The sequence below is a fragment of the Halanaerobacter jeridensis genome, assembly GCF_016908315.1.
GTDB lineage: Bacteria > Bacillota > Halanaerobiia > Halobacteroidales > Halobacteroidaceae > Halanaerobacter > Halanaerobacter jeridensis.
Window position 1 is genome coordinate 57,672 of sequence record NZ_JAFBDQ010000009.1, and the last position, 57,671, is coordinate 115,342.

54 protein-coding genes, 1 tRNA gene and 1 riboswitch (2 of these 56 cut by a window edge) are annotated in these 57,671 nt (G+C 34.6%); of the genes, 5 read left to right on the forward strand and 50 right to left on the reverse strand.

Annotated features, from left to right (window positions below; all coding sequences use genetic code 11):
• The 5 genes from JOC47_RS09545 to JOC47_RS09565 form a co-directional block, all read right to left on the reverse strand.
• On the reverse strand, positions 1 to 2,211 hold the 5' portion of the coding sequence (locus JOC47_RS09545) for a PAS domain S-box protein (RefSeq protein ID WP_204701854.1). 39 nt of this gene lie to the left of the window's left edge; only the first 2,211 of its 2,250 coding nucleotides appear in the window; its start codon is at positions 2,209 to 2,211; its stop codon lies off the left edge, out of view.
• Between the two features lie 326 nt (positions 2,212 to 2,537).
• Positions 2,538 to 3,887 carry a TldD/PmbA family protein gene (locus JOC47_RS09550; protein WP_204701855.1) on the reverse strand — a complete coding sequence of 450 codons (1,350 nt, stop codon included), beginning with the start codon at positions 3,885 to 3,887 and terminating at the stop codon, positions 2,538 to 2,540.
• 2 nt (positions 3,888 to 3,889) lie between these two features.
• Positions 3,890 to 5,284 (reverse strand): TldD/PmbA family protein, encoded by a 1,395-nt coding sequence (locus JOC47_RS09555; protein ID WP_204701856.1) that lies wholly within the window; start codon positions 5,282 to 5,284, stop codon positions 3,890 to 3,892.
• Between the two features lie 192 nt (positions 5,285 to 5,476).
• Positions 5,477 to 8,050 carry a DNA polymerase I gene (gene polA / locus JOC47_RS09560; RefSeq protein WP_204701857.1) on the reverse strand — a complete coding sequence of 858 codons (2,574 nt, stop codon included), beginning with the start codon at positions 8,048 to 8,050 and terminating at the stop codon, positions 5,477 to 5,479.
• Positions 8,051 to 8,301: 251 nt separating this feature from the next.
• Entirely contained in the window at positions 8,302 to 9,120 is an 819-nt protein-coding gene (locus JOC47_RS09565) for a response regulator (protein ID WP_204701858.1), read from the reverse strand.
• Between the two features lie 251 nt (positions 9,121 to 9,371).
• On the opposite strand from JOC47_RS09565, the gene JOC47_RS09570 reads away from it, so the two are divergent.
• From JOC47_RS09570 to JOC47_RS09580, 3 genes are all read left to right on the forward strand, one after another.
• The gene (locus JOC47_RS09570) at positions 9,372 to 10,568 is read left to right on the forward strand and encodes an S-layer homology domain-containing protein (protein ID WP_204701859.1); all 1,197 of its coding nucleotides are present in this window, start codon (positions 9,372 to 9,374) and stop codon (positions 10,566 to 10,568) included.
• A gap of 155 nt (positions 10,569 to 10,723) precedes the next feature.
• Positions 10,724 to 11,338 carry an HD-GYP domain-containing protein gene (locus tag JOC47_RS09575; protein ID WP_204701860.1) on the forward strand — a complete coding sequence of 205 codons (615 nt, stop codon included), beginning with the start codon at positions 10,724 to 10,726 and terminating at the stop codon, positions 11,336 to 11,338.
• Between the two features lie 77 nt (positions 11,339 to 11,415).
• A tRNA-Leu gene (locus tag JOC47_RS09580) sits at positions 11,416 to 11,503 on the forward strand.
• 54 nt (positions 11,504 to 11,557) lie between these two features.
• Here the strand turns inward: JOC47_RS09580 and JOC47_RS09585 are convergent.
• Positions 11,558 to 13,501, reverse strand: a complete 1,944-nt coding sequence (locus tag JOC47_RS09585) for a methyl-accepting chemotaxis protein (protein WP_204701861.1) — start codon at positions 13,499 to 13,501, stop codon at positions 11,558 to 11,560.
• Between the two features lie 273 nt (positions 13,502 to 13,774).
• Between JOC47_RS09585 and JOC47_RS09590 the strand changes: the two genes are divergently transcribed.
• Together JOC47_RS09590 and JOC47_RS09595 are read left to right on the forward strand one after the other, a co-directional pair.
• A complete protein-coding gene (locus tag JOC47_RS09590) occupies positions 13,775 to 16,684 on the forward strand; it encodes a glycosyl hydrolase family 28-related protein (protein ID WP_204701862.1) in 2,910 nt (969 codons plus the stop codon).
• A gap of 91 nt (positions 16,685 to 16,775) precedes the next feature.
• A complete protein-coding gene (locus tag JOC47_RS09595) occupies positions 16,776 to 17,120 on the forward strand; it encodes a YlbF/YmcA family competence regulator (protein WP_204701863.1) in 345 nt (114 codons plus the stop codon).
• A gap of 50 nt (positions 17,121 to 17,170) precedes the next feature.
• Here the strand turns inward: JOC47_RS09595 and JOC47_RS09600 are convergent, their stop codons facing one another.
• The 44 genes from JOC47_RS09600 to JOC47_RS09815 form a co-directional block, all read right to left on the reverse strand.
• On the reverse strand, positions 17,171 to 17,539 hold the full coding sequence (locus tag JOC47_RS09600) for a YccF domain-containing protein (RefSeq protein ID WP_204701864.1): 369 nt from the start codon (positions 17,537 to 17,539) through the stop codon (positions 17,171 to 17,173).
• Positions 17,540 to 17,566: 27 nt separating this feature from the next.
• Entirely contained in the window at positions 17,567 to 18,070 is a 504-nt protein-coding gene (locus JOC47_RS09605; RefSeq protein WP_204701865.1) for a hypothetical protein, read from the reverse strand.
• A gap of 240 nt (positions 18,071 to 18,310) precedes the next feature.
• Complete coding sequence (locus tag JOC47_RS09610; RefSeq protein WP_204700844.1) at positions 18,311 to 18,682, reverse strand: DUF1667 domain-containing protein; 372 nt, start codon at positions 18,680 to 18,682, stop codon at positions 18,311 to 18,313.
• On the reverse strand, positions 18,682 to 19,953 hold the full coding sequence (locus tag JOC47_RS09615; RefSeq protein ID WP_204701866.1) for an NAD(P)/FAD-dependent oxidoreductase: 1,272 nt from the start codon (positions 19,951 to 19,953) through the stop codon (positions 18,682 to 18,684). Before JOC47_RS09615 ends, JOC47_RS09610 begins: the two co-directional genes overlap by 1 nt.
• On the reverse strand, positions 19,946 to 21,430 hold the full coding sequence (locus JOC47_RS09620; protein ID WP_204701867.1) for an NAD(P)/FAD-dependent oxidoreductase: 1,485 nt from the start codon (positions 21,428 to 21,430) through the stop codon (positions 19,946 to 19,948). Before JOC47_RS09620 ends, JOC47_RS09615 begins: the two co-directional genes overlap by 8 nt.
• Before the next feature lie 431 nt (positions 21,431 to 21,861).
• Positions 21,862 to 23,151: a glutamate-1-semialdehyde 2,1-aminomutase gene (gene hemL, locus JOC47_RS09625; RefSeq protein ID WP_204701868.1), complete on the reverse strand. Its 1,290-nt coding sequence runs from the start codon at positions 23,149 to 23,151 to the stop codon at positions 21,862 to 21,864.
• A gap of 45 nt (positions 23,152 to 23,196) precedes the next feature.
• The gene (gene cobA, locus JOC47_RS09630; RefSeq protein WP_204701869.1) at positions 23,197 to 24,705 is read right to left on the reverse strand and encodes a uroporphyrinogen-III C-methyltransferase; all 1,509 of its coding nucleotides are present in this window, start codon (positions 24,703 to 24,705) and stop codon (positions 23,197 to 23,199) included.
• Positions 24,706 to 24,707: 2 nt separating this feature from the next.
• Positions 24,708 to 25,634, reverse strand: coding sequence for a hydroxymethylbilane synthase (hemC, locus tag JOC47_RS09635; protein WP_204701870.1), 927 nt, complete (start codon positions 25,632 to 25,634; stop codon positions 24,708 to 24,710).
• Positions 25,631 to 26,302 (reverse strand): precorrin-2 dehydrogenase/sirohydrochlorin ferrochelatase family protein, encoded by a 672-nt coding sequence (locus JOC47_RS09640; RefSeq protein ID WP_204701871.1) that lies wholly within the window; start codon positions 26,300 to 26,302, stop codon positions 25,631 to 25,633. The genes hemC and JOC47_RS09640 overlap by 4 nt, the downstream gene beginning before the upstream one ends.
• A gap of 47 nt (positions 26,303 to 26,349) precedes the next feature.
• Positions 26,350 to 27,420, reverse strand: coding sequence for a threonine-phosphate decarboxylase CobD (cobD, locus tag JOC47_RS09645; protein ID WP_204701872.1), 1,071 nt, complete (start codon positions 27,418 to 27,420; stop codon positions 26,350 to 26,352).
• A gap of 4 nt (positions 27,421 to 27,424) precedes the next feature.
• Complete coding sequence (locus tag JOC47_RS09650) at positions 27,425 to 28,315, reverse strand: GHMP family kinase ATP-binding protein (RefSeq protein ID WP_204701873.1); 891 nt, start codon at positions 28,313 to 28,315, stop codon at positions 27,425 to 27,427.
• 11 nt (positions 28,316 to 28,326) lie between these two features.
• Positions 28,327 to 29,061 (reverse strand): adenosylcobinamide-GDP ribazoletransferase, encoded by a 735-nt coding sequence (cobS, locus tag JOC47_RS09655; RefSeq protein WP_204701874.1) that lies wholly within the window; start codon positions 29,059 to 29,061, stop codon positions 28,327 to 28,329.
• A complete protein-coding gene (locus JOC47_RS09660) occupies positions 29,061 to 29,651 on the reverse strand; it encodes a cob(I)yrinic acid a,c-diamide adenosyltransferase (RefSeq protein WP_204701875.1) in 591 nt (196 codons plus the stop codon). Before JOC47_RS09660 ends, cobS begins: the two co-directional genes overlap by 1 nt.
• On the reverse strand, positions 29,648 to 31,033 hold the full coding sequence (locus JOC47_RS09665; protein ID WP_239551059.1) for a cobyrinic acid a,c-diamide synthase CobB: 1,386 nt from the start codon (positions 31,031 to 31,033) through the stop codon (positions 29,648 to 29,650). The genes JOC47_RS09660 and JOC47_RS09665 overlap by 4 nt, the downstream gene beginning before the upstream one ends.
• A 42-nt stretch (positions 31,034 to 31,075) precedes the next feature.
• Positions 31,076 to 32,029 carry an adenosylcobinamide-phosphate synthase CbiB gene (gene cbiB, locus JOC47_RS09670; protein ID WP_204701876.1) on the reverse strand — a complete coding sequence of 318 codons (954 nt, stop codon included), beginning with the start codon at positions 32,027 to 32,029 and terminating at the stop codon, positions 31,076 to 31,078.
• Positions 32,030 to 32,494: 465 nt separating this feature from the next.
• Positions 32,495 to 34,003, reverse strand: coding sequence for a cobyric acid synthase (locus JOC47_RS09675; RefSeq protein WP_204701877.1), 1,509 nt, complete (start codon positions 34,001 to 34,003; stop codon positions 32,495 to 32,497).
• Positions 34,004 to 34,039: 36 nt separating this feature from the next.
• Positions 34,040 to 35,548 carry a cobyric acid synthase gene (locus JOC47_RS09680; protein WP_204701878.1) on the reverse strand — a complete coding sequence of 503 codons (1,509 nt, stop codon included), beginning with the start codon at positions 35,546 to 35,548 and terminating at the stop codon, positions 34,040 to 34,042.
• Positions 35,541 to 36,155, reverse strand: a complete 615-nt coding sequence (cobU, locus tag JOC47_RS09685; protein WP_204701879.1) for a bifunctional adenosylcobinamide kinase/adenosylcobinamide-phosphate guanylyltransferase — start codon at positions 36,153 to 36,155, stop codon at positions 35,541 to 35,543. Before cobU ends, JOC47_RS09680 begins: the two co-directional genes overlap by 8 nt.
• Positions 36,156 to 36,185: 30 nt before the next feature.
• A complete protein-coding gene (gene cobT, locus JOC47_RS09690) occupies positions 36,186 to 37,238 on the reverse strand; it encodes a nicotinate-nucleotide--dimethylbenzimidazole phosphoribosyltransferase (RefSeq protein ID WP_204701880.1) in 1,053 nt (350 codons plus the stop codon).
• Position 37,239: 1 nt separating this feature from the next.
• The gene (gene cobK, locus JOC47_RS09695; protein WP_204701881.1) at positions 37,240 to 38,001 is read right to left on the reverse strand and encodes a precorrin-6A reductase; all 762 of its coding nucleotides are present in this window, start codon (positions 37,999 to 38,001) and stop codon (positions 37,240 to 37,242) included.
• Entirely contained in the window at positions 37,998 to 38,684 is a 687-nt protein-coding gene (gene cobJ / locus JOC47_RS09700; RefSeq protein WP_239551060.1) for a precorrin-3B C(17)-methyltransferase, read from the reverse strand. The genes cobK and cobJ overlap by 4 nt, the downstream gene beginning before the upstream one ends.
• 29 nt (positions 38,685 to 38,713) lie before the next feature.
• Positions 38,714 to 39,745 carry a cobalt-precorrin 5A hydrolase gene (gene cbiG / locus JOC47_RS09705; RefSeq protein ID WP_204701882.1) on the reverse strand — a complete coding sequence of 344 codons (1,032 nt, stop codon included), beginning with the start codon at positions 39,743 to 39,745 and terminating at the stop codon, positions 38,714 to 38,716.
• Positions 39,745 to 40,497: a precorrin-4 C(11)-methyltransferase gene (gene cobM, locus JOC47_RS09710; RefSeq protein WP_204701883.1), complete on the reverse strand. Its 753-nt coding sequence runs from the start codon at positions 40,495 to 40,497 to the stop codon at positions 39,745 to 39,747. Before cobM ends, cbiG begins: the two co-directional genes overlap by 1 nt.
• A 21-nt stretch (positions 40,498 to 40,518) precedes the next feature.
• Positions 40,519 to 41,223 (reverse strand): precorrin-2 C(20)-methyltransferase, encoded by a 705-nt coding sequence (gene cobI, locus JOC47_RS09715; protein ID WP_204701884.1) that lies wholly within the window; start codon positions 41,221 to 41,223, stop codon positions 40,519 to 40,521.
• Positions 41,210 to 41,818 (reverse strand): precorrin-6Y C5,15-methyltransferase (decarboxylating) subunit CbiT, encoded by a 609-nt coding sequence (gene cbiT, locus JOC47_RS09720; protein ID WP_239551062.1) that lies wholly within the window; start codon positions 41,816 to 41,818, stop codon positions 41,210 to 41,212. Before cbiT ends, cobI begins: the two co-directional genes overlap by 14 nt.
• Positions 41,808 to 42,431, reverse strand: coding sequence for a precorrin-6y C5,15-methyltransferase (decarboxylating) subunit CbiE (cbiE, locus tag JOC47_RS09725; protein WP_204701885.1), 624 nt, complete (start codon positions 42,429 to 42,431; stop codon positions 41,808 to 41,810). The genes cbiT and cbiE overlap by 11 nt, the downstream gene beginning before the upstream one ends.
• Positions 42,424 to 43,515 (reverse strand): cobalt-precorrin-5B (C(1))-methyltransferase CbiD, encoded by a 1,092-nt coding sequence (cbiD, locus tag JOC47_RS09730; RefSeq protein WP_204701886.1) that lies wholly within the window; start codon positions 43,513 to 43,515, stop codon positions 42,424 to 42,426. Before cbiD ends, cbiE begins: the two co-directional genes overlap by 8 nt.
• A 24-nt stretch (positions 43,516 to 43,539) precedes the next feature.
• Complete coding sequence (locus JOC47_RS09735) at positions 43,540 to 44,154, reverse strand: precorrin-8X methylmutase (protein WP_204701887.1); 615 nt, start codon at positions 44,152 to 44,154, stop codon at positions 43,540 to 43,542.
• 37 nt (positions 44,155 to 44,191) lie between these two features.
• Positions 44,192 to 44,557, reverse strand: a complete 366-nt coding sequence (locus tag JOC47_RS09740) for a sirohydrochlorin chelatase (RefSeq protein ID WP_204701888.1) — start codon at positions 44,555 to 44,557, stop codon at positions 44,192 to 44,194.
• A gap of 12 nt (positions 44,558 to 44,569) precedes the next feature.
• Positions 44,570 to 45,400: an energy-coupling factor ABC transporter ATP-binding protein gene (locus JOC47_RS09745; RefSeq protein WP_204701889.1), complete on the reverse strand. Its 831-nt coding sequence runs from the start codon at positions 45,398 to 45,400 to the stop codon at positions 44,570 to 44,572.
• Positions 45,401 to 46,177 carry a cobalt ECF transporter T component CbiQ gene (cbiQ, locus tag JOC47_RS09750; RefSeq protein WP_204701890.1) on the reverse strand — a complete coding sequence of 259 codons (777 nt, stop codon included), beginning with the start codon at positions 46,175 to 46,177 and terminating at the stop codon, positions 45,401 to 45,403.
• Positions 46,171 to 46,470, reverse strand: a complete 300-nt coding sequence (locus JOC47_RS09755) for an energy-coupling factor ABC transporter substrate-binding protein (RefSeq protein WP_204701891.1) — start codon at positions 46,468 to 46,470, stop codon at positions 46,171 to 46,173. Before JOC47_RS09755 ends, cbiQ begins: the two co-directional genes overlap by 7 nt.
• Positions 46,471 to 46,474: 4 nt before the next feature.
• Positions 46,475 to 47,212 (reverse strand): energy-coupling factor ABC transporter permease, encoded by a 738-nt coding sequence (locus JOC47_RS09760; RefSeq protein WP_239551064.1) that lies wholly within the window; start codon positions 47,210 to 47,212, stop codon positions 46,475 to 46,477.
• A gap of 13 nt (positions 47,213 to 47,225) precedes the next feature.
• Positions 47,226 to 48,194, reverse strand: coding sequence for a porphobilinogen synthase (hemB, locus tag JOC47_RS09765; RefSeq protein ID WP_204701892.1), 969 nt, complete (start codon positions 48,192 to 48,194; stop codon positions 47,226 to 47,228).
• Between the two features lie 57 nt (positions 48,195 to 48,251).
• On the reverse strand, positions 48,252 to 49,505 hold the full coding sequence (gene hemA / locus JOC47_RS09770) for a glutamyl-tRNA reductase (protein WP_204701893.1): 1,254 nt from the start codon (positions 49,503 to 49,505) through the stop codon (positions 48,252 to 48,254).
• Between the two features lie 65 nt (positions 49,506 to 49,570).
• Positions 49,571 to 50,311 (reverse strand): AIR synthase related protein, encoded by a 741-nt coding sequence (locus JOC47_RS09775; RefSeq protein ID WP_204701894.1) that lies wholly within the window; start codon positions 50,309 to 50,311, stop codon positions 49,571 to 49,573.
• The gene (locus JOC47_RS09780; RefSeq protein WP_204701895.1) at positions 50,301 to 50,792 is read right to left on the reverse strand and encodes an ECF transporter S component; all 492 of its coding nucleotides are present in this window, start codon (positions 50,790 to 50,792) and stop codon (positions 50,301 to 50,303) included. The genes JOC47_RS09775 and JOC47_RS09780 overlap by 11 nt, the downstream gene beginning before the upstream one ends.
• Positions 50,793 to 50,908: 116 nt before the next feature.
• Positions 50,909 to 51,097, reverse strand: a riboswitch (cobalamin riboswitch).
• A gap of 440 nt (positions 51,098 to 51,537) precedes the next feature.
• Positions 51,538 to 51,672 carry a heme-binding protein gene (locus JOC47_RS09785; RefSeq protein ID WP_204701896.1) on the reverse strand — a complete coding sequence of 45 codons (135 nt, stop codon included), beginning with the start codon at positions 51,670 to 51,672 and terminating at the stop codon, positions 51,538 to 51,540.
• Entirely contained in the window at positions 51,669 to 52,073 is a 405-nt protein-coding gene (locus tag JOC47_RS09790; protein ID WP_204701897.1) for an ExbD/TolR family protein, read from the reverse strand. The genes JOC47_RS09785 and JOC47_RS09790 overlap by 4 nt, the downstream gene beginning before the upstream one ends.
• Positions 52,063 to 52,680 (reverse strand): MotA/TolQ/ExbB proton channel family protein, encoded by a 618-nt coding sequence (locus JOC47_RS09795; protein WP_204701898.1) that lies wholly within the window; start codon positions 52,678 to 52,680, stop codon positions 52,063 to 52,065. Before JOC47_RS09795 ends, JOC47_RS09790 begins: the two co-directional genes overlap by 11 nt.
• A 10-nt stretch (positions 52,681 to 52,690) precedes the next feature.
• Complete coding sequence (locus JOC47_RS09800) at positions 52,691 to 53,398, reverse strand: energy transducer TonB (RefSeq protein ID WP_204701899.1); 708 nt, start codon at positions 53,396 to 53,398, stop codon at positions 52,691 to 52,693.
• Positions 53,399 to 53,574: 176 nt separating this feature from the next.
• Entirely contained in the window at positions 53,575 to 55,512 is a 1,938-nt protein-coding gene (locus tag JOC47_RS09805) for a TonB-dependent receptor plug domain-containing protein (protein ID WP_204701900.1), read from the reverse strand.
• Positions 55,513 to 55,529: 17 nt separating this feature from the next.
• Positions 55,530 to 56,795 (reverse strand): heme ABC transporter ATP-binding protein, encoded by a 1,266-nt coding sequence (locus JOC47_RS09810; RefSeq protein ID WP_204701901.1) that lies wholly within the window; start codon positions 56,793 to 56,795, stop codon positions 55,530 to 55,532.
• Positions 56,796 to 56,806: 11 nt separating this feature from the next.
• On the reverse strand, positions 56,807 to 57,671 hold the 3' portion of the coding sequence (locus JOC47_RS09815) for an iron chelate uptake ABC transporter family permease subunit (protein WP_204701902.1). 182 nt of this gene lie beyond the right edge of the window; 865 of the gene's 1,047 nt are visible here — the last part of the coding sequence; the start codon falls outside the window, past its right edge — the gene reads right to left on this strand; it ends in the stop codon at positions 56,807 to 56,809.

The window sequence follows — 57,671 nt, forward strand, 5'->3', positions numbered from 1 at the left end:
TTGATTGCCTTTTTTATTATATTGCAGCTGATCAAATAACTGTTTAGTAATAATTATACCTCGCCCTCGTTCTTGACATCCAGAGTCTTCTAAAGAATTGTTCAATTTTTCTTCGTGATCAAACCCAGTACCTTCATCTTGAATAATAATTCTAAGATAATCATCTGTAACTGCCACTTTAATTTTAACTTTCTTCTCTTCATTCAGTTGATTCCCATGTTCTACAGCATTAGCTAACATTTCATGCAGTCCCATTTGAATATCCATTATTTGCTGAGTATGATCTTTTAAAAAATTAATAATTTCAGCTACAATTTCTTCTAATAAGCACAATTGACTAGCAAACTCTTTTTCTAATCGATTCTTTCCTTTATGTTCTAAAACAACTAAAGTAATATCATCATTACTAGTATTATATTTATCCTTTTGTCCAATAAATTTTCTAAATTCTTCCCTAATAACTTGTACTAACATCTCAGCAGACAGGGGATAATATTCTTTTAATAATTCAACTAACCTTTTTTCTCCAAACATCTCTCCGGCTCTACTCTCTTCAAATAATCCATCTGTAATTAATAATAATTTATCTCCATCCTGCACAGAATTTACCTGATCATTGAAATCAATTAAATCTTTATTAACTACTGTTGAAATAGGTAAATTAGGTTTTAGAATTTCATTAACTTTCCCTCGTCTTGAAATCAGCAATGGTGGGATATGAGCTCCAACATTATTATATTGTAATCTCATAGTATCTAAATCTAAAATACCCAACTGTAAACAAACAAAATAATCTTCAGGAAAATCATCCTTTTGGTATTCTTGATAAACTCTTCTTAAAATATCTTCACCAGTTACAGCTGCTGACTCTTTTCTAATCACATTGTTGATTTTTTCTTTAATAGAAATATTTAATATAGCCCCATCCAAACCATGACCACTTACATCAGCTAGATAAAATATTAATTTATTTTCAATCTGCTGAAAATTATAAAAATCCCCTCCTAATTTCTCTGCTGGTGAATAATATGAGGAAATTACTATCTCCTCTAAATCAATTACTGCTTGAGGCAAAAAACTTTTATGTAGTTTTCTTGCCTGTTCAATATTTTGATTTAATTTCTCCTCTTTTACTTTTAACTCTGTAATATCATTCATTGAAGCAATACTTTGCTTTTGATTAGGCAAAATTCTAATATTGATTAATACATTTTTCACTGTACCAAATCTATCTTTAAAGTGAAATTCATAAGTGTTAGGAGGCTTTTCCTCTCCTTCACTCCGACGCGCTTGATGATATGATTTTAATTTTTCTAATTCTTCTTGGTAAGCTACAAAATCTGTCCAACTTTTCTTTCCTTCTAACTGTCGTTTCGAATAACCAGAAAGTTCAACCATTTGCTGATTAGCTAAAGAAATAGTCGTATCTTCTTCTACAATAATAGTAGCTGTTCCTGTAGTTTCAAATAATACTTTATATTTTTCTTCTTGACCCTCTAACTCTTCTTTTAACTGCTTTCTTTCTGTAATATCATAAATCATAGAATATAATAACTTCTGCCCATTAATCATTATCGGCCCGCTATAGACCTCAACATCTTTTAATTGATCACCTGCCAAGCGATGTTCAAATTGAAAATAATTGCGGTCTTCTTCCTTAGCCGCCTTCATTTCTGCAAATACCTCTGCCTTAGTTAAAGTATTAATCTCTTGAATCGTCTTATTAAGCAATTCTTCTTTACTCCACCCATAAAAATTAACAGCAGTAGTATTTGCATCTGCAATTTTTCCTGTAGTAGGATTAATTAATAATAAAATTTGCCCACTATCTTTAAATAAACTTTCATAATAAGTAGATTGGGTTTCTTGCAAATCTATATTTCTATTTACTACAACAGAAAGAAATTGAGGAAAACAATTGTCTTTAACTACATAACATATAGATCTAGATTTTAATAATTCTAAAACTTCCGATTTCTCATTCGCTTTTATCATCAGTATAATTGTAAGATCTAAATTAATTTCATTTACAAGATCACTATTATTATGATTATAATTGAGCAAAATGAGATTATAATTATTTTTTTCAATCTCATCAATAGCAGTTTGAGAATTAGAAACTGCTGTTAAATTATATTCAGAGTCATTTAAACTATCCCTAATTTCTCTAAGCAAATGAGAGTCTGCCCCTACTACTAAAATATTTGCCATTTTAATCCACTCCAGATCAGCAATTAGCTGAATTTAGATTTGAGAAAAATATTAGTGATATTTTTTATCTCTATAATATTAATTATAATTGATTCAGACTCTTATATCAAAAGAAAATACAAGCTTCACGACCTTAAAATTTAAAAAATTGCTATTTAAGATATCCAATAAAAAACCAGCCCCAAATTGGGACTGGTTTAAGTATTTCGTATATTTGGGCCCTCCGGGTCTCATAAAAAACATGAGACCCTTCGTGTAGCCCTATTCACTCTACTTAGAGCTAAATATTACGCGCAATCTATATGCAGTGTTTTTTGCTAGGTTGCCTACTTGCCACTTATAGCAAGATCTTCCACTTTGAAAGTTGGGCTCGCAAAAGACCCAATCGCTGGATTAAATTCTAAATCATTGCCTAATTCTACAATGTTTTGCAAGAAATCGATTAAATTACCGGCAATAGTAATTTCACGAACTGCTCCTTTAATTTCTCCATCTTCAATCCATTGACCGGAAGCACCAACTGAGAATTCGCCTGAAATTGGATTAGCTCCTCCGGTTACTAGTCCTGATACTTTCTGCACATAGAATCCATTCTCTATATCAGCTATAATCTCTTCTTTATCCTTTTCTCCTGCATCTAAATAAAAGTTAGTAGATGAAACTCCTGGTATCCCGCGGTAACCACCTCGACTAGCATTACCTGTTGATTTTGTTTCATCTTTATTAGCAGTATAAGTATCATATAAATAACCTTTAAGTTTTCCATCTTTGATCACTTCAGTTTCTTGACAGGCTACTCCTTCACTATCAAATGGTGCAGTAGCTAATCCTTCTTCTAAAGTCCCATCATCAATAATATTCACATTTTCTGCTGCTACTTGCTCATTTAATTTACCAGCAAATAAAGACCGACCTTTCTGTACTGCTTCAGCAGTTAAAGATTGAGATAAGACGTACATAAACATGCTACCAATTTCAGGTGTAAATACAACAGGTGCACTTTGCGACTCTACTGCTGCTCCTCCTAATAATTTAATAGCATTTTGGGCTGCCTCTTGAGCTGTTTCTTCAGGAGTTAGCTCTTCTAAATCGCGACCGTAAGTAACAGCAAATCCAGTCTGGTCTTCTCCATCTTCTGATGCAATAACAGATAAATAAGCATAACAGCTATTACTCTGATAACTTTCTTCTAAACCATTAGAATTTGCAATAGTCACATTATAAATACTATCTCCATAATTAACATTAACGACAGATTTAATCTTATCATCATAATCTAAAGCTTCTTCTTCCATTTGATATGCAATATCTATCTTCTCTTCAATATTTCGCGATTCAAAATCTGGATTATAGATATTTAGTTCAGGATAATCATAACTCTCTTGAGGCAAAGTTCTATTTTCATCAGCAGTTGCTACTTCTGCATTAGCTACTGCTTCTTTGATTACTTCTTCTAAAGCTTCATCTCTAAAGTCCGATGTATAAGCAAACCCCATCTTCTGGTCTACAAATACTCTAACTCCTAATCCCTTAGCTGTAGCAGATTCTAAAGAATCAACTTCCTGTTGATAAACTTTAATACTATTCGACTCAGAATATTGATAGTATAATTCTACATCATCTGCCCCTAATTCTTCGGCTCTGCTTAACCATTTATTTAAATCTAAATCAGACATAATTATTCACCTTTCCTTTCCGTACCACCAACAGTAATTTCATCAATTAACAATGTCGGCTGTCCTACTCCAGCAGGTACACTTTGGCCCTGTTTACCACACATACCAGGGGCCAACTCTAAATCATTACCTACCATAGATACTTTCTTTAATACATCAATACCACGACCTACCAAAGTAGCACCTCTAACAGGCCTAGCAATTGAACCATTTTTAATCATATATCCTTCCGATACATTAAAGACAAATTCACCAGTTGTTGGTTCAACCTGCCCACCGCTTAGTTTCTTAGCATAAAAACCATCATCTACTGCTCCTACAATCTCATCTGGAGTAGATTGGCCTTTTTCAATAAAGGTATTGGTCATCCGAGGGATTGGCAGCGAGCGGTATGAATTACGACGCCCATTTCCAGTTGACTGACGTCCTTCTTTACGAGCTGACTTCTTATCATACATATAATCCTGTAAAACTCCATCTTTAATTAGCACAGTTCTTTGGGCTTGGTTTCCTTCACTATCAACTCCAAAAGAGCCCCAGCCATTTCTAACTGTAGCATCATCAACTGCTGTTACTAATTTAGATGCTACTTGCTCTCCAACTTTATCTGCAAAGACTGAAGCACCTTTTTGTACTGCATCTGCTTCTAATCCATGCCCGCAAGCTTCATGGAATAAAACTCCCCCAAAACCATTATTAATTACTACTGGCATTTTACCAGATGGAGCTGGATCAGCTTCTAACATTGTAACTGCTTGCCGTGCCGCTTCCTCACCAATCTTTTCTGGTGGATACTCATCAAATAGTTCAAATCCCATTTGACGGCCTGGATTTTCTGAACCAGTCTGCATTTGTGTTCCATCAGAAGCAATAGCATGTACTCTCATCCGAGTGTAAGTTCGTTCATCTTCTATCATTAACCCTTCTGAATTAGCAACCATAATTCGTTGGTTTTTATCAGAATAACTAACCATTACCTGTCTGATATTCTCATCATAATCTCGAGCTGCTCCATTAGCTGCTTCGACTAATTTGGCTTTACGTTTTTTATCTACAGTCGTCGGCTTAATATTAACTGGATGAATTAATTGCGGCTTTTGTTTCATCAAATTCGCAACTGTTACTCCACCCTCACCTTGACTAGCAGAACCTGCTACTCTAGCAGTCTCTAATAAAGAATCAATACTTAAATCATCAGTATAGGCATAAGAAACTTGATCTCCAGTTATCACTCGTACTCCTACCCCTAAATCATAACCTGTTTTTACCCTTTCCAATTTTGAATTTTCTAAAGAAATACTATTCCGCTTTGTATCTTCAAAAAAAATTTCAGCAAAATCTGCCCCACCTTCTAGAGCAGTTGCTAAAATTTTATTTATATTCTTTTCTGATAACATTTTTTCACCCCTTAATAAGTTCAGTAAAGAGTAACAAGTGATGAGTAATCAGATTAAAACAAAAACCATCTAATAGACCCTCGGTCTTTCTTGTTCTTCACTCTTCACTTTTTTATGTTTTTATCTTTTTACTTGTTACTCTTTACTGCTTTTACTGTTTTTCTCTCTTTACTCTTTACTTGTTACTAATTACTAATCACTAATTTTTTTCATCTCATTCCAGTTATCTCCTACTTTCACGTCTACCTCTAAATCAACATCCAAATCTGCAGCAGCTTCCATCTCTTCTCGTACTAATTCAGACACTGCTTCTACTTCATCTTCTGGTACTTCTAGTACTAATTCATCATGTACTTGTAATAATACATCAGCATTTAAATCACTATCTTCTAAAGCATCAGACACATCAATCATAGCTATCTTCATAATATCTGCTCCACTACCCTGAATTGGCGTATTAATCGCCATTCGTTTAGCAAATTGGCGGCGGTGATAATTACTACTCGTAATTTCAGGTAGATATCTACGTCTATTAAAGATAGTTTCAACATATCCCTTATCTTCAGCTTTATACTTCTGTTCTTCAATATATTCTTCTACTTTTGGATAACGTTCAAAGTATAAATCAATATATTCTTGGGCTTCCTTTTGAGAAATATCTAATCTATCTGCTAATCCCCAAGCACTAATCCCATAAGCTATACCAAAGTTAACTGCTTTAGCTTTTCTACGAGCATCTCCAGTTGATAAGCCAAACAATTCTTTTGCTGTCTTACTGTGGATATCAGCACCTTCATTATAAGCTTCTTTCAATCCCTCATCTTGAGAAATATGAGCTAAAATACGCAGTTCAACTTGAGAATAATCAGCAGCTACTAATTTCTTCCCTTCCTCTGCTACAAATATTTTTCTAATCCGTCGTCCTTCTTCAGTTCTGATTGGTATATTCTGCAGATTCGGTTCTGTACTACTCAAACGCCCCGTTGCTGTCACACGCTGATTATATGTAGTATGAATTCTACCCGTTTCTGGATTAATATAATCTTCTAATGGTGACACATAAGTGGAATTTAACTTTTGATAAGTTCTATATTCAGAAATCAAAGGAATTATCTCATGTTTTCCTTCTAATTTTTCTAAAACTTTTGCACTAGTAGAATAACCTGTTTTGGTCTTTTTAATTACTGGTAAACCTAATTTTTCAAATAAAATATTCCCTAACTGTTTAGGTGAATTCAAATTAAACTCTTCTCCTGCTAATTCGTAGGCTTTTTCCTCTATTTCTTTTATTTTTTCTTCAAGCTCTGCTCCCAATTCTTCTAATTTATTTGAACTAACTTTAATTCCGTTCAACTCTAATTGAGCTAACACTTTAATTAATGGTAATTCAATCTCATTATATAACTTTAACATTTCATCATTTTCTAATTTAGTTATTAGTTCTTCCCTCAATTTAAATATAGTATTAGTCTTTAAAACTAATTTTTCTCTTCCCTCTACTTCTGGTAAAGACAATTGTAATTGATTTTCCATCACTTTTGTGAAATCATTTTCATCATCGCTAGGATGCAATAAATAATCAGCTAATAATGGTTCAAAAATCAATTCACCAATTTCTACTTCCTGTTGTAATAAATATCTGAATTGGTCTTTAGGATCTAACATTAATAATTCTTTTTGCGCAAGTAATTCTTCTAACTCCCCTAATAATTCCTTTTCTTCTAAATCAATATAATAATTTTTTTCTCCTGTAGCTATAGCTAATCCCTCTAAGTTCTGGTCTAACTTATCTCCTGTTAAATCAAGATTTACCGCTACTTCATCACTTAACTTTATTCCCCTCAATTCTTCTACATCAGTAATCTCTTGGTAATCAATTTCTTCTAATTCACTATGTCCGCCAATTTCTGAAATCAAACTATTAAACTCCATTTTAGTAAACACATCTTTAGCTTGGTCAGTTTTCCAATTAGACAGATTTAATGTTTCAAAATCTACTTCTAAAGGAACATCAACCTTGATTGTAGCTAATTTTTTACTCATCCGCGCTCTATCAGCTTGTTTTTTTAAGGTTGCTTTTCGTTTTTTGCCTCCTACTTGATCTATATTATCCAATACTGTCTCTAAATCACCAAATTCTTTTAATAATTTAGTAGAAGTTTTCTTGCCAATTCCATCTACTCCAGGAATATTATCAGAACTATCCCCCATCAATCCTTTCTTATCTATTAACTGTAAAGGTTCTAATTCATATTCCTCTCTAAATTTATCTAAATCATAATCTACAATATCACTAATTCCTTTACGAGTATACATCACATCAATATTCTCACTAATTAATTGTAAATTATCACGATCACCAGTGACAATTGTTACTTGGTACCCTTCCTCTTCAGCTTCTTTAGCTAATGTTCCAATTAAATCATCCGCTTCAAAACCTTCTTTTTCAAACGTTGGCACATCTAAAGATTCCAAAACTTCTTTAACCATCGCAAATTGTGGCTTTAATGTATCAGGTGTTTCTTTTCTATTACCCTTATAATCATCATACTCCTCATGACGAAAAGTAGGGGCAGCTAAATCAAAAGCAACTCCTAACAAATCAACCTCATTATTATTAACTAAACTAATTAACATTCTAGTAAATCCATAAACAGCATTAGTTACTGTCCCATCTGATTTAGTTAAACTCTCTGGCAAAGCATAAAATGCTCTATAAGTTAAACTATTTCCATCTAATAAGTATAAATTTTCTTTTTCTTCCATGTTTATAAAAGCCTCCTTGTCAAAATCTATTCCCTTATTTTATTTCCTTAAAAAAGCTTAAATTCCTTTATCTAAAATATCTAATCTATCCTCATTAATTTAATTTAACCTAATTTTTATATTTGATTACATTTTAACTTGATTATTAAAGATTAAAAAAAACCGCTCTCTTTGGATTTAAAACAATTAATTGAATCAAAAGCAAAGAAGGCGGCTCAAATCTCAATTTTTAATTTTAAGTACATACTAATTCAAGATGAAATTATTTCTACTTCTCCCCCGACTACCTCTATTTTATTTATAATCTTTTCAAAATCTTCTTCTATTTTTGGGAATGCAAAATCAATATCTCTCAAATCAAAAGATATTTTCAAAGATTCAATAACTAATAAATCCTTAATTGTTTCATTGATTGATTTTATCATATCTTCATCAATAACTTTATTAATCTTCACTTTCAGATTTCCACTCTCATTAATTACTTTAAAAGGCTTTTTATTATTCCCCTCATCTAATTCTGATGCTATATCATCCAACTGTTCTTCTAAATTATTATTGTTTCTTTTATCTGTTTTTTCTAAATTTTCTAATTCTTCTTTTAATCTATTCTTTGCATCTTCTTTTTTCTTTTTTCGCCAACTTGCTTCTCGACTACATTTAAAACCACAAGGGTTTTCTATCTGTTCCGCAATTCGTTCAGAAATATCCTCTTCATCTAAAATATTATTTAAAGCTTCAACTAACTCTTTAATTTCAATAGGCTTTACTATATAATAATCAGCCCCCAAATTAAGTGCTTCTAAAATTTTAGACTTTTCACCTAAACAAGTTATTATTATTACTTTAGATTGAGGATATTCATTCTTTATTTTCTTTAATGCTTCAAGCCCATCCACTTGGGGCATTACTAAGTCCAAACTGATTATATCAGGTTGACATTCTTCGTATTTGTCTACCACCCCAGCCCCAGTTTCTAGTTCTCCAACTACTTTCTGACCAAGGCTTTCTAATATACTCTTTATATTTTTTCTCATCATCAGACTATCATCTATTACTAAAAAATCCGCCACTGATACCACCCCTGCAATATTTTTAGCTCTCAATTAAATTTATTCAGCGAAGTATAGTCTTAAAATTAATTTATTATTTACAAAATATAATCTTAATTGTTAAGTATTCCTTAAAAAAATTAAAATTCCTCTTTTTTCATCATAAAACTACAAATTGAACAAATTACTGATTCATTTTATGGATATTCCTGTGATAATATGTTAATATCTAAAAGAGTTGAGCTTAGTAAATTTAGAAAGGAGCAATATAAATGATTAAAAGATTAACTACTATATTCTTAATAATAAGCATAATTGCTATTTTTTCTCTACCGGTTTTTGCTTATCAACCGCCGGATGTAAGTAACCATCATTGGGCACTGCCTTATATCAGTCAATTATTAGACCAAGACATTATGTATATCTATCGTGACGGGAATTTTTATCCTAATACTCCTATTACTAGAGGAGAATTTGCTTATTCCTTAGCCAAATCACTAAACTTAACACCGAGTATTACTACTAATTTAATTGATATTACTAATCATCCTGCTGAGGGATATATCTCTGCGCTAGTAAAAGAAGAAATTATTACTGGGTATCCTGATGAAACTTTTCGTCCCCAGAAAAAAATTACTCGCGCCGAAATTATTACTATGTTGGCCCGGAGTTTGAATTTAGAAGATGAACAGAAAAAAATTGTATTAGATAATAACTTTTATAATGATGTCGCAGGTGACCACTGGGCCCAAGAATTAATTTCTTTAGCAACTCGGATAGAAATTATTAATGGCTATCCAGACGGTAGCTTTAAACCTAATAATTACGTTACTAGAGCAGAGAGTGCTAAATTATTAGTGAAATTAAGAGAATTTACTACTGTAGATGGAACAGTAGTTGAAACTTATCCACTATCAAAGAAAGTCAAAATTAAAATCAATAATCAAAATCAAGTCTTTAATCTTAGCCGCGACCCATTAATCGGTCGTAATAATCAATTAGTAGATTTAGATGACATGCTAGTTTCTGATAGTGCTTATTTATTATTAAATCAATATCAAGAAGTTGTTTATTTGAAATCATACGGCTTAATTACTAAAAAAGATGTTGCTAAAGAAGTTAGTGAGCAAACAAATGATTTTTTTGATCCTGAAGAATTAATCGAAATTGCTGATGGAAATTGGGATGCTGTTACTCCAGTTTTAAAAGAAAAAATCGCTGTTCAACTATTTGAAACTGGTCTTAATCCTCACGAAGTAAATGCTTTATTTGAGCAAGATTGGGATGAGATGAAAAATTTAAGTAAAGATAGATTAGTAGAAGCAGTATCTATTGCTACAAATATACCGCAAGAGATTATTACTGCTTCATTAAATAAAGATTGGGAAAAAGCTAAAGAATTAGCAAAAGAAAATGCTGTTACTACAGCCTTGAATGCAATTATGCGTAATAGTTCATTATTGTCTTAGTTTTCAATAGTAACAGGAAAACACCTGTTACTATTTTACATATTTTTCTTATAAAGCAATTAATCTGCAAAAATGTATTGTGGAATACATTAAATTTATGTGAAATAGGCTAAAATAATAATAAGTTAATCATAATATCTGTGAGGTGAACTATTATGTATAAACAAAAAATGTATCAAAAGGTGACAAAAATAAATCCTAATTTTGTCTTTAATATTAAAAATTCTCATTCATTAGATAGTTTATTAGAAAAATTAAGAGAAAAAAACCACTATACATATCAACATAGTCTCAATGTTTATATGTATAGCATATCCATAGGAGAAAAATTGAAATTAAAAACTACTGAATTAAAACAACTAGGTCAAGGTGCCTTATTACATGATATTGGCAAACTCAAAATGTCAGATAAAATTTTAAAAAAACCAGATTCACTCACGGAATTAGAATATCAAAAAATTAAAAAACATCCCATACAAGGTGTCAAGATCATAGGAAACAATAAAAATATCAGTAATTTAAAAACTGCTATTTTGGAACATCACGAAAATTTTGACGGTTCGGGGTATCCTTTTGGATTATCAGGAGAAAATATAGCACTAAATGCCAGGATTATTAGAATAGCAGATAGTTTTGATACTATGGTTAGTAACCGAGTCTATCAAAGCGCTTTACCAATTGAAAAAGCTATTACTGAATTAAAAGAAAATGCGGGCCAACAATTTGACCCTGAAATAGTAAAAAGCTTCGCAGAATTAATATTAGATTGAAATTTTCCCTTGCAAAAATATAATTTCTGTGTTATAGTAGTAAACGCTGACTGAGAAAAAAGTATATTAAATATTAAGCCGAAGTGGCGGAACTGGCAGACGCGTTGGATTCAAAATCCAATGGTCCTTGTGATCGTGTGGGTTCGATTCCCACCTTCGGCACCATTTATTAAAAAGCCCCGTTGCAACGGGGCTTTTTCGTTCTTTTGTTTAAAATATTTAAACATCAAATTTCTCTATCATATGCTGTAATTCTTGCGCCATACTAGTTAACTCTTGAGAAGAATTAGCTATCTCTTCTGACATACTATCAATATCTTGAGAAGCTATCATTACTTCATCACTCTTTTGAGCTAAATCTTGAGTAGCAGCAGCAGTCTGTTCGATCTGTTGAGCTGTCTCTTCAGTAGCATTTTTTATTTGGTTGAATACTCGACCACTTTCTTCTGCCACTTTTTGGCTTTGTTTAGCCTTTTCTTCTACTTCATGAATTGAATCTAAAGCAGTATCAGTATTTTCTTGCGTTTCATTGATTAATTCTGAAATTTCTTCTGTAGCTTGATTAGTCTTTTCTGCTAAATCCCTAATCTCATCTGCTACTACAGCAAACCCTTGACCCGCTTCTCCAGCCCGAGCAGCTTCTATCGCAGCATTTAAAGCTAATAAATTAGTCTGCTCTGCTATATTAGTGATCAATTCTACAATTTGACCAATCTCCTCTGATTTTTGATCCAAGTTATTAATTACTTCTACAGCTTCCTCTACAGAATGATTAATTTCTTTAATATTTGCCACAGTCTGTTCAATATTCTCGCTTCCGACCTCAGTTTGGGAGCTAGATTCTTGAGCATAACTAGTTACCTCTTGTGTTCCAGCAGAAATTTTCTCTATCCCTGCTGACATATTTTCCATTAATTGATTAGTAGTTTTAATAGTAGCATTTCCTTCTTCGGAAGAAGCAGATAATTCTTCACTATAGGCGGATAAATCTTCAACAGTATCTAATAACTTAGTTATAACCCCTTTCAAATTATCTTTCATTTTATTTAATGCTTGTCCTAAATCTCCTATCTCACTTTTATCTTCAATCTCTAACTCTTCTACAGTTAAATTGTTGTGAGCAATCTCTTCAGCAAAATTAGTAGCTTTAATTATTGGATTTGAAATTTTATTAGCTACATAAAGAGCAACTAAAATAACTATAGCCGTAATTACTAAAACAATGGTAATAATTTTTAAATACATAGCATCGATCTTAGCTGTTAGCTCTTCTTTAGGAATGACAGATATAAATTTCCAATCTGTTTGTGATGAAGTATACACATTCATAAAATATTTTTTACCATCCATAGTCGCAAAAAAATTATCATTCTTAATTTTCTCAATATTATTCAAACTATCAACATTTAATTTAGAAATATTCTTAAAATTAAGCTTTGGTTTAGTCGGATGGGCCAAAATCTTTCCCTCACCAGTAGTTAAAATTGCATAGCCTTCATTACCAACTTGTACATCTTTAACCATCTTAGTTAATTCTTCTAAATTTACATCTAAACCCTGCACCCCAATTATTTGTCCACTGTCATCTTTAATTGTAGTTACTGTACTAATAATGACTGCATCCTTCCAATAATAAGGAGTTGTTCGACTAATTTTATCTTTATTCTTCATTGCAATTTTAAAATAAGGTCTTACTTTTGGATTATAATTTTTGGTTACTGACCTAGCAGGCCATTGAATATAACCACCATCAGTAGTTGCCATATAAACATAAGCAATATCGTCATGTGTTTTAGCAAAATGATTATAAACCTTATAAATTTCTTCCTCAATACCTCCATTTTGTACTGGAGTTAGATTTAATTCTGACTTCGTTGTTTTATTCATATAAGTAGTAATTGTATCATCAGCCTGCTGGACAGTAGGATCCGTAGCTAAAAAATGACAGTTTTTCTTTACTTCCTCAAAATAAATATTAAATGCATTATCTACTTTCTTCATCTCTTTATTAGCAGATTCCACAAAGTCATTCTTGATTGTTTGCTGTAGTGCTTGGATTTCAAAGTAACTTATTATACCTATTGGTACTAATGCCAATAATAAAAATAATATAACTAATCGCGGCTTAATACTGTTAAGTGAAAATTTCTTTAACCAACTCATTTTTCCCCCTCCTAATTATTTAATACACTCTAATATTAATTACTATATATATAGCTTATTCTACATTTTTCGCCTTTTTTCCTGCATTAAACAATAAACAAAAGTATTAATTAAACATTAATTTTATCAAAAAAATAAGTTCAAAATATTATAAATCGAAGCAAAAAAAGTTATCCACCCTCTCCTACAATTAATTTATTTAAAAGGTCAAATTATTTTTATATAGAAAATATAAAAATAGACTTTTGTAAACATTAATAAGGGGGCCTAGATATGAATCAACAAAAATCTTTCTATCCTAATAGACCTAATGACCCAAAAGCAGTATATTTTACTCCAGAAAATTTTCCTGTCAGTGGAGATGGTACAGCAGATGATACAAAAGCTTTACAGCTGGCTATAAAAGAAGCTAAAGATAAGATGGGATATGGTATAGTCTTCATCCCTGAAGGCCGCTACCGCATAAGTGAGACTATTTATGTACCAAAGGCTGTTCGCCTTATAGGTTTTGGTGAACAAAGACCTTTGATCTTTCTTGAGAAAGATTCCCCAGAATTTCAAACAGCTAATCCTGAAGATAAAGGAAGAGCAAATTATATGTTCTGGTTTACCGATACTCTTCCCCAACCTGAAGAAGAGATTGAAGATGCCAATCCTGGAACTTTTTATAGTGCTATGTCTAATATAAACCTTAAGATAGAAGAGGGTAATCCAACTGCTGTTGCACTTCGTACCCACTATGCACAACATAGCTTTATCTCTCATGTAGATATTGATATTGGTGACGGAAAAGCTGGAATCTTTGATGTAGGTAATGAGATAGAAAATGTACGTTTTTTTGGCGGAGATTATGGAATCTACACTACTAAGACTTCCCCAGGTTGGCCCTTTATGATGATTGATACCTACTTTGAGGGACAGAAAAAAGCAGCTATTAAAACACAAGAAGCAGGATTAACCATTGTCCGGATGAATGTCAAAAACACTCCGCAAGTTATTGAAATAAATCCTAATTTTTATGAAAAGTTAATTATGAAGGACTGTCAATTTGAAAACATTAAAAAATCAGCAATTATTGTCAGTAATAAAGATAATGCTCTTACTCAAATTAATCTTCGTAATCTAGACTGTCAACAGGTACCAAAACTTATAAGTTATCGGCAAAGCGACAAGGTTATTAAAGGAAAAGGTACTTTTTATAAAGTTAAATCTCTGACTCATGGTAATCAAATGGATAATTTAGATGATCGTCCCAGAGTTAAAACAACTAAAAAGCTCGAAACTTTAAACTCCCTTCCTGCCCCTGCTAAAAGAGATATTCCTGATTTGCCTCCTATGAAAACCTGGGCCAACTTAAAAGAGCTAGGAGCAAAAGGAGATGGAAGTACTGATGATACTAAAATTATAAAAGAAGCTATTGAAAATCACTCTACAATCTATCTACCCCAAGGCCGCTATAGAGTATCTGAAACTATTGAGCTTAAACCTAATACTAATTTAATTGGATTAAATCCTATTTCAACCCAGATTCTTATTACAGATAATACAGAATCTTTTGGAGGTTTTGATAAACCCAAACCACTATTAAAAACACCTCAAGGAGGCGAAAATATAGTCTCTGGCATTGCTATTGATACTGGAGGAAGAAACCCACGTGCTGTTGGCTGTAAATGGATGGCTGGTAGTGATTCATATATGAATGATGTTAAGTTCATTGGTGGTCATGGAAATATAAAAGCAGATGGTAGCCATGCACCCATGTACAATGAAAGCCGCACCGGAGATATAAATCCTGACCGGCGATGGGATTCTCAGTATTGGAGCCTATGGATAACTGATGGTGGAGGAGGTATTTTCAAGGATATTTGGACAGCTAGCCCTTATGCATCAGCAGGAATTTATGTTTCAGATACTTCTACGAAAGGATGTATCTATGCAATGTCTGTAGAGCACCATGTTAGAAATGAAGTTAAATTTAAAAATGTTAGCAATTGGGAAGTGTTTGCTCTACAGCTGGAAGAAGAAGCTGCAGAAAGTTGGAATTGTCAACCCCTTGAAATTGATAATTGCAATAATATGCTATTTGCCAATCTCTACTTCTTCCGTACAATCTGGGTGGAAAATCCTTATCCCTATGCTATTAAAAATTGGGATTCCAAAAATATTGAATTCCTTAATATACATAACTATGCTCAAGTTAAATATACCATCAACAATACTCTATTAGATGTAAATACTAAAAAAGAAGTGAGACCATGGCAACTGGCTAGACTTTATATAACTGATAAAGAATCATCTAAGAATAAAAGTAATACTAAAATAGAAAAATTAGCAACTGGTTTTGAATTTATAGATGGTATCTGTAGTGATAGTAAAGGTAATATCTACTTTGTTGATTCACGCTGGAAGAAAATATATAAATGGTCTGTTGAAAGCGATTCTTTAAGCCTTGTCAGTGATATCCATTTCAAGCCTCTATCTTTAGCTTGTGACAAAGAAGATAACCTCTTAGTAGTAGTTGAATATTTTCCACCTGAAGGTGCAACTATTAACGGCGAACCTGAAGTATATCCTAAACCAGAAGATGCTCAAGGTACCTCCTTTGGTGAATGGTATAACACTGGTTCTACAACCAAAGTTTATTCCATAGATCCCCAACATCCTGAAGAAAGTATGGAGGTACTTAAAGTAGTTGATATGGATTCAGTAGAAGAAGTGCATAAAGCATTACATCCTGCTAATAGATGGAGAGATAGCAATGATTATCTTAACATCACAGTCAAAAAACCTGAGGAGTGCTATATTGCTCCAGATGGTGTAACTATTATTCCAATTTGCTATGATTTAATCAGAGCTAACTCTCTGCTTGAAGCTTATCCTGGTCAAAAATTTTATGGCGTTGATGAATATTATAAAAGAACAATCTTATTTGATGTAACATCTAAAGGTTATCTGTCCAATCCTAGACCTTTTGTAGAAAAAGGAGAGTATAATTTAGCCATTGATGATAACTCTAATGTCTATATTGCTGATGGAGATATCTATGTTTATAATGAAGATTCAGAGCTGCTAGATGAAATTATTATCCCTGAGCGACCAGCAACTATTACCTTTGGTGGGCAGGATGGAGAAACGCTCTATATTACTGCACGTTCTTCTTTATATCGCGTTAATAATTTATAATTAAACAAGCACCAGCTAAAACAGATAGTTTACATTCTCAATAATTGATGTTAAAATTTAAAAAAATACTTAAAAGAGGTGACTTGATTTTATGTCTGTCAAAGAAAAAGCAGAAGAATTAGCAGAAGCTATCAAAACTTCGGTTGAATATAAGAATTTAAAAGAAGCAAAAGCAAAATTAGATGAGGATGAAGAGGCAGCTGAACTGCTAAAAAAGCTACAAAGTAAACAACAAAGAGTTCAAATGATGCGCCAAAATGGTCAAGAATTAAATGAAGCGATGAAAGAAGATTTAAAGTCTTTACATTCTGAAATGGAAGATAACAAGATTGTCAGCACTTTCATGCAGTGCCAAGAAGATTTCAACAAAATCATGGAAGAAGTAAATAAGGAATTAAGCACAGCTATTCAAGGAGAAGAACAAAATAATTCTTAAAATAAAGCAGGACCCACCTTCTGGCTGGGTCCTACTTATAAAACTCAACTCTAACTTTTAACAACATCTTTCCCAAACGGCATCAAAGATAAACTAGCAAGTTTTAAACTCTGTTTGGCAAAGGGAATCCCAATTATTGTAATCCCAAATATTAAAGCAGATATTAAATTAGCTAGAGCTAATTCCCAGCCAAAGAGAAGAATCCAAATAATATTTGCGATTAAACCTAAAGGTGAATCATTTTTTTCTACTATTTCTTTCCCAAAAGGAGCAAACTGCATTCCCGCAATCTTAAAACACTGCTTGCCAATTGGAATTCCAATGATTGTGATTGAGCACAGCAGACCAAAAAACACCCACAGTATACCTTCAACTAAGCCACCAAAAATAAACCAAATTATATTACCTAACAATTTCATTTATTTCACCTCTTTTTTATCTATTCTTTAAAAGTTAATTCCTCCATGCACCATGAAACCCTGATTAGCAAATAACGATAATTCTAAGGAAAGATGCTTATATCCTATCCCAATACTGGGCAGCACAGCTGGAAAAGTGCCTAATTCATACCACACTGCCTTATAACGACCACCTTCATCATCATAACCAGTGATCACTCCATAAGTTAATTTGCCATAGAACTCAAACTCATTCACCTGTTTCCAAGGAAAATTTCTACCTTTATAAAGATACCACGAAGATTGAAAAGCTGAGTTTTTAAAATACGCCAAGCCATATAACTGAGTATTGTCAAGATGATATTCTAATCCTATTAATTCCTGCACATTATTAGTATCAGGATCTTTATCCCAGTGACTAGTCATCAAACTCGTTTGCAGAGAAAAATGAGCATTCTGACTATTCTTTAAATGCTCAGCTAGTGTAATTCTAGAAATCAATATTATCAAAATGAATAAAATAATTAAGGATGAGCTAATTTTTTTATTCATTATATCACCTGCTTAAAAATATTCTTATTAAAAATTATTCTACTTAGTATGATAAAATACCTTTAAGAATCCCTCGATAAAGAATATCAACATTTCTCTTGCTATTTCCAAATATCGAAATCAATCATTATAATGCAAATTTCTAAAACAAAAAAACAACTCTATCTAAACTTTATCATTTAGACAGAGTTGTTTGCAATAATTTATATAAATAAATTTTATATTCACTTATTTATCTCCCTATTTTTTAGGCAGATCTCTAGTAGCAACAATATTAACCCCCGTATCTAAAATGTTTTCAATTACTACATCACCTAATTCTACCGGTGCTTCTAATTCTACTTTAGCTATCTCTTCCATTGCTTCATCTAATAATCCTTTAGGCATTGGCTCATCAGTCTTCACTGGGACTAATGGTAACACCCCACCTTTGACTCTAGCAGTAGTCGGCAAAATACGTGTCGGATTACGATATTCATTCTTAACATACTCTATCCCGGCTTGACAACTATTACCGTCAATATCTACAATGTCATCATCCTCATTAACTTCTAGTTCTACATCACAGCCCATTGGACAACTTATACAAGTGATTTCTACTGTTTCACTCATTATTCTCCCTCCTTCACAATATCAACCTTTAGACTATCCATATCATCAGATATCATCTGCTCTGGAACAGGGAAAGTAATCATTTCTCCCGGTTCTACTCTCCGCTCATTCTTATCTAATAACTTCTTATCTCCACTATATAAATTAATTGTTACATGTTCCATTGGTTTTTTACATCTCATATATAAATCAACTAGTTTTCTATCTTCTACGTCATTAGTTATCTTTTGAGGGACAATATAACCTACATTTTCACCTGGATTCACTTCGATTTCTTGTTCTCGTTTATCAATGCCACCTTGCAGATAGTTAGCGGCTGTCTTACCAGCTACCAAACTTTCTTCTGTTACCCAGTCTACTAAGTCGTGTACATGCAGTACATTACCACAAGCAAAGATACCTTCAATATTTGTTTCTCGACCTTCATTCACAATTGGCCCTCCTGTGACATCATGCATCTTGACTCCGGCATCTTTTGATAGTTCATTCTCTGGAATTAAGCCTACTGATAATAATAATGTATCGCATTCAATCTTATATTCTGTACCTGGAATTGGCTGCATATTATCATCAACTTCTGCTACTGTCACTGCTTCTAAACGGTCTTTACCGTGAATTTCTGTTACTGTCTGCTGCATTCTTAGTGGAATATCAAAATCATCTAAGCACTGCACAATATTCCGTACTAGTCCACCAGAGAAAGGCATAATTTCTAAGACTGCTTCTACCTCTGCACCTTCTAAATGCATTCTTCGCGCCATAATTAAGCCAATATCACCAGAACCTAATATCACTACTTTTTCACCTGGAATCCACTGCTCCATATTCACATATCTCTGTGCAGTTCCTGCACTATAAACTCCCGCTGGTCTAGTTCCTGGAATATCAATGGCTTCTCTCGTTCTTTCTCGGCAACCCATTGCTAAAATTACTGCTTCAGCATCGATATAAAGCATTCCATCATCAGAATTAATAGCATAGACATCTTTTTCAGGCGTTACTTCTAACACCATAGTATCTAGTTTAATATCTACACCACGCTCTCTGACATTCTCCATAAATTGCTGTGCATATTCAGGACCTGTTAGCTCTTCACCAAAATAATGTAAACCAAAGCCATTATGAATACACTGCTGTAAAATACCGCCTAGCTCAAAATCTCTTTCTAAAATTAAGATATCTCTAACCCCTTGGTCATATGCTTCCTGTGCTGCTGCTAATCCTGCTGGTCCTCCACCAACTACTACTAATTCATATTCTTGTTTATTCATTATCTGACACCTCTTCCTCATTCAGTAAAGGCTCTTTTGTTCTTTCTCTTAAAAGCTTGGACTCTTTACTTTCTAGTACAACTTCATCTTCTGGAATCCCTAATTCTTCAGATAATATATTAACTACTTTTGGTTCACAGAATCCACCTTGGCATCGTCCGGAACCTGGTCTAACTCTTCTTTTAATATCATTAACTGTTCTTGCTCCTACTGGTTCTCTAATTGCCTCTAAAATTTCTCCTTTAGTTACTGATTCACAACGACAGATAATCTGACCATAATTTTTGTCCTCTTCTACCAATTTAGCCTGTTCTTCATGACTCATATGTCTAAACTTAGGAGGCCCTTCATAATTAGGATCAAAGTCTGGATCTTCTCTTAAACCGCCTATTTCTTCTTTTACAATACCTACTACCTTTTCTGCAATTGCTGGTGCAGATGCTAATCCAGGTGATTGAATTCCTGCTACATTAATAAAACCAGGCACTTCATCACTAGCTTCAATTAAAAAGTCACCAGTCTCTGTAATGGCTGGTCTTAAACCTGCAAACTCTTTAATCACATTTCGTTTACTTAACTCAGGTATTGTCTTCTGGGCTCCATTTAAAACTTCATCTAGTCCTTCTCTTGTTGTCGATTTATTTTCTACACTTTCAATCACTTCTGCATTAGGACCAATCAAAACATTTCCTTCATCAGTTGGTGTTACTACAATACCTTTAGATACTTTAGTTGGCACTGGGAAAACAGTTGTTTGTACATCAATATCTGCCTGCTTATCATATAAATAATATTCCCCACGGCGAGGAGTAATCTCAAATTTATCTATCCCGACCATATTAGCTATTTTATCAGCGTATAATCCTGCTGCATTAATTACTATATTAGCTTCAATATCTCCTTTAGCCGTCTTCACTAACTTAGTTTCACCTTTATCTTCAATATCCTCTACTCCTGCTTCTAAATAGACATCGGCTCCATTCATAGCGGCATTATTTGCTAAAGCTACGGTTAATTCAAACGGATTTACTATTCCTGCTGTCGGTGCATGTAATGCTGCTATAGCATCATCTGCTAAATGAGGTTCTAAATCATAAATGTCGTCACCTTTAACAATCTCTAAATCCGGCACTCCGTTTTCTTGTCCCTTTTCTAATAGTTCTTCTAACTTAGGCAACTTCTCTTCTTCTTTAGCTACTACCAAAGCTCCTAACCATTCAATTGGAACATCTAACTCATGTTGAATTCGTTCATGATATAGCTGATTCCCCCGCATATTTAGTCTACCTTTTAGTTTGTCAGGATCTGCATTAAATCCAGCATGAATAAGTGCTGTGTTAGCTTTAGTAGTTCCCGTACATAAGCTAGGTTCTTTTTCTACTAATGTAATATCTAAATCATACCGGCTTAATTCTCTTGCCGCGAAACATCCAGTTACTCCGCCACCAATGATTAAAATATCTGTTTTGTCTTTCAAAATTATTCCCTCCCTGAGAATAAATAGTATATTTAAAATAAGAAAACCACATTTAAATTCCCAGATAAACTATCTGCTATAAGGATAAAACGCAGTAATCCCTAGGAACTTAAATGTGGTTTCTTTATATTCTCTACCACAATTTCTTTATTAAATTTTTAATTTATCTAAACTAAAAACCCCTATTTGACTTTACAGATACAGTTATACCCAAAAACAAAAACTAGGTTTATTCTGTAAAAGGCAAATAGGGGCTTCTGTATTTTATACCCGTTTAACTTTTAATTTTTTATTATTATATTTTGAACTTCAATTTGTACTAATTAACTATAACAATAATTTCGTTATTTTTCAAGAGATTTTTCATAATATTCATTAATTTTAATCAAATATAATTAACATATCACCTATCATTCTTAAAATATCCATCTTTACTCCAACTTTTTCACCTTCTTTAAAGCTAGATAATTAGCCTCAATAGTAGCTTTTAATTCATCTTCTGTATGAGCATTAGAAATGAAATTAGCTTCAAATTGTGATGGAGGTAAATAAATCCCTTGCTTTAACATCTGATTAAAATAAGCGGCAAAGACATCAGTATTAGAAGTCTGAGCCGTCTGATAATCAACCACTTCAGTGTCGGTAAAGAAAATACTAAACATAGATCCTACTCGAGAGATTTGGGCTTTAATTCCTAAACTCTCAATATTATTTCTAAATCCTTCGGCTAAATATGCCCCTTTCTCTTCTAAAGAAGCATATACATCTGACTGCTTAAGTAATTTTAATGTCTCAGCTCCTGCCTTCATTGCTAATGGATTCCCAGATAAAGTCCCGGCTTGATAAACTGGTCCTTCAGGAGCTACATACTCCATAATCTCCTTTTTACCTCCATAAGCTCCCACAGGTAAACCTCCGCCAATGATTTTCCCTAAAGTTGTGATATCAGGTTCAACTTCATACAATTCTTGGGCGCCTCCATAAGATAATCTAAAACCTGTCATTACTTCATCAAAAATAAGCAAAATATCATTATCAGCAGTCATCTTTCTTAGATTTTCTAAATATTCGTCATGAGGTTCAATAACTCCCATATTACCAGTAACTGGTTCTAAAATAACTGCTGCAATCTCGTCTTGATACTTATTAAAGATTTTTTCTAATGCTTCTAAATCATTATAAGGAGCTACAATCGTTTCTGAAGCAATATCATTTGGTACTCCTGAACTACCAGAAATACCTAATGTTGTAACCCCTGAACCGGCTTCAACTAATAGACTATCTCCATGACCATGATAGCAACCTTCTAATTTAACAATTTTATCACGACCTGTATAACCCCTAGCTAATCTTAGAGCACTCATCGTCGCTTCAGTACCTGAGTTGACCATCCTAACTTTAGCAATTGAATCAACAGCATCAATTATCAATTCTGCTAGTTCTGTTTCTACTTGAGTAGGAGCACCGAAACTAGTTCCTTTTTTTACCTGACCTTGCAATGATTCTACTATTTGAGGATGATTATATCCTAAAATCATAGGTCCCCAAGAACCAACATAATCCAAATATTCATTATCCTCAATATCATAAACCTTAGACCCTTTCCCAGCTTCAATAAATATTGGCTCATTATCAACGGCTGAAAAAGCACGAGCTGGGCTATTTACTCCCCCAGGAATGACTTTTTTTGCTTCTGCAAATGCTTCTTCTGAATTAGACATCTTATTTTTCTACCTCCTGTTATATTATTCTAGTGCTCTCATAAATTAATTATAGTACTCTTGCAGTGCAGTAGTTAAACCTTCAACTGTATATTCATCTGCTATAATTTCAACTTCTAAACCAAAATCACGCACAGTATCAGCAGTAATAGGGCCAATGCAAGCTAATTTGACTCCACTCAATAACTGATGATAATCTGCCCCTAACATTTCTATAAAATTTCTAACTGTAGAAGAACTGGTAAAAGTAACTACATCAATCTTATCTTCAGCTAACCTAGAAACTAAATTTTTATTCCCCGCTCCTTGAATCGTCTTATAAGCTGTAATATTATCAACATCTGCTCCTAAGTCTTCTAAACCCTCTTCTAAAGTAGGACGAGCAATGTTGGCCCGCGGTAATAAAAACTTCTGCCCAGTTAAATCTTGATCAGAAAAATCAGCTAAGATGGCTTCACTGACATAATCTTCTGGGATATAATCTACTTTCAGACTATATGACTTCAGTTCAGCAGCTGTTTTAGAGCCAATCGCAGCTAAATTAGCACCGGCTAAAGCACGTACATCATGACCAAGGCTAAATAAACGTTCCATCATATATTTAACTCCATTGACACTAGTAAATATAATCCAATCATACTCATTTAGTTTTTTTAAACTCTCATCTAATGGTTTATAATCCTCGGGAGGAGTAATCTTAATCGCTGGTGCTTCAATAACTTTAGCTCCAGCTCTAGATAGTTGCTGACAAAATCCCGCTGCCTGTTTAGTTGGTCTAGTAACTACTATTTCTTTAGAAAATAAGGGCTTTTTTTCAAACCAATTTAATTTATCATGCATGTGCACTACTTCTCCAATTATAATCACTGCCGGCGGTTGGAAATCAGCTGCTTCTACTTTAGATACAATATTTTCTAATTTTCCTGTTAATGTTTCCTGTTCTGGTCTAGTCCCCCATCTAATTAAAGCTATTGGCGTTTGAGGATCACGACCAGCATTAATCAACCGTGGAACAATCTTAGGTAGATTTCCTACTCCCATTAAAATAACCAAAGAGCCAACCCCAGTAGCTAATTTATCCCAATCAATAAAATCTTTATCTTTACTCGGATCTTGATGCCCCGTCACAAAAGCTACGGAAGAATTAAAATCACGATGAGTTAACGGTATTCCTGCATAAGCAGGCACAGAAACAGGTGATGTAATACCTGGCACAAGTTCAAACTCAATTTCTGCTTCAGCTAATAAAGTAGCTTCTTCACCACCACGACCAAAAACAAAAGGATCTCCTCCTTTTAATCTAGTTACTATTTTCCCTGCTTGTGCTTTAGAGATTAATAACTCATTAATTTCTTTTTGAGTACGATAATGGTCATTCGCTTTCTTTCCGACATAAAAAGTTTCTGCATCTTCTGCAGCATATCTCAATAATTTTTTATTAGCTAATCTATCATATAATATTACATCTGCTTCTTTAATTGTCCGCAAACCTTTAACTGTAATTAACTCTTCATCTCCAGGTCCTGCTCCTACCAAATAAACTTTGCCACTCATGATTAATTTACCTCCTCAATTTCTGCTAAAATTTCTGCTGCTCCTTGTTCAATTAATTCTTGCGCTAAATCAACTCCTATCTTAGCAGCTTTATCTCTGCTACCAACCAAATTATCGCACAATAGCTTAGTTCCATTCTCATTAGCGACCATACCTGATAAGTTTAATCTTTCACCCTCAATCTGAGCATAGGCTCCAATAGGAGTTTTACAATCACCACCCAAATGTTCTAAAAAACTTCTTTCTGCTTGAACTGTATCAATAGTCTCTTGATCTTGGACTGAGAATAATAATTCTTTTATAGCCTCATCATCTGCTCTAGTTTCTAGAGCTAATGCTCCTTGCCCTGCAGCAGGAATAGAAATTTGGGGAGATAAATATTGACTAATTTTATCTTCCCAGCCCATTCTTTCCAACCCAGCTACTGCTAGTACAATTCCTGACAAATCTAGATTAGCTAATTTATCTAATCTAGTATCAATATTACCTCTAATAGGTTTTACGACTAAATCAGATCGATAGTTTAATAATTGTGCCTTACGTCTCAAACTACCCGTCCCTATTTTAGCCCCCGGTTCCAGCTCATCTATTGTCTTATCATCTTCAGTAATTAAAGCATCTAAAGGATTAGCTCGTTTAGGAAAAGCTGCAATTTCTAACTCATCATCTATTTGAGCTGGCATATCTTTAAGACTATGAATAGCTAAATCAATTTCTTTTTCTAGTAATGCTACTTCTATTTCTTTAATAAATAAGCTTTTTCCACCTATTTCTCTTAACTGTTTATCTAAAATTTTATCGCCTTGAGTAGTTATCTCTTTTAAGTTGAATTCATATTCAGGAAATTCATCTGCTAACTTATTAGCTATCAATTTAGATTGAGCAATAGCTAATTGACTGCTTCGCGTACCAATTATGACTTCTTTCATTGTTTTCGCTCCTTTATTTTATTAGATAGATTAAGCTCTTTTAAAATTGACTGAGGAAGAATCTTTTTAATTTCGGCTAGACCTTTTTCTTTCTGCTTCCCTAATAAATTAATTATCTTATCATCGGCTAATTTTCTAAATATAGTTCTTCTTTTTTGCTCATCTTCTATTTTATTGAGTACTACTGGTCTAATCTCTGACATCAAAACTAGAAAATCTTCATATTCATTACCGAATTCAGAAGCTAATTTCTGAACTATCTGCTTAGATAAAGCCGGAAGATTACCTCCTGTAGCTACTGTTAACAACAAATCTCCTCTTTTAACTAATCCCGGTAAAGTGAAAGTAGATAATTCAGGATTATCAACAATATTGGCTAAAATATTTCTTTCTAATGCTAATTGTCCAATTCTTTTATTAACTTCAGGCTTGTTTGTCGCTACAATAACTAAAAAACAATCCGTTAAATCTTTAATTACAAATTTACGCTGATAATAATCTATCTTATCTTTTTGGGCAGCTATGGAATCAGTTAAGCAGGGACTTACTAATTTAATTTCAGCAGCAGTAGTAAGCAATCTCTTTAATTTGCGACTAGCTACTTTACCTCCTCCTACTATTAGTACTTTCTTATTTTTTAAATCAAGGTTAATAGGATATTGTTCCATTCAATTAAGCCCCCTCTAGCTTTAATTTTAACACAAATTATTGAGGATTAAATTAATTTCTTTAGTTTATTAATCAAAACTAAATTTTCTTCTCTACTCTTAACTGCAAGTCGAATGAATTCCTCTCCTAGTCCTGAATAAGTATTGCAATTGCGAATCAAAATTCCCTCTTGACCCAATTCTTCTTCTAATCTAGAAGCAGTCCATTCACTAGCAGTTAAATCTACAAAAATATAATTAATCTCAGGATAATAAACCTTAAGTTGAGAATAATTATTTAACTGTTGATATAAAAAATCTTTTTCTTGAACAATAGCTTTTTTTGTCTGGTCTATGTATTTTTTGTCTTTCAGTGCTACTTCTCCTGCTAGTTGGGCAAAATAATTAACATTCCACGGATCATGACTAGCTGCTAATTTACTAATTAATTCTTGATTTGCTGCACCATATCCTAATCTTAACCCCGGAATAGCAAAAAATTTGGTTAAAGAACGCAGCACAAATAAATTATTATATTCTGTTACTAAATCAATAACTGTTACTTCTGAATCTAAAAAATCAACAAAGGCTTCATCTACTAATATATAAGTATCACAACGAGCAGCATACTTAATTATCTCCATTACCTCTTCTCTAGCTAAAAACTGTCCCGTCGGGTTATTAGGATTACATAAACAGAAAATATCAACTTCATCTAATCTAGGTAGTAATTTTTCTACATTTATCTTAAAATCATTTTGGCGCGTTAATTGAAATTCTTCAACATCAGCCCCCATACTCTCTAATGCTTTTCTATACTCTGAAAAAGTAGGTGCTAATACTAATGTTCTATTTGGGTTTAATACTTTAGCTACTAAATAAATTAATTCTACTGCTCCATTAGCAATCATTAAATTTTCTTCCTGCAGTTGCTCCTGCTGAGCTAATACAGATTTTAAAGCACTACAATCAGGGTCGGGATAATTTTTAATAGCACTCAAATTATTCTGTAATACTTCTAATACTGATTCAGGAGGTCCTAAAAAATTTATATTCGCACTAAAATCGATAATTTCATCCGGATTCAAATTATATTTTTCGGCTGCTGCTGTAATATTCCCGCCGTGATCTTGTTCCACACTATCATCTCCTTATCTCGTAACCGCCGTTAATCAATTTAGTATTTGTCACATAATCTATATCAGTTATTTGAGAGCTAATATTTTCTTTTATCTCACCAAGCTTGTCTTTAGAATTTAAAAGCACCCCGATTAATGTTCCGCTATGAGCTATATTAATTCCTAACACTTTTTTCTCGGCTTCCACTACTTGCAGTATCTTGGTTAGCTGCGGCTTATAAAGAATTGATTGGTTAGCTTGGCTGCTTAATGTGGCTCCTTGTCCAATTAATCTATTATTACCTTCTTTTATCCCCCGCACAATTAATTGATAAGCTTGTTTAGCTTGCTTTTCCTTCGCTAATTTCAATCTAGCTAAATCTGCTTGAGCATTAAATTGAGTAGTATTAATTGTCCCTCCACAGTCAAAAATAAGCAGCGGCAGTGGAGTTTTGACTGAACCTAACTTTGCTAACTGTTGTCCTTGTAAATGATTAAAAGCTGTTAATCCAGATAAAAAGCAGCCATCTGTTGCTTCTATGGACACCGCTATCTCCTGAACAATCTTAATATCTACCTCAACACCTAAAATTGTCATAGTAGCAATTATACTCGCCACAATATCAGCTGTACTACTAGCCATTCCTTTTCCGACTAACAGTTCCGACTGCAGGTCAACTTGTAGTCCTAAATTTTGCAGATCATAATTATAATAATCTAAAGTTTTCTCAATAGCTAATTTAGTCTTCTCAGCTTCCTCTTTAATCTTAATTCCAGCCTCGGAATCAATTCTAGTCATTGTCACAGTACTATACAAATCAATCGGACAACTAATCTGCAAATTAACTCCAGCAATTATACCCTGCATCAATTCTCCACATGTACCGGGGACTTTAACTGTTACTTTTTTTCTCATCTTTTTACTCCTTAATTTAAAACTACTATCATAATTAATAATGCTGCTACTTCTAATAATTCATTAATCGCACCGTATGCATCTCCAGTCAAAGCATCAATCTTATTAATAATTAGTTGGGCAACAACAATTGTAACTAGCCAACTAAGCAATAAGATTAATACTCCTTGTAGACCAAACAAAAACCAAGCAACTAATAATGTCCAACTAGTAGCTACTAACAAATGTCTTAACTTCAACTGCTGATAAGCTTGTCCTAATCCCTCTTTACGAGCATAGGGATAAAAATAAACTGCATAAACCATAGCCCAGCGACTAATAGTGGGCATATATAATAAAATATAATTTTTATATTGACTAGGACTTTCTACTAATAAACTAAATTTTAATAAAAACAAAATAACAACAGCAATTACACCAAACGCACCAACTCTGCTGTCACGCATAATTTCTAAAATTTTATCCTTCTTTCGTCCGCTAAAAACACCATCACAAGTGTCCATCAATCCATCTAGATGCAGCCCGCCTGTTAACAGAACCATCCCAGTTAATAATAAAGCATTCGTGACTAAAGGAGGTAGATAAATATCTCCCACATAGTTGATTAAAACTAACACAGTTCCCAGTAAAGTTCCAATCAAAGGATAATAAGCCATTGAAGCAGCAATTTTATCTTCCTCATAATCTAATTCTTTCCCAACTGGAATCCGGGTAATAAACTGTACTGCCAATAATAACTGATTCATCAGTATTCTATCCCCCGTCTACTTTTAATCCCCTGTTCTTGATAAGGATGTTTGACTGCCTTCATCTCTGTTACCAAATCAGCCGCGACTAAAATTTCTTCCGGCAGACCCCGGCCCGTCAAAATTAATTCTGTCTGTTCTCCTTTCAAGTTAAATAAATCTAATACCTGTTCAACTGTTAACAAATCATAACGCAGAGCATTATTAATTTCATCTAAAATCACAATCTCTGCTGTATCAGACTCTAATATTTCTTTTGTATATTGATAAGCCCAATCGACAAATTGCTGCGCTTCTTCCTGATTATCATCACTTACAAAACAATCTCCACAGCCTTTGCAATTCATCAAGCCTTGTTTGATTGCTGCTGCATAAGGACAGCCTTTACCAAACTGTTTGATATTAAAGTTAGGCAGTCTTTCTACTGTAGATAATTCTCCAGTATAATTACTTCCTTTTAAATACTGAATCATTTCTACTTGATAACCGTGACCTACTGCCCGCAGTCCTAAACCTAAAGAAGCAGTAGTCTTACCTTTGCCTTTACCTGTATAAATCTGCACTAAGCCTTGTTTCAATTTAGAATTCATCTAACCCCCCCTTTTTGATATTTACTACATTCTGTTAAAAATCTATCTACAAAACGCGGTTGATTAGCAAAATGTAAATGTAGATAACTAGCTAATAAATTATCCCTCATAATTCCTTCAGATCTGCCAGCTGCTCCTTTACCCCCCCATAGTTGATAACTATAATTAATATCTGAATCTACATTGCTCAATTTAGAATAATGAAATTCATGTCCCAAAACTTTATCTCCTGTTTTAAATAAAATATTATCTTTAACTACCTTTGCTTCTACATAACCCATAGCTTGTAAGCTATCTGTCATCTCCACTTGCCCCGAAATTAATCCTACCATGGGGAAACTATTCCCTTGACTATCTATTACTTGTTCACTCAGATACATTAAACCACCACATTCTGCATAAGTAGGTAGCCCTGCTGTAACCTGCTCATAGATATCTTCTTGCAAACTCTGATTAGCCGCCAGTTGGCTTATAAAGCTCTCAGGGAAGCCCCCGCCAATATACAGCCCATCAACCTCAGGCAATTGATTATCTGTTAGAGGACTAAAATACTTTAATGAAACACCTTTATTGGCTAACAACTCAAGATTAGCTTGATAATAAAAATTAAAAGCTTGATCATATGCAACGCCTAAAGTCAAATCATAATCTTGCTCTTCTTTAAATATAGTTCTTTCTTCAACCTCTACTGCAGACTGAGGTTGAGATAGAGCCAGCAATTGTTCTAAATTGATATTTTCTTCAATCAAAGCTACTAATTGGGCAATAAAATCATCTAATTCTTTACTTTCAGTAGTAGGCACTAAACCTAAATGTCGTTCTGGTAGTTCCAAATCACTTTGATACGGCACATATCCTAATACCTCAACTCCAACCTCAGCTAAAGAATTCTTGACTAATTGATAATGCCCTTCACTGCCGACATTATTAAGAATAACTCCAGCTAAATTTAAATCTGGATCAAAATTCTTATAACCATAAGCTACAGCAGCAGCGCTGCGAGCCATCTTCTTCACATCCATCACTAAAACCACTGGTGCATCTAAAATTTTAGCTATATGAGCTGTACTTCCTTGTCCTTGTTTAGCATTTTTGCCATCAAACAAGCCCATAACTCCTTCAATAACTGCAATGTCACTACCTGGAGCAGAATACTGAAATATTTCTTTACATCCTTCTGCGCCTAAAAAGCAACTATCAAGATTCCAGGCTTGATTAGATGTTACTAACGTATGAAAACCAGGGTCAATATAATCTGGGCCAACCTTATAAGGCTGTACATCATAGCCTTGCTTCGTCAACGCCGCCATTAATCCAATACTCAAAGTAGTCTTCCCTACTCCACTCTGTGTTCCAGCAATTACCACACGTGAGTTCATCATATCACCTGTAACTTTCTATTTATTTTGTTCTTGTTTTTTAATTTATAACTGAGCTATTAGTAGCTTTACACAATAAAAACCACTAATAAACAGAGCAACATTCCAATACATTAACTCAAGTACTTCTTTTATTTGTTCTGGATTAAAGTCTACTTCTGCCTGCCCCAAATAAGCACGAAAACTCTTTTCTCCATGATAATAATTAACTCCTCCAAGCCTAAGTCCTAAAACTCCCGCTACAGCAGCTTCAGGAAAACCTGCATTCGGACTAGGATGTTTAGCAGCATCTCTACTCATCATTTTAAAACCATTCTTCCAGTTATGACCAGTAAACCAGGCTGCAATCGCAAATAAAAATCCCGTAATCCGAGCTGGAATCCAATTAGCTAGATCATCAATTTTAGCGGCAGCCCAACCAAAATGTTGATACTCTTCATTCTTGTAACCAAGCATCGAATCAAGAGTATTAACTGCTTTATAAGCCATTGCTGCCGGGGCACCACCAAGAGCAGCATAAAAAAGCGGCGCAATAATACCATCACTAGTATTCTCAGCTATCGTTTCTATAGTTCCTCTAATTATATTTTCCACACTTAATCCCTCAGTATCACGACCTACAATGCCATCTAGTTTTTTTCTTGCCGCTTCTAAGTCGCCCACTACTAAAGGTTGATAAATGGAATTCCCTGCCCGGGCCAAGCCCTTAACGGCCAGAGTAGTCGCTAATATCCAAAGCTCAGCAATCATTCCTAGATAATAATTGAAATAATAAGCTCCCTCCAGCAATTTATCAACCACTACAAAAGTACTGCTAATAATAATTACAGATAATATAAGACCAGCTATTCTTTCAAACTTACTACCGCATATTCTCCGCAGCAAGTTTTCTAAAAGATTAATTCCGCGCCCAATAATCACCACTGGATGGGGATAAAAATTAGGACCACCAATTATTAAATCAAGTATGATTGCTGTTAATAGTAAATAGTTATCCATTTTGTTTATTCACCTTCTTCCTCACCTGCTTCGAATAAAATATCTATATAAAGCTTCTCTTTTTGGTGAAACTTTATAGCTAGAAGTAAATAGCTAGGAGCTAGTAGTTAAAAACATAAAATCAAAAGCAAGAGGCACAATCAAAAAATAAGTAACCTCACTTTAAGACAATCCCTGACCCCACTATTAAAGTAAAACTACCATTAGATGGCTGAGCAAATTTTCCGTAGTGGCATTAAATTTAGGATGTTAATGAGTCTTAATGAAGCAAACTTAAAATAAATTTTGTATTGTTTAATCTCCAATTTTGATTAGTCCCTCATAACAATCACGTCCTGTGATATTAGGGACATTAAAACATCGTGTTCGTCAAAGCTAAATTTATTTTAAGTTTGCGAATTTTAGACGAATCATCCTAAATTTCTGAACGAAGAAATGCTTGCTCAGCCATCTCGAAGTTACACTTTATATAGATATTATTTGATACAACAACTCCATATCCAAATTATCACGCACTAAATCAGCTAATTTCTGATAAGCCTGCTCTCGCTCTTTCTCGACTACAAACTCATCTTCAACTAAAGGAGCCAAGCCTTTGCTTACTCTTAATTGATTAATAAACTCTCGCCTTAAAGAATCATTATCAAAAATCCCATGTAAATATGTCCCCCAAATCGTTCCTGCTTTATTAGATGCTCCATCAGCCACACTCACCGATTCATCAGAACGTTGGGTAATAGTAAACAGTTCTTCAACTTCTACCCCATGCCTAGTATGACCCATATGAATTTCATAGCCGCTAATCGAATCTTGCTTAACAGCAAATATCTGTTCTGCTTTAATTTCAGCCTGCACTTGGGCTGTAATCTTCTCTGCTGCTAAAGTAGTTTCTATATCTAATAAGCCTAAGCCTTCAATCTGACCTTGCTCAGTTTCTACACTATAAGGGTCATAAATCATCCTTCCTAACATCTGATAACCACCGCAGATACCCACTACTGGCACCTCTGCTTGGGCCAACTCAATAATCTGCTGGGCTACACCTGTTTGATATAAACATTCCAAATCCTCAATTGTATTCTTAGTCCCCGGCAGAATAATCAAATCTGGCTCCTCTAAATCTTCTTGCGGCGCAACATATCTAACTCTCGTTTCAGGTACTTGTGCTAAAGCAGCAAAGTCAGTAAAGTTGGAGATATGAGGCAGATTAATCACAGCAATATCAAGCTCATACTCTGCACTCCCCTGCTCAGAACTAGCTATCGCATCTTCTTCGGGGATTTTAAAATCATCAAAGTAAGGTATCACTCCTAAAATAGGAATCCCCGTTTCTTCTTCAATATAGTCTAAGCCTGGTTCCAGGCGACTTTTTTGGCCCCGGAATTTATTAATAATGATTCCTTCTATCCTCTCTCTTTCTTCTGCCGTCAACAACTCTAAAGTGCCAACAATGCTAGCAAAGACTCCGCCGCGGTCAATATCTGCTACTAAAATAACCGGAGCTTGAGCCAATTTAGCTATTTTCATATTCACTAAATCATACTCTCTTAAATTAACTTCAGCTGGACTCCCCGCTCCTTCAATCACCACTACTTCAAATTCTTGTTTTAATCTAGCTAATGATTCTTGGACTGCTGTTAAAGCAACTTGCTGTTCATTAAAGTACTCTTTAGCCGTCATATTCTGCTGCACCTGCCCGTGAATAATCACCTGCGCCGTAGTATCTTCTTTGGGTTTTAGCAAGATTGGATTCATATCCACAGTTGCTTCCACTTTAGCTGCTTCTGCCTGCACAGCTTGAGCACGACCAATCTCTCCTCCGCCTTTAGTAACATACGAATTCAAAGCCATATTTTGTGATTTGAAAGGGGCTACTCGATACCCATCATGCACCAAAATCCGACTCAAAGCTGAAGTTATAACGCTTTTACCTACATGAGAAGCCGTCCCCTGCACCATTATTGTCTGTGCCACTTAATCACCACCCTTATAATGCAATTTATAATTATTCTATTTCTCCATTATTCTATAAAGAAGTTCTAAATCCAAATTCTCCCTCACCATTTCCGCCAACGCATCATAACTTGCTTCTAACTCTTTTCTCTGTTCTATACTATCCCCAGCTAATTTAGCTAAACCTTTCTGCTGACGCAAATAATTAATCCACTCTCTTCTAAATTGATCATTATCAAAAATGCCGTGTAGATAAGTACCCCAGACCAAATTTGCTTGGTTTACTGCCCCATCTGGCATTGTAACCTTTTCTCCCGAGCGTTCAGTGATCGTTAACAGCGGTTCAACTCCTGCTCCTCGCTGCGTTTGGCCCATATGAATCTCATAACCACTGATCTTTTGAGCGGAACAAAACTCGTACCCATCATTTACCGCAGCCTGCACTTGATGCGTTGCTTTTTCTTCCCTAAAAGTCGTTTCTAAATCTAACAATCCTAATCCAGTCAGTGCTTTATCGTCTCCTTCAGTTAAATTAGGGTCTAATAATTTTTGCCCTAAGATCTGATAACCACCGCAAATCCCTACTACAATTATTTCATCCTCTGCTGCCTTAATTATTTTAGCAGCTAATCCTGTGTCTTTAAGATATTTCAAATCAGCCGTAGTATTTTTAGTCCCCGGAATAATCACTGCCTCATAATCACTCAAGTCAGCTTCAGCACTTACATAATCAACTTCTACTTTAGGTTCTAAAGCTAAAGCATCAAAATCAGTAAAGTTAGATAAGTGCGGTAAATTAATCACAGCAATCTTAATTTCCGCCTTGGTTGAACTAAGATTAGCTAAAGAGACCGAATCTTCATCAGGAATCTTAATATCATGACAGTAAGGAAGGACTCCTACAACTGGCTTGCCCGTCTTTTCTTCTAAAAATTCAATCCCCGGCTCTAATAGTTCAAAATCACCGCGAAATTTATTAAGTACAATGCCCTGCACTAAGTCCCGGTCCGCAGGCTCTAATAATTTCAAAGTTCCTACTACTGCCGCTAATGCTCCGCCGCGGTTCACATCAGCTACTAATAAGACAGGAGTTTGCTTTAATTTAGCCACCTTCATATTAGCTAAGTCCTGCTCTTTCATATTTATTTCAGCCGGACTGCCTGCTCCTTCTAAAACTAGTGCCTCAAATTGTTGGGATAGAGCAGTCAAAGAATCGTCTATCACTTCTAAGGCCCAATTAATATAGTCTTGATTTTTTCTGTCTACACCAAAATCTCCCCTGGGAGAACCCCGCACTATAACCTGCGCTTGGCCCTCACCTTTGGGCTTAACTAATAGCGGCTGCATATCAGCGGTAGCATCTATCCCTGCCGCATCAGCTTGCACAGCTTGCGCCCGCCCAATTTCTGCTCCATTGTTAGTTACATAGGAATTTAAAGCCATATTCCAAGATTTAAAAGGAGCAACTTGATAACCATCCTGGGTCAAGATCCGGCATAAAGCAATAGTTAAGATACTTTTCCCTACATTAGAAGCTGTCCCCTGAATCATAATCGACTTAGTCATCCGTTTTTCCTCCTGCCGTTTCAAATTGGGCTCGGGTAGCCTGCCCTAATTCTTTGATTTCAACAGGCAAACCTGCATAAGTAATATATACTTCATCAGCCTTCGCTGCTAAAAACTGATTAGCTCGACCGACAACATCTCGATAAATTCTCCCTGCCTGATAAGACGGTACTAAACCCTGCCCTACTTCATTAGAAACTACTACTAAAGTCAAATCTTTCTCCTCAACTTGAGCTATTATTTTTTCTAATTCAGTCATGATTTCTTCTTCGCGCTGTTGGGCAGCAAATTCATATTCATCCTCATCCAATTCTTCATCTGCTAGTAACAGATTAGAAACTAAGACAGTTACACAATCTAATAATACAACTGTTTCCTGTTCTATTTTCCCCAAAACACTACTGACAGCCTGCGGTTCTTCAATGGTAGTCCACTCTTCTGGTCGCGAAGATTGATGCTGCTTAATCCGGTCTGCCATCTCTTCATCTCTAGCCTCAGCAGTAGCAATATAAGTAACATCTACTCCTCCATATTTTTCAACAATCTGTTCTGCAAAACTACTTTTCCCGCTTCTAGCGCCTCCTAAAACTAAAATTAATTGACTCATACTTACCGCCTCACTTAAGAATCCCTAGAATTAATCTTCCACTGTAATTCCTGCTTCCGAAAAAGTTGCCATCCCATTAATAATATTTGCTGCTGCCTCTACCAAATTCATACTTAAGACTGCTCCTGTTCCTTCTCCTAGCCGCATTTCTAAATCTAACAGCGGTTCCAAGTCAAGTGCTTCATAAATCTTAATATGCCCCGGTTCAACTGATTGATGAGAAGGTAGCAAATAATTACTAACTTGAGGTTCTATTTTATGAGCAATTAACGCTGCTGCTCCTGAAATCAAGCCATCAATAATTACTGGTACTCGATGAGCAGCAGCACCTAACATCACTCCCGCCATACCTCCAATTTCTAAGCCACCTACTTTGGCTAAGATATCTAAGCCATCATTTACTTGTGGCTGGTTTACTTCTAAAGCTTGAGCAATTACTTTCTTTTTCTTTTCCAGACCTGCTTCATCAATTCCTGTTCCATAACCAACTATTTGCTCTAAAGATAGGTCAGTACTAGTTGCTAAAATAGCACTACTAGATGTAGTATTGCCAATCCCCATTTCACCAGTACCAATCAAATTAGCACCTTGCTTAATTAAGTCTTCAACAACTTCAATTCCTACTTCAAGACTACTAATTGCTTCTTCTCTTGTCATAGCAGGGCCAACTGCCAAATTATCTGTTCCATATTTAACCTTTCGGTTCAATAAATTTTCTCCCTCTATCTCTTGAGCAACTCCTATATCTACAATCGCTACTTCTGCCCCTGCTTGCTCAGCTAGCACATTAACAGCAGCCCCACCATTTAAAAAATTATACACCATTTGAGTTGTTACCTGCTGAGGAAAAGCACTAACTCCTTCCTCAACTACGCCGTGATCACCGGCCATGACAACATGATATTTATTATCAACTTGGGGCAACAATTCTCCGCTAATACCAGCTAGTTGAACTGCTATTTCTTCCAATTTACCTAAACTGCCCGGCGGTTTAGTCAAACTATCTAATCTTTTCTGCGCTTGCCTCATTTGGGCACGATTTAACTCTGTAATGTTATTAACTGTACTCTCTAATAAATTCAATTTAGTGTTCACCTCTTTTTACTTCTTGCAGTAACTCTTGATAATTTTTAACTAAATTATTATAATCCAATTCTGGTCTTGTAATCAACAGTACCGGAATATCTAATTCCAAAGCCGCCTCTAATTTAGTATCTACTCCACCAGTTTTACCACTTGCCTTAGTTACTAATAGATCAATCTCATAATCTTCTAATAACACTTGATTTAGCTGCTTACTAAATGGACCCTGCATAGCAATTAGATTTTGCGGACTAAAACCTAACTCTTGGACTCGCTTAATAAACTTCCAGTTAGGCAACACTCGCGCTAACAATCTCTGCTGCCAATCTTCTATCTCAGCTGTGAAATAATCTAAATTTTTGCTGCCAATCGTCAATAATATTTTTTCAAACTCTTTAGCTTTGCGAGCCGCCTCTTGATAGCTGTTAACCTTAATTAACAACTCATGTTCTCTACTCTCTATACTGCCCCGCTCAAAACGAATATACTTTATATTTGATTTAGCACTAACTTCTAAAGCAGTCTTTGAGATTGTCACAGCAAAAGGATGAGTAACATCAATAATAGTGTCTACTTCATAATCTCTTAGCAACTGTTTCATCTTTGCATCATCCAATTTCTCTTGCTTAACTATAATATCTAAATCAGACAATAAATTTGCTCCATATTCAGTTGTTACTGAAGCAATAATTGAAGAACCATTCTGTTTTAATTTAGCAATTACTTCGCGACTATCCTTAGTCCCTGCTAATACTAAAATCATACTTGATACCCTCGCGGCGTAATCATCAAATCTTGAGCTGAATAAGTATCAGAATTCCCAATAATCACAGTCGTCAACATATTTATCTCAAACTCTAACATCTGCTCTAAAGTAGTGATTTCTATTTCTTCAGCACCACGCTTAGCACTACGGACAATACCTACTGGAGTCTCAGCAGAGCGCTGCTGTAAAAAAATCTGTCTAGCCTCTTCAATCTGTTTAACTCGCTGTTTACTCTTAGGATTATAAAGAGCAGTAATAAAATCACCCTCGGCTGCTTTAATTAGCCTTTTTTTAATTACTGCCCACGGTGTTAACAAATCACTTAAGCTAATTACCGTATAATCATGCATCAAAGGTGCGCCTAACGAAGCTGCTGCTGCATTTGCTGCTGTAATACCTGGGATTATTTCGACAGAAATATCACTTGCTTCTTTTTCAACCAATTCTAACACCAAACCAGCCATCCCATAAACACCAGAGTCACCACTGCTAACCAAAGCTACCTCTAATCCCTGCTGGGCTAACTTAATTGCTTTTTTACAGCGTTTGACTTCTGTTCCCATACCAGTACTAATTGTCTCCTGTTCGGGCGCTAAAATTTCTGTTACTAAATCAACATAAGTACTATAACCTACTACAGTATCTACTTCTTGCAATAATCTATAGGCTTTCAAACTCATCTGTTCAATATCTCCAGGGCCAATACCAACTACATATAATTGTCCTTCACTACTGCTACTGTCACTCCGTTTTTGCTTGTCTTGTCTAATAATAATTCACCCTCCTCAGCACTTAGCAGAGCTGTCGGCTCACAAACCCCTCCAACTCCTATCTGTTCTTTAACAAATTCTGAAGTTGTATAGTCAAAATCAACTTCTTCAATCTCTTCACGAGCAATAATCTCAAGCTCTACTCCCAATTTCTTTGCTGTTTCTCTAAGTCCTGCTTCATCCTGCTTCAAATCTATAGTTGCCAAATTTTTAATACTTGCTTTAGCTAAATTTAATTTCTGCAAAGCTAAATTAATAGCTGTTTCAACTTGCTTGACACTTACCCCTTTACGACAGCCAATACCTAAAACTATATTCTGCGGCACAAGTTGTATATAAGGCACAGAAATTTCGCTTCTCTGATTAGAAATAATGACTGGAAATCCTTCTCTAGATCCTAACTCATCTAGTGAAAACAAATCAACATTTTCAGCTACATCTAAATCTAATTCTAAATCACTAAAAATATTAACCCGCTGTTCATTAACCAAGGCTGCATTAGCTAACTTCAAATTATCAAAAGGAATGATTTCACAGTTGAGTTGCTGCGCTAACAGGTCAAAAGCTAATTTATCCTGACAATCTGTAGCAGTTGTAATCACTGGATTAGCTTTAATTTGCTCAGCAATTTTAGCTGTTAATTGATTAGCACCACCTAAATGTCCTGATAAAGTACTAATTACATTTGCTCCAGTTTCATCAATAGTCACAACTGCTGGATCCTCTCTCTTATCTTCTATATAAGGGGCTAACACCCTGACCACAATTCCTAAAGACATAATAAAAATAAGACCATCATATTGAAAAAATAATTCTGCCACCAACTCTTGTAAGGAAGAATCAAATTCATTAACCTCAGCACTAGAATTTAATTTATCTGCTATATATAAATCAACATTACTTAACTTCTCTTCTAATTTTAATGCTAACTCTTCACCCGATGAGGTTAAAGCAATCACAGCTAAATTCATTATTCTTCAGCCTGCCGAAATTGATGGCTAAAGTTCTTATCATACAATTTGGAATGTTGATAATCACTATCTAAGAAATCCCCCACTAAGATCATTGCTGTCTTAGTGATCTCTGCTGTTTTTACTTGCTCTACTATATTAGATAACTGTCCTTGCACCACACGTTCATCACTCCAAGATGCCTTTTGTACCACAGCAATAGGCGTTTTTATAGGATATTCTTCTTTTAATTCTTCCACTACATCACTAATCATATGTACACTCAAGAAAATAGCCAGAGAAGTATTATGCTTAGCTAATTTATGCAGCCTTTCTTTTTCAGGCACTGGAGTTCGTCCCTCTAATCTAGTTACAATCACTGTTTGAGAAACATCTGGTAATGTGAATTCTCGCTCTACTGCTGCTGCAGCTGCTAAAAAAGAACTAACCCCCGGAATAATCTGATAAGCAATGCCTACTTCTTTTAAGTAATCTATCTGTTCTTGTAAAGCGCCGTAAATACTAGGATCTCCAGTATGCACTCTAGCTACTGTTTGATCTTTTTCACTCGCTTCTTCCATTTTCCCCAGTACTTCTTCTAACGTCATGCCTGCACTATTATAAACTTCTGCCTGAGGAGCATAATCTAAAATCTCTGGATTAACCAAAGAACCCGCGTAAATAACAATCTCTGCTTTTTCCAACACTTTCTTAGCTTTAATTGTTAACAACTCTGGGTCCCCAGGTCCTGCTCCAATAAAATATACTTTCATTAATTTCACTCCCTCTAAGCTTTATTTCTTTTTAACAATAATTTGTGATAAATAATCTATTTTGTCTGCCTCTAAAGCGTCTAAATCAGTAGTCACAAACTCTTCTTCTTGGCCACACCGACTAATAAAAGTGCTCTGGTCTTTTAAATCTAATTTCTCTAATAATTTAACAACTTGACCATAATTTCTACTTACTTTCAGTAAAATAATATTTTCAAAATTTAATAATCCGCTTTCCATCTCATCTAAATTATCACTGACTGGAATAACTGCAACCTTTTCATCACCTTGGGCCAAAGGTAAGTTCAGTTGGCTACTACAGGCATTAATTGAACTAACACCTGGGATTGTTTCAATCTGCTGAGGATATTTAACTGCTATTCGTTCCATAATATAACTATAAGTACTATAAAATAAAGGATCACCAATAGTAATCAAAGCTACATCTCTACCTTGCTCTAATAAATTAATAATTTCCTCAGCAGCCTGCTTCCACGCAGTCTCTAATTTTTTTTGCTGACTAGTCATCGGAAAATGGATTGCTTTTATTTTATCTTGACAATCAACTATCTCTGTTATAATTTCCCAAGCTAAACTAGATTTATTAGGCTTAGACTGGGGAGTACAGACGACATCAACTTCTTCTAAAATCCGCTTACTCTTCAAAGTTAATAATTCCGGGTCACCTGGACCAACTCCCAGGCCATATAATTTACCTTGCTTCATCTTGACACCTCTTTTCTCCGCAAATAATATAAATCGGATTCAATCCATCTAACATTTGATAATTTCCTACTTCTTTAGTTCTAGTCACTGCTAAATTACAAATTTCTACTTCATAATCTAATCTTGCTAACTCTGTGCGCGCAAGATCTAAGGTGTCTAAAGTAATTGCATTAATTACCACTCTACCACCCATAGCTAATTTCTTATCAACGACAGCTAAAATCTCTTTGAGCTGACCACCACTGCCCCCAATCATCACTCGCTCAACTGGAGGTAATTCTTTTAGAACTGCCGGAGCAGTACCTGAAATTACTTCGACATTATCTATGCTAAACTTATCTATATTTTGCTGAATTAAATCGACACCCTCCGCATCACGCTCTATCGCATAAACTGTACCTGTTACAGCTTTTAGAGCAGTTTCCACTGTTACAGAGCCTGTCCCTGCTCCAATATCGTAAACAGTACTATCTTTATTTAATCTCAACTTAGCAATAGTAACTGCTCTAACCTCTTCTTTAGTCATCGGAATCTGGCCTCTAATAAATTTATCATCAGGAATCCCCGGTGTTCGATACTGCCACTCACTCATCATAAATCACCATCACCGAGAGACCGCCAAATTGCTTGCTACTTATTTTTTCAAGACTTCCTTGCACAACTCTTTCAGAGGGATAAGATAAATTTTCAGCTACCATCCCTTGCTTATCCAGCCCTTGCTCTAATAAATAATCAGCAATTTCCTGCGGAGGTAGTTGATTATCAGTAAAGAAGGCTACTTTGGATTCCGCTTGCACTAAGTTCAATAACTGTTCTTTATTACCACTACCATGCAGACTAGTAATTTTAGCATCTTGCCAGACCATCTTAGCTTTGGCAAATCCTAACTGCATCGCACTAATCCCTGGAATCACCTCTAATTCTTCTTCAGTAAAATATCTCTTAAGATACTTTAATATACTATATAGTCCTGGATCGCCTGATACTAAAACTACTATCTGCTGACTTTGATAATTATTTTTAATATAGTCTTTAACAGCTGTTAAATCAGAAGTAATCTTCATTGTTTCTTTATCCAATTCAGAAAACAGTTCTAAAGCTCTTCCCCCGCCAATTAAAATATCAGACTCTTCTACAATCCGTTTAGTAATTGGTAATAAATAATCCTGTGTCCCAGGGCCAATTCCGGCAATCTGAATTTTATTCATCACAATAGCTCCTTCCTATAATCCCTGCTTCCATTGCAAATAAACAACTTTCAACTACAAGCTCTCCCTCAACATAATCTTCGACCCTCGTAGTTACCCGCTGCGCTAAAAGATCAAAAACTTCCTCTAAACCTGCTGCTTTAATTATTGCTACTGTCTCTTCAGCCGTATTCGCAGCTAAAATCTGTTTAATTAACTCTTGACTGCCTCCTAATGAAGCGGTATACGCTGCTATTGTCTCTAACCTGGCATCAGCAATCTTACTGTGGGTAGCAAAAATACCTGCTGCTACTTTAACTAACTTCCCTAAATGACCAATAATAGTTATTTTCTCTACTCCTTGTTCAGCACAATGGTTTAACATAAAGCCGACAAAATTACTCATTCTCACAATTTTTTCTGTTCTAAACCCCATTTTCTTGGCTCGGCGGATTCCATAATTACCAAAGACCAATACTAGTTCCTGTATCCCACTAGCTACTGCTTGGTCAATCTTTAAAGCTAAAGAATCTTTATAAGCTTGTTCAGACATCGGTTCAACAATGCCAGTGGTTCCTAAAATAGAAATACCACCTAAAATACCTAATTTAGAATTCAAGGTTTTCTCAGCTACCTCTACTCCCTTTGGTACTACAATAGTTACCTGCACGCCTACTTCTAGAGGCACAACTTGCTGTACTTCTTCTCTTATCATTTTCCGCGGAACAGGATTAATAGCAGCTTGCCCTACATCAACAGCTAATCCAGGCTTAGTCACCTGACCAACTCCTTCTCCCCCTCGGATTTCAATCCCTGACTCAATTTCTTTTACTTTAGCTATTATTTCTAGCCCATCTGTGACATCAGAGTCATCTCCACCATCTTTTATCACAGATGCTTGAGCATAATTAGCTGTTAATTTAGGGTTTACTACTTCTAAATTTAACTCAATTTCGGCTGGAGTATCTATTGTTATCTTCTCTACACGCTGTTGAGTGACTAACATCTTAGCTGCTGCTTTCGCGGCCGCTGCTGATGAACTGCCAGTTGTATAACCACGCCTTAATTTTTTGCCGTTTTTCACCACATAGGAATTAAAAGCCATATCCTTAACTCCCTTAACTATAGATTACAGATAAAGTAAAGCATTCATTATAGATGCTGCTACTGCACTACCACCTTTTCTTCCCCGCAAAGTAATATAAGGCACATCAACCTTCTCTAATTCTAATTTCGATTCTTTAGCCCCTACAAAACCGACTGGAGTTCCAATAATCAAACCAGGATTAGCCTGCCCAGCATTAACTAACTTAATCAATTCAAACAAAGCAGTCGGAGCATTCCCAATTACAAAAATTTTATTTTCTTGCTCCTGCACTGCTTTTCTCATACACATCATTGATCTTGTAATCCCTGCTTCTTTAGCCTCTTCTGCAATCTGTTCGTCACTAATAAAACAATTAATCGCCCCACCTAATTCATTTACTTTCCTACTATTAATTCCCGCCTTTAACATATTAACATCTGTTATAATATTACTTCCCTGTTCTAAAGACTTAAGACCAGATTCAATTGCTGTCTCAGAAACAATCACTGACTCAGCAATTTCAGGGTCTGCAGTCGCATGAACAACTCTCTTAATCACTTTTTCTTCTGCCGGTGAACAATCAAGTTCACCAAGTTCGTCTGCAATAATTGCCATACTTTTTCTTTCAATTTCCTGCGGGTCTTGTATGATTTCCATCTGAACTCCCCCTTCTATTTACTACTCTGCCTCTTAATTACCCTAACTTTTGAATCCTATCTACTACAATCTCAGCAATCTTTTCATCAGCCCCAATATTTTGACCAAAATTAAACTGCACCTCTGGATATTCTGCTTCCAACTCTTCAATTAATTCAGGAATATCTTCTTGAATATGAATTCCAGGGAATAAGAATAACGGTACTATATTTATCTGCTCTACTCCCTGCTCCACTAACTCAGTTACACTCTGTTCTAAAGTCGGCTCTGCTAACTCCATCGCTGCTCCTTTTACTAACTCATAATCAACCTTTTCTTTTACCATCTCTACGATTTGATCAAACACTTCAGCTGCTTCTTTGGCTCTACTGCCATGTCCTAAAATAATAACTCCTGTTTTCATAATCTTCACTCCTTAATTTTTAATTAATTTTAATAACTCTTGCTTAGTTTTAGGATACTGATTAGGTTTCACTACTCCTTGCTCTTGAAGTTGTTGATACAACTCTAAGACCAAAGGTTGCACTAAACTTACTTTTTCTAACAAAGATTTATTTTGAAAAACATCACTTGGTATACCTGACGCAATTTTAGTGCCCTGATTCATAATATAAACATAATCAGCCCACTTATAAGCTAAATCAACATCATGAGTAGCCATAACTATTGTTATACCATTTGCAGTCAACTCTTCTAAAAAAGAAATTATTTCTTCTGCCCCCTGGGGATCCAACCAAGCAGTTGGTTCATCAAAAATAATAACTTTTGGTTTCATTGCTAAAACAGCAGCAATAGCAACCCGTTTTTTCTGACCATAACTCAATAAATGAGTTGGTTTTTCTTCCAATTCACTGATCCCTGTTACTTTCATTGCTTCTATAACTCTCTGCTTTACTTTCGCTTTAGATAAACCCAAATTTAAGGGGCCAAAAGATAATTCCTGATAAACACTAGCTGAAAATAATTGTTCATCGGGGTCTTGAAAAATAAGTCCTACTTTTTTTCTTAAATTAGTTAATGTCTGTTTATCATAACTAATCCTTTGCCCTTCAAAAAATACTGATCCTTGCTCTGGCTCTAAAATCCCATTAAAATGTAAAAAAAGAGTTGACTTTCCCGCTCCATTAGGCCCTAAAATGACTACTTTTTCTCCTTGGGGAATTGTTAGCGATAAATCATCTAACCCCTTTGTACCATCGGGATAGTTAAAGCTAATATCTTTTGTTGCTAAGATTGCTTCTGTCAATTAAACCACCTCTACTAAAATTGAAAAAATAACCAGCACTATTTCAGTAACAGCAATTATACTTAAATTCCGTTTAGATAAATGATGATCTCTTTCCAATACTTCAATTTTCCCTTTATAACCACGCGCTTTTAAAGCTAATGATAATTTTTTAGCTCGATAATAAGCCTTAACCAATAAATTAGAGCCTAGATACGCTAAGGAGGTGAAAGTATTCTTAATTGAAGAATAACCTCCTCGCGATAACTGGGCAACCTTAATTTGATGAGCAGTATCTAATAAAATAAATAATAAACGATAGACCAAATTCATAAATTCAATAAACACAGCAGGTATCTTTAACTTTCTCAGCATAGAATTTATTTCTATCATTGGAGTAGTTAAAGCTAAAAAATACAGACAACAAACTGAAGCCGTAGTTCTAAATAATAATTCAACAGCAGTTATCAAATTAGCGCTGCTAATTCCTAGCGTTAAACCCCAATAACTCATCTGCACAATAAAGTCATGCTTACTAGTAGTCACAGAAATAATAATCGGAATTAACCCCATGATTATAAATGACAAAGGCACTAATAATAATTTTAAAAACACCAATTTAGGAATTTTAGCTTTTAAAACTAGTAATCCTGACATCACAAAAATAACTACAACCGAAACAATTATGGAATTACTAATTAAAGCAATTAATAATGTTGTTAACGAAAATATCATTTTTTCTACTGGATGAACAGAGCTCAATTGATTAGAATAAGCATACTGGTCAACAATTAACAATCTTTGTTTCGCTCCACTTTTTTACCTACAGCACGTTTATAACCAATATAATACCCTAACACTCCTGCTCCTAGTGCAGCCTGTAAAGCAAACAGCAGACTCTCAATTTCTCCACTCGGTGGTTTCCAAAGACTACTAAACCACGGCTTATAATTTGAATTCATTTCTTGGATAACTCCTTCTGCTGCACCATCAGCTCCTGCAAAATCAGCATTAGATTTAATAATTAAAGGCAGAATTGTAATTATTAAAATGGCTATTATAATCAGCATATTTTTTTTGCTTAAAGTCATATTTTTACCTCCCAATAATTGATAATTCTCGCAATTCATCTTTACTATAAGCACGCAGAAAATTAAATACTAGTACTGTTAATAATCCTTCTGTAATAGCTAATGGGATTTGGGTGATTGAAAAAACACTCATAAATTCAAGTAATGAATTTAAAAATCCACTTTGCCCTGGAAAAGCTAAAGATAACTGGGCTGCAGTTACTGTATAAGTGATTAAATTCCCTATAGCAGCACCTGAAAATACAGCTGCCCAAATAGGTAAACCTAACTTTTTAGCTAAGCTATAAATTCCATAAGCCACAAAAGCTCCTACGATAGCCATAGAAAAAACATTTGCTCCAAGAGTAGTTAATCCTCCATGTGCCAATAAGAGAGCTTGAAAAATAAGTACAATAGTACCCAGTACCACCATTGGCCCTGGTCCAAATAAAATAGCCCCTAAACCAATTCCTGTTGGATGTGAACAACTGCCAGTTATAGAAGGCAGTTTGAGAGAAGATAAAACAAAGACAAAAGCACCAGCTACTGCCAATAACATTTTTATTTCTATTCCCTTATCATTTACTAACTCACGAATACGCCTAATTCCTAAAATCAAAAACGGCAGTGCTATTATCCACCACACTCCAGCCCACTCAATTGGTAAAAATCCTTCAGCAATATGCATAGCATAAGCTCTAGATGAATAAAAGACTACTCCTATTAACAACAATAATCCTTGTAAGATATTTTTCCTTTTCATTATTTCCAACCTCCTATTGTATTAATTTAGCTACTTTTTTGGCCCAATAAGTAATAATAATCTCAGCCCCAGCTCGTTTGATACTCAGCAATGACTCTAAAGCAGTTTCTTCTTCATCAAGCCATCCTTCCTTAGCAGCTGCTTTAATCATTGCATATTCACCACTGACATTATAAGCAGCTAGCGGAGCATTGAATTGATCACTAGCTCGCCTAATAATATCTAAATAAGGTAACGCTGGTTTAACCATTACAATATCTGCTCCTTCTTTTAAATCCAAACTAATTTCTCTCATAGCTTCTTCACTATTAGCTGGATCCATTTGATAAGAACTGCGGTCACCTTCTTCTGGAGCAGAATGAGCTGCATCACGAAACGGGCCATAAAAACTAGACGCATATTTAGCAGAATAAGCCATAATAGCTTTATCTTGATAGCCACTCTGATCTAACTTAGTCCTAATTGCTTGAATCCTGCCATCCATCATATCAGAAGGCGCTACCATATCTGCTCCAGCTTCAATATGTGATAAAGCAATTTTAGCTAAATTATCTAAAGTAGCATCATTTTGAACATAACCATCTTCAATAATCCCACAATGACCATGACTTGTATATTGGCATAAGCAAACATCTGTAATTACTAATAATTCAGGAAACTCATCCTTAATCTTCCGACAAGCCTGCTGCACAATCCCATCTTTGGCCCACGCTCTAGAGCCTATTTCATCTTTGGACTTTGGAATTCCAAACAAAAGAACTCCTTCTATCCCTAAATCTACTAACTCAGCCACTTCTTCTAGCAGCAAATCTAAAGAAAAATGATAATTATCCGGCATCGAAGGGATCTCCTCTTTAACCTCTACTCCTGGCACTACAAATAAAGGATAAATTAAATCAGAAGTGCTTAATTCAGTTTCTCTAACTAAACTTCTAATAGATTTGTTTTTTCTCAATCTTCTCGGACGATGAGCCATTTTCATAATATCACTTCCTCACTTTGAATTTATAAGTAATTAGCTTTTCCTGCCAACTATAATTCAAGCAAATAATTCTTTTACCACTTCTAATTTTTGATTATTTTGTTTACAATTAGCTAGTTCTTTAATTCCTACTGTCGGATTATGCAAAACTTTATTGACTAATCGATTGGCTAAATCTGCTATCACTTCTTCAGAATCTTTATTCGAATCTGAAAGCTGAGCTAAAGCTCGATTTAGTTCTTGTTCTTTAATCTTTTCAGCTCGTGACCTCATCTTTTTTATAACAGGCACACACTGTTGATTATTTAACCATTCCTTGAATTCTATTACTTCCTCATTGATGATTTTTTGGACTTTATCTATTTCTTTTTCTCTTTCAGTTAAATTCTCTTCTATCACTTCCTTTAAATCATCTATATCATAAAGATGAACTCCTGGAATTTCATTAACTTCTGATTCCATATCTCTAGGCACCGCAATATCAATTAAAAATAGCGGGCCTCTCCTGCTTTCCATAGCCTCTTTGATCATATCATAGTGAAGTACACAATGGGGAGCTGCCGTCGAACCTATAATTATATCTACCTTTTTAATCCAGTTATCTACTTCATCCCAAGTAATAGCTTTTCCATCAAACTCTGCAGCTAATTCTTGACCATGCTGATAAGTACGATTAGCAACCATAACTCCTTTAACTCCATAATCAACTAAACTTTTTAATGTTAATTCACTCATTTCACCTGCTCCTAAGATCAAAACTGTTTCTCCTGATAATTTACCAAAAATTTTACGAGCCAACTCTACAGCTACATAACTAATTGAAGCAGCATTTTGATTGATTTTAGTTTCACTTCGTGCTCTTTTCCCTACTTTAAAAGCTTCTGGAAATAATTTATTCAAATACTTCTTAGTAGCCTTTTCTTGTTTAGCTTCTTTAAACGCATTCTTTAATTGCCCCAAAATTTGAGTTTCACCAATCACTAACGAATCTAAACCACTTGCCACTTGATATAAATGTTCCACAGCTTCAAAGCCATAATAAGAATATATATATTCCTCTAAAAAATTAGTATTAAATCCTGAAAGCTGACCCAATTTTTCCAAAGCAAAATCTTGAGCATAACTTCTATCTTTAGCTACTAGATATAACTCAGTTCGATTACAAGTTGAAACTACCACTCCTTCGTCTAACTTATCAATAGATTTTATGGTTCTTAGCAAAGTTTCCCTCTCGGCAGTTGTTAGGGACATCTTTTCTCTAATTTCTAATGGAGTTTCTTTATGATTTACACCAATAACAGTTAATTCCATCCATTTCACCTCAACTTTCTTTTCTAATATATTATGAATTGCTTACTACTATATACTAACTAAATCTATTCTTGATTTTTTTCGAGTCTTCCAATCACATTAAGTGGTTGATTAACTATTTTCTTTAATCTATTTAAATTTCTTTCTTCAAGTGTTAGTAAAATCACAGTCGCTGGCCCCGCTGATTGTTCTAAGTTTAAATTTGTATCTAACAAATGCAAATTTAATTGATTACTATCTGCTATCAAATTAGCTTCATACAACATGCCTTTTGAGCCTACAGGAATAATTTCATTAATATAATCAACTTCTAATAATTTCAATATCAAATCTAAATCAACAATTTCATCCTGAGATTCTAAGACTTCTTTCCCAACTTTAGGAATACCAATAGATACAACAAGATCATTAGGTTTTGATGAAAATAACTTTATTCTATTTCTATCTACTCTGCCAATTACAGTAATTCCTACTCCTGTTTGTACAGTAGCTATATTCTCTTCACTACTACCATTTAATAAATTACTCATATCTAACTTTTTTAGTTCTTCCTTAATGCCAGTAATAATTTCTTCTCCCGTCGGGTTGAGCTCTACACTCAACGTATTAATTACTGTAATTGGATTAGCTCCACTAGCTAAAACTTCTAATAAAGCAACTCTTGTTGTCAACTTGCCAACTAGTTTATTAGTTACCTTTATTTCATCTTGACTTTTCTGACCAATCCCCCCTAAAGAATCACAGGCAATTACTAAAAATTGATCTGTGTTTAAGCTTATAATAGATATATCTCTATTAGTATCCAATTGAATTACCCCTTAATATTCTATTAATTATAACTGCTAATAAAATATTAGCAGTAGAAGATAGTAATAAGCCGGGTATTAATCCAATAGTAAATCCTATCCCTAGTAAAGGTGCTAGTAGTCCAGGTAATAAAATCCCATTACATAAAATAGTAATAATTATTGCAATATAATTTTTTTTCTGTTTCAAATAACCTAAAACACCACCACAACTTACCATTAAAACAGCAATCACTAAATGCAAGGCTCCTAAAGGGAAACCACTTAAAAAGGAAGATAACAGATGACCGATGAACAAAATAACACCACCAGGTTTGATCCCTAATAATAATACTCCTAAATAACCAGATAAAGAATCTAAAGCAATACTACCTACTGGACTAGGGAATTTAATATACGAACCTACACCTGCCAGAGCAATTAATAAACTAATTTTAACTAAGCTATTAATTTTATTTCTATTACTCAATTGTTCTCTCATTAATTACAACTCCCTTATAAAAAACATCTTTAACATAAAATTTCCCCAACCTTGGTAATCAAGATTGGGGAAATTAGATACAGCATACCCATTTCCTACTAATCCTGCTACCGAGGATGTATGATAACGTTTAGGCAGGTCTCCTGACTTCTAGCTTCACATTAGATTTACCTTCCTTAGTTAAAAACTAAGTGGCATTTCAAATCTAATTAACTAGTTACAGTGGCGGGCCCGTTCAGGATTTAAACCTGATTCCCTATTCTCCTTTAGTCGTAACTAAAGGCACCTAAACATTAGTTAGTTAGTTATTTATTTATTTTTATACTGAGTTTCTAGTTAATTATAATACATTTTAACCCGCTTATGCAACCTGCTTATTTCTTAAAATACAAAAACCCCCTATTTAACTTCAGCAGATATAATTAGCCCATACCTGATAAAGTTACATAGGAGGTTTCTTTTTTCTCTACCTATAGTAACAATAATATTATATAATTGTTATATTTTTATCAACTTTTTGTTTAGTATAACACGATTACTAATAGTTTTCAAGCTTTAATTTATAAAAACTCGGTTCTTCTACTGCTCCGATTACTTCATCACCATCAAAGACTGGAATTCCTCCACCAAATGTTACTAAATCATCACTAGATACTTCAATGCCATATAATTCATTACCTGGCTATGCTAATTTCACTACTTATTTTTTCGTATTTCTCATCACAAATAAAATATAAACCTTTTGCTAAGATAAACCAATACTCACTTGTAAAACATTATCCATTCTTTCTAGTGCAATTAACTTCCCTGCATTGTCAACAACTGTGATCACCATTCGTACCTCATTCTTTTCTGCCTCTTCTTTTGCTAACTCAATCATTCTTTCTGCACCACAAAGCTTAAATTATCTGCCTCTATCTTTTTTGTAATATCCATCAGCCTCACAATTTCTTGAAAATTAGATTTTTCATCTGCTACAATAGTCACTTTATTTTTTTTCTTATTTGATAATTTTTTTGCTAACTGCGACTCTAAATTAGACCACGAAACCTGCTTTGCATTAGCACCAACATAAATTTGTCCTTGCTCGTCTAAAATAATATCCAACTTGTTTTGATGTTGTTTTTCCTCTGCCGTAGTAGTTGGCAGTTGAATATTCTTTTCAACTTGTTGGCTATTCAAAGTCGAAGTTACTATAAAAAAGATCAATAATAAGAACACTACATCTATTAATGGAGTTAAATTCAAGTCTAATTCCGGTTCTTTAACTTCATACCCCATCATTGTCACCTGCCTCATCAAGATGATTAATTAATTCTACTTCTCTTTTTTCTGCATGAGAGACCATCTTATGCAGGCGATTCATGAAATAATAATAGGCTCCTAAAGTCGGAATTGAAATAGTTAACCCCATAGCTGTTGTTAATAAAGCTTCAGAGATCCCACCTGCTAACTGCTGGGGCTGCCCATTTAAAGACAATACATGAAAAGTTTTAATTATTCCTACAACAGTGCCCAACAGACCTAAAGACGGAGCTATTTTGCCTAAAAAGTTGAGGATTCCTAAATGCTGTTCTAATTTAGGGAACTCTTCTAATTTAACTTCTTCCATCTGCTTTTTTATCTGTTCAGGTTCTTTGCCTCTATACAAAATTCCCTGCTTTATAATTTTAGCAATCGGCTGGTCGTTAGTTTCGCACAACGCAACTGCCTCTTGAATCTTTCCCGCTGCAATCTTATTTTTTATATCTTGCATTACCTGATCAGATAAATAACCTGAAGCCTTAATAAATTGATAAGCCCGTTCAATAATAATTGTTAATGCAATTACTGATGTTGCTAATAAAGGATAGATGACAACGCCACCCTTAGTTAATAAATAATTCATCTTATCACCTCTACAAACTATATTTAATCGGAACTAAAATCCAACTACCTACTTCTTTTTCTTTTCTCTGCGCCGCTTTAAATTCCCAGTTCTTCACTGCCTTTTTAGCCGCTGCATCTAACTTTTGATACCCAGATGACTCTTTAACTTCAGTTTTAGTAACTTCTCCTTGGTCATTAACTAAAATTTTCAATACTACCCGTCCTTCAATTTCTCTCCGCCGCATCTTTTCAGGATAGACCGGAGGTTGGTTATTAATTACCGCAGGCGGCTGCACTCCCGCCGGCTTCCCCTCCGTTAAATCTACCTGCTCATTCTTCTCATTTTCTTGCTCATTTTCTTGCTCATTTTCTTGCTCATTTTCTTGCTTATCCTCTTGCTTATCCTCTTGCTTATCCTCTTGCTTATCCTTTTGCTCATCCTTTTGCTCATCCTTTTGCTCATCCTTTTGCTCATCCTTTTGTTTATCCTTTTGTTTATCCTTTTGTTTATCCTTTTGTTTATCCTCTTGTTTATCCTTTTGTTTATCTTCTTGTTTATCTTCTTGTTTATCTTCTTGTTTATCTTCTTGTTTATCTTCTTGTTTATCTTCTTGCTTATCCTCTTGCTTATCCTCTTGCTTATCCTCTTGCTTATCCTTTGCAGCAGCTAAATTATTAGTTTGTTTCTCCTGAACATTAAAACTAACTTTTTGGGGAGTAGAATTTTTAGTAGCCATTAAATTACCACTCTGAAACATCCATTCTCCTATATTGAGCACACACAAATGAACAAGCAATGCTATTATTAACGATATTTTTAAAGGCTTAGAAGGCTGTTGGATTATTGATCACTCCCCATTTTTTATAGTTGTAGCTGAATTAATTTCTTAGTTCATAGAAGAAATATCCTTGATTAAAATTCAGTGATTACTGTCATCATATAATTTCTTTCTGCCATTGGATAACCTGCGCGCACTTCATACTCTCGGTCTAATAAGTTATTAATTTCTAAACTCAATTTGAAGTCATAATTATTAATTTGATAATCTTTACTTACTTTCCCATCAAGAACAAAATAAGAGGCTAAATCTCCAGTCCGTCCATCTACTAATTGAGCATTCACAGCAGTAGCAAACTCATCTGCCCTATAATTTAAATCTAAATTAGCTTTATGATAAGGTCTATATTCTAACCTTTTTCCGGCAGTAGTATTCACTGCATCTAAATACGTATAATTAAATCCAGCTGTAATCTTTTCATTCAACTCTCGTTTCGCATTTAATTCTACTCCACTAATTTCAGCTTGATTAACATTATAAGGTCGATATACCCCATCATCTCCTGGAGCCCAATCTATTAAATCTTCTACATCACGTTGGAATAAACTTACCTTAATTTTACTCTGCTCAGTTAAATAAGTACTCCCTATTTCATAGGCGACAGCAGTTTCGGGTTCTAAATCAGGATTCCCTTCAGTATAAGCACTAGCAGGCCAATATAAATCATTAAATGTCGGCGTCCGATAAGCTTGACCTCCCGATAAATGCAACTTTAAATTTTGGTTGAACTCATACACCATCCCTGACCGTGGAGAAATCTCAGAGCCAAACTTCTCATGATCGTCATAACGACTACCTAGATTTACTATTATAGCTTCATTAACTGCCCATTTATCTTGCACAAATAAAGCTTTATTTAACGTTTCGTGTTCTCCATTCTTATTACTATCAATCTCATTCTGCTTAACTGTAGTACCATAACTTAAAGTATGGTCTTGATAATACTTAGTTCTACTAAAATCCAACCCCATCCGATTCGTATCATGAATACTTCTATCAATATTTTCAGTCAAGTTAATATTATTTACTTCTTTTCTTTCACTACCATCATAATAGTACACATCACCATTTTGGTCACGATAATAATTATTAAAATCTGCTGGATCATCTTGATTAGAATAATATTTGTCGTAATAACTCTGTTCATGTTGATTATAATAAGCTAATACTTTAGTATCTGTATCTTCACGCTGCTGTTTCCAAGTCAGATTGATATTTTTATCTTCATCATTTTGTTGAGCATTAGGACTGGGATTCGTAATTTTCCCCGGAGTTCCTTTATCAGAATCATTATAGCGCAGGGATAGAATTAAATCAGAATACTTAGTTAATTGATAATCGAATTTAGTAAATAAATTATACTGTTCTAAATCACTATTATCTGGAATATCTCTATGTCCATCAGATTTTTTCGCAGTCACTGCTACATTATAATTTAATTTTTTGCCTCCCCCTTGTTGCGTTAAACTGTATTGCTGGGTATTAAAAGAACCATAACCCATCTTCACATTAGTTCTTGCTTTATCAGTCCCGCTTTTAGTAATGATATTTACAACTCCTCCTAAGGCATTTGCACCATAAATAGCCGAAGCGGGACCGCGCAGCACTTCAATCTTTTCTATTTGCTCAATATTTAAGCGACTTAAATCAATCTGTCCACTCTGCCTACTGTTCATGGGCTGCCCATCAATCAAAACCAAAACCTGTTCCGGCTGAGAACCACGAATACTAATTGTTTTGACTCCTGCTACTCCACTATAATCATTAATCTGCACTCCAGTAATATCTTTTAATAAATCTGCTGCATTATAAGCATTCTTATTGCTGATATCCTCTTGGTCTATTACTTCACCACTAACAGATGTTTCGGATAATTCTTCTTCATATTTAGAAGCAGTAACTACAATTTCTTCTAAGCTAAACGTCTCTTCTTCTCCTTCTTCAGCTCGCACCTCACCTATTATCAAAGTACAACTTAAGATTAATGTTAAAACAATAATCCACTTTTTCATAATTAATTTTCACTCCCTTAATTTTTAATTATTTCATCTATTGCTTTTAAAGTCGAAACTGTATCTTCAACTTCTTTAATTTCTTGCTGTAGTAACTGTTTGAATAGTTCACTTCCTGCTCCAGAGGTATAATCCCTCTCTTCTATGTTATGCCCATTAACAACAATTACTTCTTTCCCTTGCTTAGCTGCCCAAAGAGCAGCTTTTAAATTAAATAAATTGCCGTTCCCAATAGGAACTTCTGTTAAAATTACCGTTTCGGCTGTTTTGATTTTATTTAAGTTTTGTTGATGCTTTGCTTCAGAAATTGGGGCAAAGGGTTCTTCAATCACAGTCTCAATATTATAAGATGTAGCCATTTCCCAATCAGAATCTTGTTTATTAACTACTCCACAGCTCAATTGATAGCCCTTTTTAACTAACTGTTCCATTAATTCACGACCTGTCCCGCCTCCACAAATTAAATGAATCTTATGTTCCAATTTAGACTGAGGAATATACTGCTGATCAATTAGAGTAACATACGGAGTGTTATCCGGATAATGATATTTAACAGTTACTTCAGAACCATAGACCTCGCTTATATTCTCAGAAGTAATGATCTCTTGGGGCGTCCCAAAACTATGAATCTGACCTTGGTCAATCAATAATAATTTATCACAATATTTGGCTGCTAAATTTAAGTCATGGAGCACAACTAAAATAGTTAGTTCTTGTTCGTGATTAAGCCGTTTTAACAGATTCATTATTTCTAATTGATAATTAATATCTAAATTAGAAGTCGGTTCATCTAATAACAACACTTCAGGATTTTGAGCCAAGCTTCTAGCCACAATCACCCGCTGACGCTCTCCGCCGCTTAACTGATTAATATATCTATCTTTCAAGTCGAAAGTATTCGTCAACTTCATTACTTCTTTAGCTATTGCAAAATCTTCTTCTTGTTCACTACTAAACCTCTCAATATAAGGAGTGCGCCCCATCAATACTATCTCTTCTACAGTAAAATCAAAGTTAATCTCAGTACTTTGCGGCACCACAGCCAAATTTCGAGCCAATTCTTTTTTATCTAACTGATGGAGGTTATCACCATCTAAATAAACTAAACCTTGCTGGGGTTTAAATTTAGAATTTATATTTTTTAATAAAGTAGACTTCCCTGAGCCATTAGGACCAATTAAACCTATAAATTCTCCCTGCTGCATAGAAAAATTGATATCCTCTAAAACTTTTAATTGGTCATATTTATAACTCAGTGCTTCAACTTCTATTTTACTTCTCATTTTATCCCCCCCTAAAATCCTGCCGTCTTCTTTTTCTTATTTAATAAATAAAGAAAAAATGGCCCGCCAAATAATGAAGTTATAATTCCTACCGGAATTTCAGTCGGTGCAATTACTGTTCGGGCAAAAATATCAGTACTAATCAGAAAAATTGCTCCTACTAAAGCCGAACTAGGAATTAAAATTCTATGGTCTGGTCCGACTAATAACCTCACTAAATGAGGAATAATTAACCCTACAAATCCAATTATTCCACTTCCGGCTACGGCTGCTCCTGCCAACAAAGACGCAGTCACTAGTAAAATCTTTTTGAGAAATTCTACTTCTAATCCCAAACTTTGAGCTGTTTCTGCACCTAAAAGCAGGACATTTAAATCTTTAGCAAAGAGGTGAATAATAATATAACCTCCTATAATATAAAGCCAAATCATCTCCACCTGCTGCCAACCTTTAGACGACAAACTACCCATCATCCAATATACAATCTGCTGCATGCTGTCATTATTGAAAACCATCAATAATGATACAAGTGCTGATAAGAATGCTCCTACTGCCACACCAGCCAATAGCAAAGTGCTAACTGAAATTTTATCTCCTACTTGGGCCAATTTATAGACAATAAATACTGTGATTACTGCTCCTAAAAAGGCGAACAAAGGAATAGTATTCAACGCTAAAAATTCAAACTCTAAATCCAAAACTAATCCTAAAGTAGCACCTAAGGAAGCACCAGAAGAAATTCCAATCACATACGGGTCAGCCATCGGGTTTTTCAATAATGCCTGGAATACTGTCCCCGAAGTAGCTAAGGCCAAACCGACTAATCCTGCTAATAAAACCCGCGGCAACCTTATTTTAAATATAATTGTTTCGTGA

What these genes read in the sequence shown, in the direction of transcription:
- JOC47_RS09550 (WP_204701855.1), bottom strand. Translation starts at nt 3,887, where the DNA reads ATGTCTGATTTAGATTTAAATAAATGGTTAAGCAGAGCCGAAGAATTA.
- JOC47_RS09555 (WP_204701856.1), bottom strand. Translation starts at nt 5,284, where the DNA reads ATGTTATCAGAAAAGAATATAAATAAAATTTTAGCAACTGCTCTAGAA.
- polA (WP_204701857.1), bottom strand. Translation starts at nt 8,050, where the DNA reads ATGGAAGAAAAAGAAAATTTATACTTATTAGATGGAAATAGTTTAACT.
- JOC47_RS09570 (WP_204701859.1), top strand. Translation starts at nt 9,372, where the DNA reads ATGATTAAAAGATTAACTACTATATTCTTAATAATAAGCATAATTGCT.
- JOC47_RS09575 (WP_204701860.1), top strand. Translation starts at nt 10,724, where the DNA reads ATGTATAAACAAAAAATGTATCAAAAGGTGACAAAAATAAATCCTAAT.
- JOC47_RS09585 (WP_204701861.1), bottom strand. Translation starts at nt 13,501, where the DNA reads ATGAGTTGGTTAAAGAAATTTTCACTTAACAGTATTAAGCCGCGATTA.
- JOC47_RS09590 (WP_204701862.1), top strand. Translation starts at nt 13,775, where the DNA reads ATGAATCAACAAAAATCTTTCTATCCTAATAGACCTAATGACCCAAAA.
- JOC47_RS09595 (WP_204701863.1), top strand. Translation starts at nt 16,776, where the DNA reads ATGTCTGTCAAAGAAAAAGCAGAAGAATTAGCAGAAGCTATCAAAACT.
- JOC47_RS09600 (WP_204701864.1), bottom strand. Translation starts at nt 17,539, where the DNA reads ATGAAATTGTTAGGTAATATAATTTGGTTTATTTTTGGTGGCTTAGTT.
- JOC47_RS09605 (WP_204701865.1), bottom strand. Translation starts at nt 18,070, where the DNA reads ATGAATAAAAAAATTAGCTCATCCTTAATTATTTTATTCATTTTGATA.
- JOC47_RS09610 (WP_204700844.1), bottom strand. Translation starts at nt 18,682, where the DNA reads ATGAGTGAAACAGTAGAAATCACTTGTATAAGTTGTCCAATGGGCTGT.
- JOC47_RS09615 (WP_204701866.1), bottom strand. Translation starts at nt 19,953, where the DNA reads ATGAATAAACAAGAATATGAATTAGTAGTAGTTGGTGGAGGACCAGCA.
- hemL (WP_204701868.1), bottom strand. Translation starts at nt 23,151, where the DNA reads ATGTCTAATTCAGAAGAAGCATTTGCAGAAGCAAAAAAAGTCATTCCT.
- cobA (WP_204701869.1), bottom strand. Translation starts at nt 24,705, where the DNA reads ATGAGTGGCAAAGTTTATTTGGTAGGAGCAGGACCTGGAGATGAAGAG.
- hemC (WP_204701870.1), bottom strand. Translation starts at nt 25,634, where the DNA reads ATGAAAGAAGTCATAATTGGTACGCGAAGCAGTCAATTAGCTATTGCT.
- JOC47_RS09640 (WP_204701871.1), bottom strand. Translation starts at nt 26,302, where the DNA reads ATGGAACAATATCCTATTAACCTTGATTTAAAAAATAAGAAAGTACTA.
- JOC47_RS09650 (WP_204701873.1), bottom strand. Translation starts at nt 28,315, where the DNA reads ATGAGAAAAAAAGTAACAGTTAAAGTCCCCGGTACATGTGGAGAATTG.
- cobS (WP_204701874.1), bottom strand. Translation starts at nt 29,061, where the DNA reads ATGAATCAGTTATTATTGGCAGTACAGTTTATTACCCGGATTCCAGTT.
- JOC47_RS09660 (WP_204701875.1), bottom strand. Translation starts at nt 29,651, where the DNA reads ATGAATTCTAAATTGAAACAAGGCTTAGTGCAGATTTATACAGGTAAA.
- JOC47_RS09665 (WP_239551059.1), bottom strand. Translation starts at nt 31,033, where the DNA reads ATGATGAACTCACGTGTGGTAATTGCTGGAACACAGAGTGGAGTAGGG.
- cbiB (WP_204701876.1), bottom strand. Translation starts at nt 32,029, where the DNA reads ATGGATAACTATTTACTATTAACAGCAATCATACTTGATTTAATAATT.
- JOC47_RS09680 (WP_204701878.1), bottom strand. Translation starts at nt 35,548, where the DNA reads ATGACTAAGTCGATTATGATTCAGGGGACAGCTTCTAATGTAGGGAAA.
- cobU (WP_204701879.1), bottom strand. Translation starts at nt 36,155, where the DNA reads ATGAGTCAATTAATTTTAGTTTTAGGAGGCGCTAGAAGCGGGAAAAGT.
- cobK (WP_204701881.1), bottom strand. Translation starts at nt 38,001, where the DNA reads ATGATTTTAGTATTAGCAGGGACTAAGGATAGTCGCGAAGTAATTGCT.
- cobJ (WP_239551060.1), bottom strand. Translation starts at nt 38,684, where the DNA reads ATGAGTTTGAAAGCCTATAGATTATTGCAAGAAGTAGATACTGTAGTA.
- cbiG (WP_204701882.1), bottom strand. Translation starts at nt 39,745, where the DNA reads ATGAATTTAGCTGTGATTGCTTTAACCTCATCGGGTGAAGAGTTAGCA.
- cobM (WP_204701883.1), bottom strand. Translation starts at nt 40,497, where the DNA reads ATGAAAGTATATTTTATTGGAGCAGGACCTGGGGACCCAGAGTTGTTA.
- cobI (WP_204701884.1), bottom strand. Translation starts at nt 41,223, where the DNA reads ATGAAGCAAGGTAAATTATATGGCCTGGGAGTTGGTCCAGGTGACCCG.
- cbiT (WP_239551062.1), bottom strand. Translation starts at nt 41,818, where the DNA reads ATGATGAGTGAGTGGCAGTATCGAACACCGGGGATTCCTGATGATAAA.
- cbiE (WP_204701885.1), bottom strand. Translation starts at nt 42,431, where the DNA reads ATGAATAAAATTCAGATTGCCGGAATTGGCCCTGGGACACAGGATTAT.
- cbiD (WP_204701886.1), bottom strand. Translation starts at nt 43,515, where the DNA reads ATGGCTTTTAATTCCTATGTGGTGAAAAACGGCAAAAAATTAAGGCGT.
- JOC47_RS09735 (WP_204701887.1), bottom strand. Translation starts at nt 44,154, where the DNA reads ATGGAAATCATACAAGACCCGCAGGAAATTGAAAGAAAAAGTATGGCA.
- JOC47_RS09740 (WP_204701888.1), bottom strand. Translation starts at nt 44,557, where the DNA reads ATGAAAACAGGAGTTATTATTTTAGGACATGGCAGTAGAGCCAAAGAA.
- JOC47_RS09755 (WP_204701891.1), bottom strand. Translation starts at nt 46,470, where the DNA reads ATGACTTTAAGCAAAAAAAATATGCTGATTATAATAGCCATTTTAATA.
- JOC47_RS09760 (WP_239551064.1), bottom strand. Translation starts at nt 47,212, where the DNA reads ATGAAAAGGAAAAATATCTTACAAGGATTATTGTTGTTAATAGGAGTA.
- hemB (WP_204701892.1), bottom strand. Translation starts at nt 48,194, where the DNA reads ATGAAAATGGCTCATCGTCCGAGAAGATTGAGAAAAAACAAATCTATT.
- hemA (WP_204701893.1), bottom strand. Translation starts at nt 49,505, where the DNA reads ATGGAATTAACTGTTATTGGTGTAAATCATAAAGAAACTCCATTAGAA.
- JOC47_RS09780 (WP_204701895.1), bottom strand. Translation starts at nt 50,792, where the DNA reads ATGAGAGAACAATTGAGTAATAGAAATAAAATTAATAGCTTAGTTAAA.
- JOC47_RS09785 (WP_204701896.1), bottom strand. Translation starts at nt 51,672, where the DNA reads ATGATTGAGTTAGCAAAAGAAGAGGCAGAAAAGAATGAGGTACGAATG.
- JOC47_RS09790 (WP_204701897.1), bottom strand. Translation starts at nt 52,073, where the DNA reads ATGGGGTATGAAGTTAAAGAACCGGAATTAGACTTGAATTTAACTCCA.
- JOC47_RS09795 (WP_204701898.1), bottom strand. Translation starts at nt 52,680, where the DNA reads ATGAATTATTTATTAACTAAGGGTGGCGTTGTCATCTATCCTTTATTA.
- JOC47_RS09800 (WP_204701899.1), bottom strand. Translation starts at nt 53,398, where the DNA reads ATGGCTACTAAAAATTCTACTCCCCAAAAAGTTAGTTTTAATGTTCAG.
- JOC47_RS09805 (WP_204701900.1), bottom strand. Translation starts at nt 55,512, where the DNA reads ATGAAAAAGTGGATTATTGTTTTAACATTAATCTTAAGTTGTACTTTG.
- JOC47_RS09810 (WP_204701901.1), bottom strand. Translation starts at nt 56,795, where the DNA reads ATGAGAAGTAAAATAGAAGTTGAAGCACTGAGTTATAAATATGACCAA.